We start from the raw sequence: 56989 nt of genomic DNA, 5'->3' as shown, positions 1-56989 counted from the left end.
CGACCAGAAGGTCCACCCGGATGCGCTCGCCGTTCACGGCATCACCGACGAATTCCTCAAGGACAAGAAGGGCTTTGCCGACGTCGTCGAGGAGATCATCGAATTTTTCGGTGATGCAAAGTGGATCGCTCACAACGCCACCTTCGATATGGGTTTCGTGAACGCCGAGCTCGCTCGCATCGGCAGGCCGCCGATCTTGCCGGAACGGGTGATCGATACGCTCTCGCTTGCGCGGCGCAAGCATCCGATGGGACCGAATTCGCTCGACGCCCTTTGCCGCCGTTATGGCATCGACAACTCGCATCGAACCAAGCACGGCGCCTTGCTCGACTCCGAACTGCTGGCCGAAGTCTATATCGAGATGATCGGCGGCCGGCAGACGGCACTGGGGCTCGGCGTTGCGGCAGCGACTGGATCCGAAAACACCGATGATGAAACAGATGACGTCGTCCTGGCAGTGCTGGAAAGGCCGCGGCCGCTGGCGAGCCGACTGAGCGAGACCGAGGTCGCGGCGCACGACGCGCTGATCGCCAAGCTCGGGACCAAGGGCATCTGGTCGAAATACGATCGCCCAAACTAAAAATGCCCGGCTTCAGACCGGGCATTTCAGATTTCATCAGCATAAATCAGATCAGTTCGTCTGAACCTTGGCGCGGGTCTGCTCTTCGGCAACGCGCTGGGCGAACATCTGCGCGAAATCGATCGGGTCGATCATCAGCGGCGGGAAGCCGCCGTTGCGTGTCACGTCGGCAATGATCTGGCGGGCAAACGGGAAGAGCATGCGCGGGCACTCAATGAAGAGAACCGGCAGCATGTGTTCCTGCGGGAAGCCGGCGATGCGGAAGACGCCGCCATAGACCAGCTCGGTATGGAATACCGTCTTGTCACCATCCTTGGCTTCCGCGTTCAGCGACAGAACGACGTCGAAATCGGTGTCGGACAGCGGGTTGGCGTTGACGTTGACGCTGATATTGATAGCCGGCGCGGTGTCGCGAGCCTGCAGCGACCGCGGTGCGCCCGGGTTTTCGAAGGAGAGATCCTTCGTGTACTGAGCGAGAATGGTGAGGCTCGGGCTTACTGCACCGGCGCCGTTGTTTTCATCAGCCATTGGATTTTCCTCGAAGGGGCATTTTGATGGTGCCGCCATCTACCATTTCGTGGAAAGGCTTACAACCCTGAGCAAATACAGCGCTCAGTCGCCAAGCCGCTTGCCCGACCAGGGAGAATTCGGGTCGGGTTGCCGCTTGAAATCGTCCTCGTCGAGATCGACCACCTTGCCTCCGGCAGGGCCGCGGGGACGAAAATCGCCACCCGATCCTGCTGACGCGGTAAAGCCACTGGTTCTGCCGACGACGACGAAACGACGGCTGACATATTTCCATGCCAGATCGCGCACCGCCGGAATGCAGATCAGAAGAGCGATGATATCAGAGATGAAGCCCGGGATGACGAACAGCAGCCCGGCAATGACAAGCATGGCAGGCTTCAAAAGTTCGCGGCCCGGAGCAACGCCGTTCCGGCCTTCGGCGGACATGCGCTGCAGGATGCCGAGGCCGTGGCGGCGCAGCATCGACATGCCGACGACCACGCCAAGAACCACCAGTCCAAGCGTTGCCAGAACACCGATCGCCTTGCCGACAATCACGAAGCTCGCGATTTCCGCCAGGGGCAAAAGCAGCATAAAACCGGGAAGCATCGTCAATCGCATCGTTTTCAACCCGCAAGCTTGCGGGCTCCTATTTGAATCATCCGTCTATGCGGACTATATGGGAGTAGAAATTTGGGATGTTAACTGCAATCGCGGGACAATATGAGTTCAAACGACTTCATCACGTTATTTTTCCTGGTAGCGGCAGTGCTGATTTTTTTCCAGCTCCGCAGTGTTCTTGGCCGCCGCACGGGAAATGAAAAGCCGCCGCGTGATCTCTACACGCCCCGTGATGCAGCCGGCCAGGAGCCAGCCGATGCCGGAAAGGTCGTGACCCTTCCGCGCCGCGACGGCAATGGCGAGGAAGAAGATCGCTTTGCCGCCATCGATGCCTTCGCTCCGGCAGGCACGCCGCTCAACGGAGCGCTGCGCGCCATGAACAAGGCCGATCCGTCGTTCACGCCGAAGGAATTCCTGAATGGCGCCAAGATGGCCTACGAGATGATCGTCATGGCGTTCGCCGACGGTGATCGCAAAACCCTCAAGAACCTGCTGTCCCCTGAAGTCTACGATGGCTTCGATGCGGCGATCGCCGATCGCGAAGCAAAGGGCGAAAAGGTGAAATCAACCTTTGTCGGCATCGACAAGGCGGAAATCACCAATGCCGAAGTCAAGGGCAGCGAAGCGCAAATGACCTTGCGGATATCCAGCCAGCTGATTTCGGCAACCTATGACAAGGATGAAAAGCTGATCGATGGCAACGCCGAGGATGTTGCCGAAGTCAATGACATCTGGACCTTCGCCCGCGACACCCGTTCGCGCGATCCCAATTGGAAACTCGTGGCAACCGAATCGGAACATGAGTGACGGTCTGGCAGATTTCACGCTGCACCCCATCAGCTTCGATGAATTGAAGGGCTGGAAGGATGATGATCCTTCCAGCCTTTTTGAAGTCATGGACGCCTGCCGCCGGCAGATCTCCGGCGTAAAGCCTTACCGCACCGGTTCGCTAGGCCTGACCGCCGAGGACCTTCTGTCGCTTCTTGAGAAGGCGCGGGATGCCGGCGTTTCAAACGCGATGAAGGCGCGCCGCTTCTTTGAAGAGAACTGCCGGCCATTTCTGATCAGGAAGAGTGACGGAAAGCCGGGCTTCGTGACGGCGTTCTACGAGCCGGAAATCGCCGTTTCGGCCAAGCCGGATGACGTCTATCGTTTTCCATTCTATCGGCGCCCCGATGACTTGATCGATCTCGACGATACGAACAGGCCAGCCGGGCTTGATCCCTATTACGCGTTCGGCCTGTCGTCGAAGGGCTCGATCAGCGCTTATCCCGACCGGCGGGCAATCGATCAGGGCGTCCTTTCCGGACGCAGCTTGGAGATAGCCTGGGCGAAATCGAAGGCCGATGTCTTCTTCGTCCACGTCCAGGGTGCAGCTCGCTTGCGGTATCCCGATGGTACGATGGGCCGCATCACCTATGCCGCCAAGGCCGGACACCCCTTTTCGGCGATCGGCAAGCTTCTCATCGACCGGGGCGAGATCGATCGCAGCCAGATCTCCATGCAGGCGATCCGCGCATGGCTTGGCGCTCATCCGGACCAGGTCGACGAAGTACTCTGGCATAACAGATCCTACATCTTCTTCCGCGAGGCAGAGGCGGCGGGGGCAACGAGCGGCCCGATTGCCGCCGCCAAGGTTCCGCTCCTTGCCGGCCGTTCGCTCGCAGTCGATCGCCTGATCCACACATTCGGCTTCCCGTTCTTCATCCGCTCGGAAAGCCTTACCCATCTGGATGGCGGACGCGGCTTCGCGCGGTTGATGCTGGCGCTCGACACCGGCTCGGCGATCGTCGGCCCCGCGCGGGGTGACATTTTCACCGGCTCCGGAGACGATGCCGGCGAACAGGCCGGAACGGTCAGAAACGATGCGGATTTCGCCATCCTGATACCCAATGAAGCCGCGGGGCGTTTTCTCTGATGGCTAGGGATCGCAAGCTCAGCACCGACGAGCGCATTCTTTGGGGCAGGGTGGTACGCAGCACCCGCCCGATGGCGGGCAAGACCGGCGAACTGACCGAACTCGACGCCTTCCTGGCTGCTGCCGAGGCGGAAATCGAAGCGACCGAAAAGCAGCGCATGGAGACAGCGCCTGTAACGCCTCCGGTCCAGCAACCCGCCGCCAAGCCGTCCTCCGGTCAGCACCATCCACTCGAGCGCCCGGTCAAGCGCAAGATCGCCAAGGGGCGCCTGGCGCTGGAAGCCCGCATCGACCTGCACGGACTGGTGCAAAGCGAAGCCCATGTCATCCTTCTCGACTTTTTGATCCGCGCCCATGAGCGCGGCATGCGGCACGTGCTGGTGATCACCGGCAAGGGAAGCTCGCTCGGCAGCGAAGGCGCACTGAAGCGCGCCGTGCCGTTGTGGTTCTCGAAGCCTGAGTTCCGGTATCTGATCTCGTCTTACGAATCTGCCGCGCAGCATCATGGCGGCGAGGGCGCTCTCTACATCCGTCTCGCCCGCCGGGCGGGAGATCGCTCATGACGACGCCCTTCGGCGAGGCTGTCCGCAAGCTGCGATCCCGCAAGGGCGTTTCGCAGAAGCAGATGGCGGCAGCGCTGAATGTGTCGCCTGCCTATCTATCGGCGCTGGAGCACGGAAAACGCGGCCTGCCGACCTTCGACCTGCTGCAGCGGATCGCCGGCTATTTCAACATCATCTGGGATGAAGCGGAGGAACTCTTCCTCCTGGCGCGCTCTTCCGACCCGCGTGTTGTCATCGATACGTCAGGTTTGCCGCCCGAATATACGGCCTTTGCAAACCGTTTGGCGGGTCAGATCCGCAGCCTTGACGCGCCCGTCCTGGCGGAGCTCAACGCGGTGTTGGAAAAAGGCGGAAAAGCGGACGGAAAACCGTCATAATCCCCTGCTTAATGCCGGATTTCAAGGCTCCGGCATTGGGATTGGCGCGCAAAAACCCTATATTCCGGAATGAGAAACGCCGGTGATTCGCAAGGTCATCCAGGCCGTTACAACAGGGAAATTCAAAGACAGTATGACCGATACACCCGCGACGGAAAACGGCGTTAGCACCGAGTATGGCGCAGATTCCATCAAGGTCCTGAAGGGCCTCGATGCGGTGCGCAAGCGCCCGGGCATGTATATCGGCGACACTGACGATGGCTCCGGCCTTCATCACATGGTCTACGAAGTCGTTGACAATGCGATCGACGAGGCGCTGGCCGGGCATGCCGATATCGTCACCGTGACGCTCAATGCCGATGGCTCCGTCACCGTCACCGACAATGGACGCGGCATCCCGACAGACATTCACACCGGCGAGGGCATCTCTGCAGCCGAGGTGATTATGACCCAGCTGCATGCCGGCGGTAAATTCGATCAGAATTCCTACAAGGTCTCGGGCGGTCTTCACGGCGTCGGTGTTTCGGTTGTCAACGCGCTGTCCGTCTGGCTTAAGCTGCGCATCCGCCGGCAGGGCAAGCTGCATGAAATGAGCTTCACCCATGGCGTTGCTGATGCGCCGCTGAAGGTGATCGGCGATGCCAGCGAAACCGGTACGGAAGTCAGCTTCATGCCGAGTGGTGAGACCTTCACCATGACGGAATTCGATTATGGCACGCTGGAACACCGTCTCCGGGAGCTCGCCTTCCTGAATTCCGGCGTTCGCATCTTGCTCACCGACAAGCGCCATTCCGATATTCGCCAGGAAGAGCTTCTCTATGATGGCGGCCTCGAAGCATTCGTCGCCTACCTCGATCGTGCCAAGAAGCCGCTGGTCGATAAGCCCGTTGCCATTCGCAGCGAGAAGGACGGGATTACCGTCGAAGTCGCCATGTGGTGGAACGATAGCTATCACGAGAACGTGCTGTGCTTTACCAACAACATTCCGCAGCGCGATGGCGGCACCCACATGGCCGGCTTCCGCGCCGCCCTGACCCGCCAGATAACCTCCTATGCCGATAGCTCGGGCATCACGAAGAAGGAAAAGGTCTCGCTGACCGGTGATGACTGCCGCGAAGGCCTGACGGCGGTTCTGTCGGTGAAGGTTCCGGATCCGAAATTCTCATCGCAGACAAAGGACAAGCTGGTTTCCTCGGAAGTCCGCCCTGTCGTTGAAAACCTTGTCAGCGAAGCGCTGAGCACCTGGCTCGAAGAGCATCCCGCGGACGCCAAAATCCTGGTCGGCAAGGTGGTGGAAGCCGCCGCCGCCCGCGAAGCGGCCCGCAAGGCACGTGAACTGACGCGCCGCAAGGGCGCGCTCGATATTGCATCGCTGCCCGGCAAACTCGCTGACTGCTCCGAGCGTGATCCGTCGAAATCCGAAGTCTTCCTCGTCGAGGGTGATTCGGCAGGCGGTTCGGCAAAACAGGGCCGTTCGCGCGAGAATCAGGCAATCCTGCCGCTGCGCGGTAAGATTTTGAACGTCGAGCGTGCCCGTTTCGACAAGATGCTATCCTCGGCGGAAATCGGTACGCTGATCACCGCACTCGGCACCGGCATCGGCAAGGATGAGTTCAACGTCGAGAAGCTGCGCTACCACAAGATCATCATCATGACGGACGCTGACGTCGACGGCGCCCATATCCGTACATTGCTGCTCACCTTTTTCTTCCGCCAGATGCCTGAGCTGATCGAGCGCGGCCATCTCTATATCGCCCAGCCGCCGCTCTATAAGGTCGCGCGCGGCAAGTCGGTCCAGTACGTCAAGAACGAGAGTGCACTGGAAGACTACCTGATCGGCCAGGGTCTCGAAGACGCTGCGCTGAAGCTTGCAAGCGGTGAGGTGCGCGTCGGCCAGGACGTGCGCGAAGTCATTCAGGACGCTTTGCGCCTGCGCACGCTGCTCGATAATCTTCATTCGCGCTACAATCGCGCCGTTGTCGAACAGGCAGCGATCGCCGGCGCATTGAATGCCGAGGCCGTCAGCGATCGCAGCCGTGCCGAAGGGCTGGCTGCCGAAGTCGCCAGGCGTCTCGACATCATCGCCGAAGAAACCGAACGCGGCTGGGAAGGCGGACTGACGAGCGAAGGGGGTCTCCGTCTCGAGCGCATGGTCCGCGGCGTCAAGGAAGTTGTCGTGCTCGACATGGCGCTGATCGGCTCGCAGGATGCTCGCCTTATCGATCAGCTTTCGGCACGCCTCAAGGAAATCTACGACGTCCCGCCAAAGCTTTCGCGCCGCGATGGCGAAGTCGAACTTGCCGGGCCTCGCGCTCTTCTCGAGACGATCTTTGCCAGCGGCCGCAAGGGGCTGACGATGCAGCGCTACAAGGGTCTTGGCGAAATGAATGCCGAGCAGCTCTGGGAAACGACGCTCGATCCGAACGTCCGCTCGCTGCTGCAGGTCAAGGTTAACGATGCGACCGATGCCGATGGATTGTTTGCCCGTCTGATGGGCGATGAAGTCGAGCCGCGCCGCGAGTTCATCCAGGAAAATGCGCTCAGCGTCGCAAACCTCGATATCTAATTGATATCAAAGAAAAAAGCCGCGCAGTGAGAGCTGCGCGGCTTTTTTGTTTTGGCTCAGTTGGCGACAAATTTGCCGTTGAAGGCAACTTCGGCCAGCGGCTTGCGCTGGCTTGGAAACTCGCGTGCCTGGTTGCGCTCCGAAAGCACGCTTTTGTCGGCAAGGCGGCCAAGCGCGATGCCGGCTTCGACGCGGTAGCCTTCGGGGATAGCAAACGTCGTCATGATCTCGTCGTGCTTGATGCCGCCCATGCCGTGGGCATAGAAGCCGGAGAAGCGCGCCTGCATGGCAAAATGGCCCCATGCGGCACCGGCGTCGAAGGAATGCGTGTAGCTTTTCTTGCCCTCTGAAAAATCACCGCTGAATCCGCGCGAAACCACGAAAAGCAGGGCGGAGGCGTTCTTGGCCCATTCCTGATTGGCTTCAGCAAGCAATCCAAGCGCGGTTTCGAAATGCTCGGAACCCTTCAGCGCATAGATGAAGCGCCAAGGCTGCTGGTTGGCAGAGGAGGGCGCCCAATGCGCGGCGTCGAGGATCGTCAGGATCTGCTCTTCGCTGATCATTTCGCCGGTAAAGGCGCGCGGCGACCAGCGGTCGAGAAACATGGCTTCGATGGGAAATTGGGATTCGCGGCTATTACTTGTGGTCATGGGGGGCTCCGGTCCATTCTGCCTATGGTCATATTTCCCGGCCCCATCACTTGGCAAGCGCCGGTTTCGCGATCGCACGACAGTCTGTTTCCAAAAACAGGGCCTCCCAGCCATGCGAACACGCGGTATCTATTCGCATCGCGATGACGAAGGAGCCGGTGATGCTGGTAAATGGAAAATGGACCGAGGATTGGCAGCCGGTTCAGGCGACGGATGCCAAGGGCGGCTTTGTGCGCCAGACATCCAGCTTCCGCAACTGGGTCACACCGGATGGATCGGCAGGCCCGACAGGCGAGCTGGGTTTCAACGCCGAGGCCGGCCGCTACCATCTCTATGTCGCCTATATCTGCCCCTGGGCTTCCCGCACGCTGATTGGACGGACGCTTAAGGGCCTGGACGGCGTCATCAGCGTCTCCATCGTCGAACCGGCGCTCTCGAAGCAGGGCTGGCGTTTTGGTGACTATCCGGGAGCGACCAGAGATACCGTCAACAGCGCCACCTATATGCATGAGATCTATACGAAAGTTGACCCGGATTTCACCGGCCGGGCAACCGTCCCTGTACTTTGGGACAAGCAGAAGCAGACGATCGTCAACAACGAATCGGCTGATATCCTGCGCATGCTGAATAGCGGATTCGGCGATCTCGCGAACAGTGCGATCGACCTTTATCCGGATAACAAGCGTTCGGAGATCGATGCCTTCAACGACCACATCTATTCGCGGCTGAACAACGGCGTCTATCGCGCCGGATTTGCGACGACGCAAATCGCCTATGAGGAAGCTTTCGCCGATGTCTTTGCTTGCCTCGATTGGGTCGAGCCGCAATTGCAGGGACGGGCCTTTCTCTTTGCCGATCATCCGACCGAGGCCGACATCCGCCTCTTCGTGACCCTGGTGCGTTTCGATCCGGCCTATCACGGCCTCTTCAAATGCAACCTGCGCCGCGTCGCCGACTATCCGAATCTGAAGGCATTCTGCCGGCGCATGCTGGATTGTCCGGGCATCGCTGCCACCGTCAATATCGATCACATCAAGCGTGGCTATTATTCGATCGAGAAACTCAACCCGACCGGGATTGTGCCGGCAGGCCCAGATTTGTTGGAGATTTTTTAAAGCCGCGTACCGCTTCGGGGAAAACCCGTAATGACATGGTTGGACAACTGGTGCATAGCTCTTTGCGAATTCTTTTCGATGAGGAGGACATCCCATGAAACTGATGCGTGTAGGCCAAGCGGGTAGCGAGAAGCCGGCGATTCTTGATGCTGACGGCAAGATCCGTGATCTTTCCGCCCATGTTTCCGATATTGGTGGTGCGGCGATTTCTCCCGAAGGCCTGAAGAAGATCGCGGCGCTCGACCCGAAGAGCCTGCCGGAAATCGCGCCGGGCCGTATCGGCGCTTGCGTCGCCGGCACCGGCAAGTTCATCTGCATCGGCCTGAATTTCTCGGACCATGCCGCCGAAACCGGCGCCACCGTGCCTCCCGAGCCGATCATCTTCATGAAGGCGACCTCCGCCATCATCGGTCCTGATGACAATGTCGTCATTCCGCGCGGCTCGGAAAAGACCGACTGGGAAGTCGAGCTCGGCGTCGTCATCGGCAAGACCGCGAAATACGTCTCGGAAGCCGAAGCGCTTGATTATGTTGCCGGTTATTGCGTTTCCGACGACGTCTCCGAACGGGCCTTCCAGACCGAGCGCTCCGGCCAGTGGACCAAGGGCAAGTCCTGCGACACCTTCGGCCCGATCGGCCCCTGGCTGGTCACCAAGGATGAGATTCCCGATCCGCAGAATCTCGGCATGTGGCTGACCGTCAATGGCGAGAAGATGCAGGACGGCTCGTCGAAGACCATGGTCTATGGTGTCGCCTTTCTCGTTTCCTATCTCAGCCAGTTCATGTCGCTGCATCCCGGCGATGTGATTTCGACGGGCACGCCGCCCGGCGTCGGCATGGGCCAGAAGCCGCCGCGTTATCTCAAGCCCGGCGATGTTGTGGAGCTCGGCATCGAAGGTCTCGGCACCCAGAAGCAGACTTTCGTCGCCGATATCTGACCGAACCGGGTCTCTTAACGATTGAAGAGCATGATGATGCCGGGGATGTGATGCCCCGGCATTTCTTTTGCGGTGCGCGCACCTATGTTGCTATGCAACAAAAGCCTGTTAATCTGCGTTGAAGTGCCAGCAGAGATAATGGAAAGAAATGTGTGCCAGCCCCCAAGGCGCCGTCTTTTCCGGTAAAGAAAGGTGGCGCATCTCATGTTTTATCAGCTCTACGAACTGAATCACGCTGCAATGGCGCCGTTTCGCGCTGCCGCCGATGTGATGCGGATGGCCTATGCCAATCCGCTCAATCCTTGGTCCCAGACACCGTTCGGCCGCACGATCGCTGCCAGTCTCGAAATGTTCGAGCGCACCACGCGCCGCTATGGCAAGCCGGAATTCGGCCTCCCGGAAACCGTTATCGATAGCAAGAAGGTCAAGGTCCGCGAAGAGATCGTCTGGTCGAGGCCGTTCTGCAATCTGCTGCACTTCTCGCGCAATCTGCCCGCCGATCATCGCGATCCGCGAATCCTGATCGTCGCGCCGATGTCAGGCCACTATGCGACGCTGCTGCGCGGCACAGTCGAAGCTCTTCTGCCAAGCGCTGATGTTTACATCACTGATTGGATCGATGCACGCATGGTGCCGATGACCGACGGCACGTTCGATTTTGACGACTATGTCGATTACGTCATCGAGATGCTGCATTTCCTCGGTCCCGACACGCATGTCGTTGCCGTCTGTCAGCCCTCGGTACCGGTGCTTGCCGCCGCTGCCGTCATGGAAGAAGCAAATGATCCGCTCTCTCCGGCGTCGATGACGCTGATGGGCGGCCCGATCGATACGCGCATCAACCCAACGGCTGTCAACAAGCTTGCGAAAGACAAGCCGCTGGAATGGTTTGCCGACAACGTGATCATGAATGTTCCGTGGCCGCAGCCGGGTTTCATGCGTCCCGTCTACCCGGGCTTCCTGCAGCTCTCCGGCTTCATGTCGATGAACCTTGACCGCCACCTCGTGGCGCACAAGGAGTTCTTCATGCATCTGGTGAAGAACGATGGCGAGCCGGAAAAGCACCGCGATTTCTATGACGAATATCTGGCGGTCATGGATCTGACGGCGGAATTCTACCTGCAGACCGTCGATCAGGTGTTCATCAAGCACGCGCTGCCAAAGGGTGAACTGGTGCATCGCGGCAAGCTTGTCGATCCCAAGGCGATCCGCAACGTTGCCTTGCTCACCGTCGAAGGCGAAAATGACGACATATCGGGCGTCGGGCAGACGCATGCCGCGCAGACGATCTGTACGAACATTCCAGACAACATGCGCATGCATTATCTGCAGCCGGATGTCGGCCATTACGGCGTGTTCAACGGCTCGCGTTTCCGCAAGGAGATCGCCCCGCGGATCGTCAATTTCGTCCGGGAGCACGCACGCTCCTCGAAACCTGCCGTCAAGCGCGTCATCAAGGGCGGCAAATCCGGCTAGTTAGCGATTGCTGATTTAATCCTTGTCATTCAAGGCATTGTCCGATTTCGCGGGCAATCGTCTTGAAGGGCCGTGGAGCGGTAACCACATCGATTTCCAGCATTCGGTATTCTGCCGGGTGCAGAAAGCGAGGATACCGCACGATGAACCAGTCAGCATTGCTTCGCCCGGATTGGACTCCGGCTACCATTGCCCTGATGGTGCTGGGCTTCGTGGTCTTCTGGCCTCTCGGCCTGGCCATGCTTGCCTATATCATCTTCGGCGAACGCCTTCGCGGCTTCAAGCGCGATGCCAACAACGCTGCCGATGGCTTCTTTGCCAGCTGCCGCCGTTCGACGCATGGCCGCCACCGCCCGCATTTCTCGACAGGCAACGTCGCCTTCGATGACTGGCGGAAAGCCGAGATCGACCGCATCGAGGAAGAGCGCCGCAAGCTCGACGAGATGCGCGAAGAGTTCGACAACTACATGCGCGAGCTTCGCCGCGCCAAGGACCAGGACGAATTCGACCGCTTCATGCGCGATCGCAAGAACGCCAAGCGCGACGACAACGGCCCGGTCGCTGAATACCAAACGCCTTGAAGGCTTTGGTGAAGAACGAGCGAACCGGCATCCTCGATGCCGGTTTTTCTTTGTCTGGAATTGCCCGAATCGTATAGAAAAGCACCATGTTTCCGCTTCTTTCCAAGCCGCGGCGCCCGTCCGTCAGAAAGCCTGCTCCGCCGGAGACACGGACGCTTGATGTCGCCGGCCGATTGATGCCGCTGACGATCAAGCAGCATGATCGCGCCACGCGGATCACGCTGCGGATCGAACCCGGTGGCCGGGCGCTGAAAATGACGGTGCCGCGCGGGCTCGCCCAGCGCGAGGTCAACGCCTTCCTCGACCGCCATCAGGGCTGGCTGCTGACGAAGCTCGCCAAGTTTTCACAGGATACCGGGCTTCAGGATGGCGGCGAGATCCTCCTTCGCGGCATCCGTCACCGCATCAGACTTACCGGCAGCCTGCGCGGCCTTACGGAAGCGGTCATCGTCGATGGCGATCATATCCTCAGGGTCAGCGGAATGCCGGAGCATCTCGGCCGGCGGGTCGCCACCTTCCTGAAGAAGGAAGCCCGCGCCGATCTCGAACGCCTGGCGCATTTCCACGCCCGGTCTATCAAGGCGCCGATCAAGTCGATCTCGATGAAGGATACGCGCAGCCGCTGGGGATCCTGCTCTTCCGAGGGAAATCTGAGCTTTTCCTGGCGCATCGTCATGGCGCCGCCTTCCGTGATCGATTATCTCGCCGCCCATGAAGTGGCCCATCTCAAGGAGATGAATCACGGCCCGCGCTTCTGGGCGTTGTGCGAGAAGCTCTGCCCCGATATGGATGAGGCCAAGGGCTGGCTGAAGCGCCACGGAAGCCTGCTTCACGCCATCAGTTTCGACTGAGCGGAAACCGCGCGAAATTAAGCCTCCATCGCAAATTGGCTCGACTCTTTTGCCTTTTCGTGTCACTTCGCTGCCATGAAACCGGACATCAAAATCTGTGGTCTGAAGACGGCCGAGACGATCGATCGCGCGCTTAAGCGCGGCGCGACCCATATCGGCTTCATCTTCTTCGAAAAAAGTCCGCGCTATATCGAGCCTGACGTCGCCGGAAGGCTGGCGGACGCGGTGCGCGGCAAGGCCAAGATCGTGGCCGTCACGGTTAACCCAACAAACGACGATCTCGATGAAATCGTTGCGCTTTTGCGCCCCGATATCATCCAGCTTCATGGCGATGAAAGCCCGGAACGCGTTTTGACCATAAAGGCCGTTTACGGTCTTCCTGTCATGAAGGCTTTCTCGGTGCGCACCTCCGACGATTTGAAGCGGGTCGAGGCCTATATCGGTATCGCTGATCGCTTCCTCTTCGATGCGAAGCCGCCGAAAGGCTCCGAATTGCCCGGCGGAAACGGGGTTTCCTTCGATTGGAGCCTGCTCGACTGGCTTGACGGAAGCGTCGATTACATGCTTTCCGGTGGACTGAACAAGGACAACATTGCCGACGCGCTGATCATCACCAAAGCGCCAGGCATCGACGTTTCCTCCGGTGTCGAGAGTGCACCGGGCGCGAAAAGCGTCGCGATGATCGATGAATTTTTCGATGCGGTCGAGAAGGCGTATCAGCCTGAAACCGCTTCAGGGAGTTAATAGTGAACGAGACGCCTAAACCGAATTCCTTCCGTTCCGGCCCTGATGAAGATGGCCGTTTTGGCATCTATGGCGGCCGTTTTGTCGCCGAGACGCTGATGCCCCTCATTCTCGACCTGCAGGCCGAGTGGGACAAGGCGAAGGACGATCCGGAATTCCAGGCGGAACTGAAAAATCTCGGCGCCCACTATATCGGCCGCCCGAGCCCGCTGTATTTTGCGGAACGGCTGACGGCCGAGCTTGGCGGCGCGAAGATCTACTTCAAGCGCGAAGAGTTGAACCACACAGGTTCCCACAAGATCAACAACTGCATCGGCCAGATCCTGCTGGCCAAGCGCATGGGCAAGACCCGCATCATCGCTGAAACCGGTGCCGGCCAGCATGGCGTTGCCTCGGCGACCGTTGCCGCCCGCTTCGGTCTTCCCTGCGTCGTCTATATGGGCGCCACCGATGTCGAGCGCCAGGCGCCGAACGTGTTCCGCATGAAGCTCCTCGGTGCCGAAGTGAAGCCGGTGACGGCTGGACAAGGCACGCTGAAGGACGCCATGAACGAGGCGCTGCGCGACTGGGTCACCAATGTCGACGACACCTATTACCTGATCGGCACCGCCGCCGGCCCACATCCCTATCCGGAGATGGTTCGGGATTTCCAGGCGGTGATCGGCACTGAAGCCAAGCAGCAGATGCTGGAAGCCGAGGGACGTCTGCCGGATCTCGTCGTTGCCGCCGTCGGTGGCGGCTCGAACGCTATCGGCATCTTCCATCCGTTCCTCGATGACGAAGGCGTCAAGATCGTCGGCGTCGAAGCGGGCGGCAAGGGTCTGCAGGGTGACGAGCATTGCGCCTCGATCACCGCCGGTTCGCCGGGCGTTCTTCATGGCAACCGCACCTATCTGCTGCAGGATGGCGACGGCCAGATCAAGGAAGGCCATTCGATTTCGGCCGGCCTCGATTATCCCGGCATCGGCCCAGAGCATTCCTATCTGAACGATATCGGCCGCGTCGAATATGTGCCGATCATGGACCACGAGGCGCTCGAAGCCTTCCAGACGCTGACGCGCCTCGAGGGCATCATTCCGGCGCTGGAACCGTCGCATGCGTTGGCCGAAGTCATCAAGCGCGCGCCGAAGATGGGCAAGGACGAGATCATCCTGATGAACCTCTCCGGCCGCGGCGACAAGGACATCTTCACCGTCGCCAAGATTCTCGGAATGGATGCTTAAGTCATGACCGCACGTATGGACAAACGCTTTGCCGATCTGAAGGCCGAGGGCCGCCCGGCGCTGGTCACCTATTTCATGGGCGGCGACCCGGACTATGACACCTCGCTCGGCATCATGAAGGCGCTGCCGGAAGCCGGTTCCGACATTATCGAGCTCGGCATGCCGTTTTCGGATCCGATGGCTGATGGTCCGGCAATCCAGCTGGCCGGTCAGCGCGCGCTGAAGGGCGGCCAGACGCTCAAGAAGACGCTGCAGCTCGCCGCCGACTTCCGCAAGTCCGATAATGCGACGCCGATCGTCATGATGGGTTACTACAACCCGATCTACATCTACGGCGTCGAAAAGTTTCTCGACGATGCGCTGGCATCCGGCATCGACGGCCTGATCGTCGTCGATCTGCCGCCGGAGATGGATGACGAGCTCTGCATTCCAGCGATCCGCAAGGGCATCAATTTCATCCGCCTGGCAACGCCGACCACCGACGAAAAGCGCCTGCCGGCCGTTCTGAAGAACACGTCCGGCTTCGTCTACTACGTTTCGATGAACGGCATCACTGGTTCGGCTCTGCCGGACACGTCGCTGGTCTCGGGTGCCGTCAAGCGCATCAAGGAGCACACCGATCTGCCTGTTTGCGTTGGCTTCGGCGTTAAGACCGCCGACCATGCAAAGGTCATCGGCGCTTCGGCTGATGGCGTCGTCGTCGGCACGGCCATCGTCAATCAGGTTGCCACGAGCTTGACCAAGGACGGAATAGCGACAGCTGATACGGTTCAGGCCGTCGCCACGCTGGTCCGCGGTCTTTCATCGGGAACGCGTTCGGCGCGCCTTGTTGCTGCCGAATAGTGTCCCCACATTGGCTGTCGTCAATCAGGAGTTTTCGACTTGAACTGGATCACCAACTACGTACGCCCGCGGATCAATTCCATGCTGGGCCGCCGCGAAGTTCCTGAAAATCTCTGGATCAAGTGCCCGGAAACGGGTGAGATGGTCTTCCACAAAGATCTGGAAGACAACAAATGGGTTATTCCGGCGTCCGGCTACCACATGAAGATGCCGGCCAAGGCCCGTCTTCTCGATCTGTTCGATAATGGCGAATATGAAGCGCTGGTGCAGCCGAAGGTGGCTCAGGACCCGCTGAAGTTCCGTGATTCCAAGAAGTATACAGATCGCCTGCGCGACAGCCGCCTGAAGACCGAGCAAGAAGACACGATCGTTGCCGGTGTCGGCAAGGTACGTGGCCTGAAGCTCGTCGCCGTCGTGCACGAATTCAACTTCATGGGCGGCTCGCTCGGCATCGCTGCCGGTGAGGCAATCGTCAAGGCATTCGAACGTGCCATTGCCGAGAAATGCCCGCTGGTAATGTTCCCGGCCTCGGGTGGCGCCCGCATGCAGGAAGGCATTCTCTCGCTGATGCAGCTGCCGCGCACGACCGTTGCCGTCGATATGCTGAAGGAAGCAGGCCAGCCCTATATCGTCGTCCTCACCAATCCGACTACGGGCGGTGTCACGGCTTCCTACGCCATGCTTGGCGATCTGCATCTGGCGGAGCCGGGCGCGGAAATCTGCTTTGCCGGCAAGCGCGTCATCGAGCAGACGATCCGCGAGAAGCTGCCGGAAGGCTTCCAGACTTCGGAATATTTGCTGGAACACGGCATGGTCGACATGGTGATCAAGCGTCACGATATCCCCGATACGCTGGCGCGGGTCCTGAAGATCCTGACGAAGAAGCCGGCAAACACCGTCGTTACCAACGGCAGTGCGGTCGCGCTGGCAGCGAGCGCCTGATCGATCCAGAACCTGCCTGAGCGGAGGGCCGAATGATACCCAGGGGTCAGACCGTCGTGAGCGAGGCAGCACAGGAAATAGACAAGCTCCTGGGATTGCATCCCAAGGGCTTCGATCTGTCGCTGGAGCGGATCATCCGCCTGCTGGAGGTTCTCGGAAATCCGCAGGATAAGCTGCCGCCGGTAATTCATGTCGCCGGAACCAACGGCAAGGGTTCGGTTACGGCCTTCTGCCGGGCGCTCCTTGAAGCCGGTGGCTACAGCGTTCACGTCCACACTTCGCCCCATCTGGTGAATTGGCACGAGCGCTACCGCATCGGCGTCAAGGGCGGACGCGGAGAGCTGGTTGAAGACGCGGTTTTCGCCGATGCCGTACGCCGCGTTGCCGAAGCCAATGGCGGCCAGAAGATCACCGTTTTCGAAATCCTGACGGCCGTCACCTTCCTGCTATTTTCCGAACAGCCTGCCGACGCAGCTGTTATCGAAGTCGGCCTCGGCGGACGCTTCGACGCGACGAATGTCATTTCCGATCCGGCCGTCTCGGTCATCATGCCGATTTCGTTGGATCATCAGCCCTATCTCGGTGACCGGGTCGAGCTGATCGCCGCCGAGAAGGCAGGCATCATGAAGGCGAAGCATCCTGTCGTCATCGGCCAGCAGCCCTATGATGCAGCGCTCGAAGTGCTGATGTCGACGGCCGAGCGGCTGCATTGCCCGACCGCCGTCTATGGCCAGGATTTCATGGCCCACGAGGAATATGGCCGTCTCGTCTATCAGGATGAGTTCGGCCTTGCGGATCTGCCGCTACCGCGGCTTCCCGGCCGCCACCAATACGCCAATGCCGCTGCTGCCATCCGCGCTGTCAAGGCCGCCGGTTTCGTCGTCACCGAAGCGATGATGGAGAAGGCGCTTCAGGGTGTGGAATGGCCCGGGCGTCTGCAGCGGCTGACCGAGGGTCGGCTGATGTCGCACGCACCTGCCGGTGCCGAAATCTGGGTCGATGGCGGACACAATCCCGGCGCCGGCGAGGTGATCGCCGAGGCGATGGCGAACTTCGAGGAAAAACTGCCAAGACCGCTCTATCTGATCACCGGCATGATCAACACGAAGGATCCTGTCGGTTATTTCAAGGCGTTTGCCGGACTGGCGGAGAAAGTCTTCTGCGTTCCGATCCGCGGAAGCGATGCAATGATCGACCCGGTCATTCTGGCCAATGCAGCCTACGACGCCGGTCTGGTGGCCGAACCGATGTCGACCGTCGGAGACGCGCTTGAGGCGATCAAGGAAATCCTCGATCCGGCCAAGCCGCCGCCACGCATCCTGATGGGCGGCTCGCTCTATCTGGTCGGCGACGTTCTCTCGGATAACGGCACGCCACCAAAATGAAAAAAGCCCGGTCGAAGCCGGGCTTTTTCCTTGAATGTGAAAGCGCTTTAAGCGGCGCTAGAAATCCAGCTCGAAAGAGCTGTCTTCGGAGCGGCACCAACCTTGATGTCGGCAACTTCGCCGGCCTTGAAGATCGCCAGCGTCGGGATCGAGCGAACGCCGAACTGAGCAGCCAGTTCCGGGTTTTCATCGATGTTGAGCTTGGCAACCTTGACCTTGCCGGCCAATTCGGTTGCGATTTCTTCGAGGCTCGGGGCAATCATCTTGCACGGGCCGCACCATTCAGCCCAAAAATCCACAACAACAGGTTCTGCAGATTCCAGAACTTCCGACTGGAAGTTATTGATATCGACTTTCACGGTAGCCATAGGCTGCTCCTTCACGGGAATTATCGTTGAACCACATGTGATGGTGCGGTGTCATAATTTCAATGTCCGGTATTTCACTTTGTCTTGAGTGCCGCAAGCGCCAATTCAAGGGTCCGCTCGGTGAGGCGGTGAACGGTCGCGTTTTCGGTATAGACGAGCACGCACTCGATTTCCTTGCCGGGATAAAGCGGCTTCAGGATCTCCCGGTAGATCGCAAGCTGCGCCTTGTGTGCGAAGGGAACGCTTTCCTCCGTCTCCGGCGGGACGCGATTGGTCTTGTAATCGAGGACAACCACCCGGTCCGTCAGCACCGCGAGACGGTCGACCCGGCCCGATACGGCATAGTGTTTCCCGTCGAGGTCCAGCGTGCCCATGATCGAAACTTCGGGCTGGGCATGGGCTGCAAAGACCGGCTGCAGGCTGTCTTCGCCCAATAATTTCAGAACCGAATCGACCAGTTGGCGCCGCTCGGCGTCCTGCCAGAAGCGCGCCGCGCGCCCGGCATAGCGCTCGGCGGCAAGCTGGCGCTCCTGAGGCGGGACGTCAGGCAGCATCTGCAGCATGCGGTGGATCAGCCGGCCTTTTTCCAGCGACCTGTCGGACCGCTCCGGGGTGCTGAACAAAGGCGAGGTCACCAGAAGGTCATCGGCTTCCTCGTCGATGACTGTACCCGCGCCCGATGGGCTGAGGGGTCGCGGCAAAGCTCTCTGCGGCGGCAGAGGCTTGAGTATACCAGCTGGCAGGACGTCCTTCTCGCGCTTTTCCGCCAGCTGTTCTGCCCGCTCGAAGCTGCGCTCCACCTGCGGAACCCGCCAGGTCACGCCTGGCCAGCTGCCGTCCGGCCCTTCGAATTCGACAGCGTTCACCTGCGGATGGCTTTCGCTCATCGCGGTGGAAATCATCGCATGCCACGTATCGGTGTTGGCGCGCACGCCGCGATAGCCGCAAACGATCAGCCGGTCGGCCGCGCGCGTCATCGCCACATAGAGCAGGCGGCGGTATTCGTCTTCCGCCAATGTCTGGATGCGGGCGGCGTCGGCTTGCGTGCGCGAATTGGCGAGATCGCCGACCGGCACCCAGACGGGCATCGGATCCTCATTGGCTGTCTCGAGCAACCTCAGTTTCGGCATATGCGTATGAGTAAACGCCTTGCCGCCGCTATCGACCAGAAAGACGATCGGCGCCTCCAGGCCCTTCGAGGCATGCACCGTCATGATGCGCACTTCATTTCGCCCTTTGTCCTGCTCGCGCTTCACCTCGGGTGCCTCGAGTTCGAGCGTCGAGATGAAGGATTGCAGCCCGGGTAGGCCGGAATTCTCGTGATCGAGCGTGAAGGTCAGGAATTCGTCGAGAATATCGCTGACCTCGGTTCCAAGCCGCGCCAGAAACTGACTGCGTCCGCCGTGAACGCCAAGCACACGGGCGTAGAAATCATGCACTGACAGGGTTCGTGATTGCTCCAGGAAAAGCTCAAGCCGTTTCGCCGCCGCCACGAAGCGCTCGTGGCCGTCGGCGGCGAAGCGCTGCAGATGGCTCCAGACGCTGAGCTGTTCGCCTCGAAGCGCCGCCAGTGCAAAGATATCGTCTTCCGTGAGATCGAAGAGCGGGCTTTTCAGCACCGCTGCAAGCGAAAGATCGTCCTGCGGCAGAAGCAGGAAGCGCCCAAGCGCCAGCAGATCCTGCACCGCAATGTGGCTCGTCAGCTTCAGGCGGTCGGCACCGGCGACCGGAATGTTGTTCCGCCGTTTCAGCGCCCGCGTCAGCGCGTTGACGAAACTGTCTCGCTTTCGAACCAGCACAAGAATATCGCCGGCCTCGATCAGCCTCTCCTTGCCCTTCTCGACGATCGTTTCGTGTCCGACCAGCGTCTCGATGGTATGCGCCATGCGTCGCGCCAGGATCGCCGGTGGCGCGCTCTCGGGCGTGGCATCGAAAGGGGCCGTCCAGTCCTCGTCCTTGATGGCGACTTCGGGCGCTACCATTGCCCAGAGATCGACGGCGCCTGGATGGCCGATCCGGCTTGACCGGTGAATGACCGGCTCGCCCTCGGCGCTCAGCCCGCGTGCATTTTCGGGTGGTGTGAAGACATGGTCGACGGCGGCGAGAACGTCGGACGTCGAACGGAACGACAGCGGCAGGCGCACCGGCGTGAATTGCTGGCCGCTAGCCTGCACCTTCCGCTGCGTTCGCTTGCTTTCTTCCGAAAAGCGCTCCGGCCGGGCGCCCTGGAAGGAATAGATGGATTGCTTTTCATCACCGACGGCAAACAACGTGCGGATCACCGGCCGGGCGCTCTCGCCCGAGAAGAAATCCTCCGCCAGCGACTGGATGACGCTCCATTGGATCGGGCTGGTATCCTGGGCCTCATCGACGAGAATGTGGTCGATGCCCTGGTCAAGCTTGTAGTGGATCCATGGGCCGATGCCGCTCTTCGTCAGAAGATCGGCCGTGCGCGTGATCAGGTCCTCGAAATCGAGGTGGCTGCGCTGCTTTTTCAGGGACTCATAGTCGCGGTTCAGGCGCTCGGCGAGCACGAGCGCCGCATGCGTCGCCGTATACATCCGCATCATTTTCAGGCGGTCACGGCAGGCGACGACGTGATCGCGGGCAGCTGCGATCGCCGCTGTCAGTTCTGGCGCATCGGCAAGCATCGCCTTCACGGTGAATTGCGAATCCGTTTTCGGCTGCCCGTCCACCTTCAGGAAGATCTTCTCCAGAAGTTCGGCCCGCCTCGTCGCACTTCGCTCGTTCGAGGTCTGGCGAAGACCGTAGGCAACCTCCTGCGCTTTGGCGCCGCCTTTCTGCGCAGCCAGCGTCATGTAGAGATCGAGCGTCAGCCCGGAAAGCTCCGGTAGCGGCCAGTATTGCTCGGCGATGCTGGCTTCGCTCTCCGTATCGGAAAGCTTCAGGTTCTTGCGCAGTGCCGCGGCAATGCCGCCATGCGCTTCGGCGGCCTGCGTGAAGCGGCGGATGGCGTTGCGATTTGCGACGATCTCTTCGAGCAGCGCTTCCAGCCCGCTTTCGTCGCCGAGGTTGAGAACGTATGAGAACGCTTCGGCAAGCGTCTGATCGTCTTCCGGTCCCGTCGCCGTCAGCAGCGAACGGCGCGCATCCGCAAGAAGGGTCGCCGCTGCCCGGTCGTCGAGAACCGAGAAGTGACCGGCGACATTCGCCTCCAGCGGAAACTGATGTAGCAGCGCCTCGCAGAAGGCGTGGATCGTCTGGATCTTCAATCCGCCGGGCGTCTCCAGCGCCTTGGCAAAGAGCCGCCGTGCTTCGGCGAGCTTGACGCGATCGGGTGTTTCTCCCTCGATCAGCGCGATGCGTTTGCTCAATTCCTGATCCGTCAGAACCGCCCATTCGGCAAGCCGCGCGAAGACACGGTTCGACATCTCGGAGGCCGCGGCCTTGGTGTAGGTCAGGCAGAGGATCGCCGAAGGCCGGGCACCGGCCAAAAGCAGCCGGATCACGCGTTGCGTCAGGACGTGCGTCTTCCCGGATCCGGCATTGGCCGACACCCATGCCGAGCGTAACGGATCGGAGGCGATCGCCTGCTGGATGGTCGTCCAGCCGATCCAGACGCCCGGATCGTCGCTATCGGGGAGAGCGGTAATGTCATTCATCGCCACTGGCCTCCTCGTCTTCTGCCGTCGACCATTCCGAGACCCGTGCCAGATGATCGTAGTCGCCACCGAACTCGAACTGTTGTGCCGGGATAAGCCGCGATGTGAAGCCCCGCTCGCCGGATTGCAGCAGGGAGACGAACTTGGCGAGCTGATCGATCGATTCCTCGGCAAGATCGAGCGCCGACTTCACCTTGTCGCTGCGTGTCGAATTCTCGTTGTTGACGGTATCGGCCCGGAAGCGGCTGCCAGGCCGAAGGCGGACGTAAAGCAGATCCTGCGGAATGAGGCTGCCGGCATCGCGGAAGGCACCGGCGCTCAGCGCGGCAGCTTCGAGAGCCAGCTGTGGGTCGAGCAAGGCGCGCGCTTGCGCAGGCGAAGGATTATAGCCGGTCTTGTAATCGATGATATCGGCAGATTTCGGCCCGGTGATATCGATCCGGTCGGCGACGCCCGTTAGCCGGATGTTGATCGCCTCCAGCTCGACGCTGCCACGGACTTCGGTCACTGTCTTGCGGATGCCCGGCCGCCGCTCAGCTTCCCACGTCAGGAAGCTGCGAGCCACCTCGCGAAAGCGCGGCCGCCAGACCGCGTCGATATGGGCGGGCAGTTCTTCGCTGTCGAAAAGATCGTTCAGGATGGCCTCCATCGCCCTTTCGCCGTCAGGCGTTCCGGCGATGTGCCCTTCGCGCACGAAGCGATCGATGATCGCGTGATAGAGCGTGCCGCGTTCTGCGGCACCGGGATCGCGGTTAAACGGTTCGACAGGGTCAAGCCGCAGAATACGCCGCGCGTAGATCGCATAGGGATCGCGCCGGAGGCGGCCGACTTCGCTGAAGGAATAGGATTTTGGCTGCAGTTCCGAGGGTGGAACCGGCGAGGGGCGCTGCGCCGGCGCCTGGGCCTTGCCGTCATCGAGAAGATTGACCCAGTGCACGAATTTTTCGCCACGGTCCTTCAGCGCGGCTTCGAAAGCGGTGCCGCCCAAAGCCAGTAGACGCTGCAGCCAGCGCGAGGCAACCGTCGGCGTCGAGCCCTGGCGGAGTGCGCGCGTATAGATCAGCTTCCGGGTGCCGCTCGCCATCTCGAAATCGTGGGCCAGCTGCCCGATACGCCGCTCCGGTGGCTCAAGGCCGATCTCCGTTTTCATCATCCGCGAAATGAAGGGGTTGTTGGCCGTCTGCCCCGGCCAGGAACCTTCGTTTAGGCCTCCGAGCACCAGCGTGTCGACAGCCTGAAGACGGGCTTCCAGCGTGCCGAAGATGAAAACCCGGGGATGGCTGAGCGCGCGGGGCTTGGCAGCCTGTCCGGCCGACAATGCCGTCATGATGTCGATCCACTGCGGACCGTCCGCGTCGATCTGCCCGTTGGTGTCGATCACCTCGCCGAGCAGCGCAGCGAGCGCGTCGCCGGCTTCTCCGCTCCAGAGACCGGCAAGGTCGCCGCGGTGATCGCGAGCCACGGCCTCGAGCACGCGGCCGGTTCTTGAGGCCCATTCGGAGAGCTGCAGGTTCACTGTCAGGCTGCGCCCGTCAGGTCCACGCTTGACCATTGCCGATGCCAGCGGCTCGGTCGTAGCTGCGATCCGCTGTGCCAAGTCCCTGGCCTGGTCGATCGCATCCGATGGCAGCGACTTCCGCCAGTTCGGCGCGTAGCGATCGGCCTGCTGTTCGGCAAGCTGACGCTCCAGCAGGGCCGGCAGCGTGCTGATATCGACCTCGGCAACACCGCCGCGCAGCGCGAGAAGCTCGAGCGCTTCGACGGCGCTTGTCAAAGCCGTCTTCTCAAGGCTGAAATGCGTGAGCGGATGCTTGAGGAGCGCCACAAGCGCCACCGGATCGCCGGGCCGCAGCGTCGCTTCCAGAACCAGCTGAAGGAAAGTGCCCTGGGGCATCGCAGAAAGCGGCGTACCGGCCGAATCGTCGGCGATAATGCCGAACCGGGCGAGTTCGGACATAACGCGGCGCGCGAGATTGCGATCGGGCGTAATCACCGCTGCCTGGCTTTCGCCGTTCCGGCCCTGCTCTTCCAAGGCAAGGCGCAAGGCGATGGCGATTGCCGTTGCCTCCTCCCGCTCGTTGGCCGCCTCGATCAGCGCCACGCCGGCAAAGCCTGCCGCCAACGCGTCCGCGGGAAGCTCGTTCTTCCACTCGCCCCAGCCGCTTGTCGCCTCTGCTGGTGCAAGCGCCCGCGACAGTACCTCCGCACGCCGTTGCAGGTCAGGCTCGGCGTCGATCAGCGGGGCGACATCATTGCGTGTCAGTTTCAGGCGTTTCAGCAGATGCGACAGACCATATTGGGAGTGGCTGCGGCTCGCAGGATTGGCGGTTCGGCCCGGCTGTGGGTCAGGCGCCACCATCCGCCAATGCTCGTCCGGCATCGACAGATCGAGGCCCGGCAGCACGATGACGCCCTCGGGAAGATTGGCAACGGCGGCAATCAGATCGGCGGTCGCAGGCACGGAGCCCGTCGAGCCGGCTATGACGATCGGTCCTGCAGGCCGGGACGTTGCAAGACGGTTCGCTTCCGCGCGCAAAATTGCGTTGCGGTGCCGGGCAGGGGACGAGCGCCCGAGTTCGGCCAGCCGTTCCGGCCAGAAAGCGCTGGCAATCTGCAGAAACTCCGCTGTCAGCTGCCACCAGAGCGCATGATCGGAGGCGTCGAGATTGGCAAGCTCTGCCCATTCCCGGTCCTCGGTCTCGATCGAATCGATCAGCTCAGCCAGATTGCGCGCCAGCCAGATCGCGTCTGCGGGGCTTGCCGGGGCTGCAAGAGGCGACTCGGCGTGGATGCGGCGGACGATATCAGGCAGCCTGTTGCGCCAGGCAAGGATGAGCCTTGCAAGCTCCAGCAGGCGGGCAGTGTTGGAAAGTGGCTGCGCAAGGTCGAGGGTCGCAGGCAGCGCCTCCTCGAAATAGCCGCTGTCGTCATCCGTTTCACCGAGCGGCCGGATGACCGGCAGAATGGCCGAGCGGCCGCCGAGCAGATCGACGAATTCGGAGCGGAGCACGCGGGCTGCACGCCTAGTCGGCAAATAGATCGTCACTTTCGAAAGCGATAGCGGATCGTCGGGATCGTGCCGGAAGAGCGGCGTCAGCCGGCCGTCGCAAAGCGTTTGCGCGAGCACTTTCAGAAACGGCGCTCCTGCCGGTATCGTCAGGATGCGCGGCTGATGACGCTCGCTCATCGCTTAGGCAAACGTCCGGAATTGCCGGATCGTTTCCTCTGCTTCATCGACGGCTTCGGGTGTGCCGACGGTCAGCCAGTGCCCGTCCATCATCATTCCGTAAAGCCTGCCGCGGCCGATCGCCTTGTCGAAATAACTGTTGATGTTGAAGGGGTCGCGCGGCGCATCGTCGAGAAATTCGGGCCGCATCGCAAAGGCGCCGGCATAGACGACGGGGTTCGACTGGTCGTCCCGGTGGCGTGTCAGGCGGCCATCCGCTGCCATGCTGAAATCATTGGTGCCATTATGGCCGGTCGTGTTCTCGATGCGCACGCAAAGCATCGCCATGTCCATGCTGCCGGCGTCGAAGAATCCGGCTAATCGATCGAGATTGCTGGGCGCACCCGGCTGTTCACCGATCCAGAAGAGATCGGCGTTCATCACGAAGATCGTCTCCCGGTCGAGCAGCGTCAGGCCCTTGACGATGCCACCGCCATTGTTCAGCAGGCCGCCGCGCTCGTCGGAAATCAGGATATCGAGCCCGTGATACGACTTCAGATGCGCTTCCATCTGGTCGGCGAAATGGTGGACATTGACGGCAGCGCGTTCGACGCCGGCCTGCTTCAGCGAGTCCAGCGTATAGTCGATCATCGGCTTACCGCCGATCTTCACCAACGGCTTCGGCATCGTATCGGTGATCGGGCGCATGCGGGTACCGAGACCCGCCGCCAATACCATGGCTTGTTTGATTGTCATTGTGGTCCGGAACTTATGATTCGCTCATGCCTATTCCAGCCCTTGCGCACCATTCGCGCAAGGGGGCGAGCGCTTCATGCTCAAGAGCGACCTGGAGATAGGCGAGTGTGCGTGGCATATGCTTGAGATAGCCCGGTTTGCCGTCACGCTGCAACAGCCGGACCCAGAGCCCGGCAAGTTTGCAATTGCGCTGCGCAGACATGATCGCCCAGCTCTTCAGGAAGGACGTTTCATCGAAGCCGCCCTGGGCCCGGCGGATCGACAGATAGTCGTCCATCAGCTCGCGGAAGAGCGGTGGTTCGATGGTGACCCGCGCGTCCTGGGCGATCGATGCCAGATCGTAGGACGTCGGGCCGATCATCGCGTCCTGGAAATCGATCAGGCCGATCTTCCGGATCCCCTGCCGGTCGCCGCGCCAGATGATGTTCGGCGAATGGAAATCACGCAGCAGCAGGTTCTTTTCGGCATCGGCCAGCTGGTCGATGAGATCGTCCCAGATCGCGAGATACGCATCCCGCTCCGCATCCGAGGCTGCTTGGCCGTCGCGCTTCCACGGCAGATGCCAGTCGAGCACCAGGCGAACTTCCATCTTCATCGCCGTCCGGTCGAAATCCGGGATGTGGTGGATATGATCCTTTGTAACGGAAATATCCTGCGGGATCTGCATGCCATGCAGATGCGCCAGGCAGGCGACGCTTTCGCGATAACGCTCGGCAATCGGTTGTCCGCCGGTATCAAGAACACCTTCGGTTCCGAGATCCTCGATCAGCAATATGCCCTGGTCATAGTCGACGCCGTAGATTTCAGGCGTTGCGAAGCCGCGCTGCCGCAGAGAATCTGCGATGGCAACGAAGGGATAGGGGTTCTCTGCAAGATGGGCGACCTTCGGATAGGGCTTGCCGTCAAGGACTGCGGGTCCTTCCGGCAGCGGCGGCCAATCCATCAGGATCTTCCGCTCGCCTGTCGCGGGATAGACCGCCTCATAGGCGCGCAACGATGCATCGCCCGTCAGGAAGCGTCGTCCGGCGCCGGCGTAGCCGAGACCGGCGAGAAATGTCCGGATAGCCAGGATGCGCTGGATACGCTCGGCTCTCTTCGGCGGCGCCTTGATGGTCAGGCGGCGCCCGGCGCCCTCGTGCGTCAGGGTCAGTTCAATCCGATCGCCAGGCATCTCGTCTGCGGCCATCTCGGGCCACTCGACGAGGCAGATACCCGATTGCAGCGCCTCGTCGAAACCAAGTTCTTCAAGCTCGGAGCCATCGGCAAGCCGGTAGAGATCGAAATGCGCAACCGGAATTCTAAGATCATAGGCTTGGACCAGCGTGAATGTCGGGCTTGGCACTTCCAACGCCGGATCGTCGGCGATGGCGCGGATTAACGCACGGGCCAGAGATGATTTTCCCGCGCCGAGATCACCCGACAGCGTCAGGCAGTCGCCCGGCTTGACGGCGAGCGCCAGATCTTCGCCGAGACGGCCGGTTGCCGCCTCGTCTTCCAGAAACAGGGAGATCGCGCCAGCGTCGGCCGTCATTCGGCGGCTGCGACGGCACGCGGCAGGTTGACGGATGGAATCCGGCAAACGACCGTGGTGCCGCGGCCAGGCTTGCTGTCGATCGTTACCTTGCCGTTATGCAGGCTGACGAAGCTGTCGACGATCGAGAGACCGAGACCGGCACCGCCGCGCTTACCGCTCTTTGCACCGGTGGCGAAGCGATCGAAGACAGTAGCGATCATCTCCTGCGAGATGCCCGGGCCACGATCGGCGACAGAAAATACGAAATCGGTGCCTTCGCGATGGCATTCGAGCGCAATCGCCGCGCCCTCGGGCGAGAAGTTGGCGGCATTCGACAGCAGTTTTAGCAGGATTTGCTTCAGGCGCTGTGAATCGGCAACGATGGTGCCGAGCTGCGACGGCGAGGTGATCTCAAGCGTTACGCCGCTTTCCTGCAGCCGGTCGGCGATCTGCATCGAGACGTCGTCCAGCAGGTCGCTGAGATCGATCTCGGAATAGTTCAGCCGCATAATGCCTGCATCGACGGTTGCCAGGTCGAGAATGTCGTTGACCAGCGTCAGCAGGACAGACGAGGAAGTGGCGATATGGTCGATATACTCGGCCTGCCGATCGTTCAGCGGACCGACGCCCGGCGTGCGCAGCAGATCGGTGAACCCGATGATGTTGGTCAGCGGCGAACGGAGCTCGTAGGAAACGTGCTGAACGAAATCGTTCTTTAGCTCGTCGGCCTTGCGCAGCGCTTCGTTCTTCTCGGTCAGGGCGCGCTCGGCGCGCACCGAATCCGTCATGTTGACGAAGGTCAGCATCGTCTGTGCATTCGGCAGCGGTATCACTGCATAGTCGAGCACGAGGCCGGAGAACAGTTCCAGCGTGCCCTGGCTCGAACGGCGTTCGTCGTCGAAGCTGGTGATGAGCTCGGCAAAGGTCTTCCACCCATCCGGCTTGTCATAAGACGGAGCACAGGCTTCGCCGACGGCGCGGATATGGGTGCCGGGCTTGGCTTCGGCCTCGGTGATGCCCCAGAGGACGCGGAAAGCAGGGTTCGACAGGCGGATTCGCCCGTCAGGCCCGAACACCGCGACACCTTCTGAAAGGTGGTCGATCGTCTCGCCCTGAACCTTCACCAGCGTGTTGTAGCGCGTTTCGAGATCGACCTGCTCGGTAAGGTTCTCGAATACCCAGGTAGCGCCGCCTTGCGGATGCGCTGTGGCGAAGACGCGCAGCGTCTGGCCGTTCGGCAGATGCCAGAGGTCGGATTTCGTATCGAGAGCCTGGTAGACGGAAAGCGCTGTTTCCTTCCAGCTCTTCCAGTTCAGCTGATCCGGCAGTTTCTTGGCGGCCCGCAGTCGCTCAAGAAGCTCGGCATTGTCAGGCTTGCGCTCGAGGAAGGCGATATCGAGCTCCCAGAGGGTCACGAAGGCCTGATTGTAGAATTGCAGCCGCTGCTCGCCGTCGAAGATCGCAACCGGTGTTGCCAGATGATCGAGGGTCTCGGCGTGGCTTTTCAGCGTCCGCTCAAGCTCGGCACGAACCGCCTCGGCATCCGAGACGTCGATGGCGATGCCCGCCGAGCCGGTGGGAACCTTGACATCGACGACGTCGAAGAATGTCCGGTTGCCGCTGACGACGGTCGAAATCTTGTCGTGAAAAGGCGATTCAGGCGTTGCCGTGGCGCGGATGCGCTCGCGGGCGATCGTCGTCAGGAATTCACGGCTCTCGTTGATTGCCTGCTGCGGCGACTTCGCCTCGACGGCATCGCCGTAAGCCTGGTTGACCCAGGTCAGGCGGCCCTCGACGTCGCGCTGCCAGGCCGGCAGGTCGATGGCATCGAGCAGGCTCTGGAAGGCCGAGATCGACGACATCAGCCGTTCGCGCTCGATCTTCAGTTCGGCGAGTTCGGCGCGTAGATTGTTGAGCGCGACAAAGCGGACAAAGGCGCGGCCGCCGGAAACACGGCCCTGCGCCTCGAGAATTTCATCGCGATTGGTTTCGACCACCATATCGAAGCTCTGGCCTGCTTCGCGCAGGCGGTCGATTGCATGGTCAAGCTCGGATGCGGAACGGGGCTTCAGCCACAGGCCGAATGCCAGGAATTCGTTGTCCTGCGGAGCACCTGTTTCGGCCGGCAGTTGTCCCAGCAGTTCGGGGCGCTCGCTGCCGTCCCAGACGACGATGCGGCGGTTCTTGTCGGCGATTAGTGCCTGATATTGCGATATGCGCTGCTGCGCGTCCGAAAGCGCCGTGCGGATATCGCGGCTCTCGGTTTCCAAGTTGCCGCGCTGGCGCACCAGCCAGAGGGTGGAAAGCAGAGCCGCGGAGATGACCCCGATGACAACGGAAACGCCGACGACCTGAGATGACGTGAAGAGGTGTGCCGATGCCGCAGCCTCGGATTCGACCTGAGCCAGAACCGGCCGCGCAAGCGCTGCGATCGCCGTGCCGCCGGCACAAATCTTCGCCAGCCGCGTCAGCGAGCTTTTTCCCTGCTTCACGGCCCGCCCGGCCGCCGCAGGTGTATTGTGTTGTGCTGCCGCTACCTGGCGGATATCGGGCCGAGCGCCGTCATCCACCTGTGCTGGCAGGCTTTTCTTTACGTCCGGCATTCCCGGTCTGTCTCCGTCCTTTAATGTGCCGCATCACGACAAGACATCCCATTTTCGGGCAAACGGACGAGTCCGGGCCACGAATCGAGTTCTAAAACAATACTTCGGATGGGATTCAGCGGGAAGGTAGGAGGCAAAAAATAAGGGCGCCGCAAATGTCAATGCGGCGCCCATCAAGATGTTGTGGATACTGGCGATACGATTAGTATCTGTAGTGGTCAGCCTTGAACGGGCCCTGCGGCTTCACGCCGATATAGGCGGCCTGTTCTTCAGAAAGCTGGGTCAGCTTCACGCCGAGCTTGCCGAGATGCAGGCGGGCGACCTTCTCGTCGAGGTGCTTCGGCAGGATGTAGACCTGGTTGGAATACTGGTCCGGCTTGGTGAAAAGCTCGATCTGCGCCAGCGTCTGGTTGGTGAAGGATGCCGACATCACGAAGGACGGATGGCCGGTGGCGTTGCCGAGGTTCAGCAGACGGCCTTCAGACAGCAGGATGATGCGGTTGCCCTTCGGGAACTCGATCAGGTCGACCTGCGGCTTGACGTTGGTCCACTTGAGGTTACGCAGCGCCGCAACTTCGATTTCGTTGTCGAAGTGGCCGATGTTGCCAACGATCGCCATGTCCTTCATCGCCCGCATATGGTCGATGCGGATGACATCCTTGTTGCCGGTCGTGGTGATGAAGATGTCTGCCGAGGAAACAACGTCCTCGAGCAAGACGACTTCATAGCCATCCATGGCGGCCTGCAGGGCGCAGATTGGATCGGCTTCCGTGACCTTGACGCGGGCGCCGGCGCCGGAGAGCGAAGCGGCAGAACCCTTGCCGACGTCGCCGTAACCGCAGACGACGGCAACCTTGCCGGCCATCATCACATCGGTACCGCGGCGGATACCGTCGACCAGCGATTCCTTGCAGCCGTACTTGTTGTCGAACTTCGACTTGGTGACGCTATCGTTGACGTTGATCGCCGGGAAAGGCAGCAGGCCCTTGGCATGCAGCTGGTACAGGCGATTGACGCCGGTGGTGGTCTCTTCGGTGACGCCCTTGATTGCGTCGCGCTGCTTGGTGAACCAGCCTGGCGATGCGGCAAGGCGCTTCTTGATCTGCGCGAAGAGAATCTCTTCTTCCTCGGAATGCGGGTTCGACAGCACGTCTTCACCGGCTTCGGCGCGCGCGCCGAGCAGGATGTACATGGTCGCGTCGCCGCCATCGTCGAGGATCATGTTGGAGAAGCCGCCATCGGCCCACTGGAAAATCTTGTCGGTATAGGTCCAGTAGTCTTCGAGGGATTCACCCTTGATCGCGAAGACCGGGATGCCGGCAGCGGCGATCGCAGCAGCAGCGTGATCCTGCGTCGAGAAGATGTTGCACGAGGCCCAGCGGACTTCAGCGCCGAGCGCCGTCAGCGTCTCGATAAGAACGGCGGTCTGGATCGTCATGTGCAGGGAGCCGGTGATGCGCGCGCCCTTCAGCGGCTTCGACTGGCCGAATTCCTCGCGGCTGGACATCAGGCCCGGCATTTCGGTTTCGGCGATCGTAATTTCCTTACGGCCGAAATCTGCAAGACCGATATCGGCGACGACATAATCTTTTTCAGTGCTCATTGAGGTCTCCAGCTGAAAAGCATCTCAAAATCAAACCTGCGCCGCAAATATCGCGCAGCGCCAACACGTGCCTTATGCACGGCCATGCCAGCCGTTTATCAGGCTTCAGGGACCATGGCAATAAAGATATAAAGAAGTCTTTATATGGTTATATGACGGCGCAGATCAGATCTCTTCGCCGAACTTGTTCTGGATCAACTGATCCAGGGCGTCGAGGGCTTCGATCGCCTGATTGCCGCTGGCGGTGACCAGGACGGTCGAGCCGGGGCTTGCAGCAAGCATCATCAGGCCCATGATCGACGTGCCGCCGACGGTCATGCCGTCCTTGGAAACGGTGATCGCAGCGTCGAACGTGTCGACCATCTGGACGAATTTCGCCGAGGCGCGTGCATGAAGACCGCGCTTGTTGATGATGAGGAGTTCCCGGGAGAGCTGCGTCGTGGTCATGAAGGCCCGTTATTTTCCGCTGAGAACGCGGCTCGCGACGTTGATGTATTTCCGGCCAGCTTCCGAAGCTTCGGCCAGGGCCTTTTCCATGTTGTTCTCGCCTCTGACGCCAGCGAGCTTGATCAGCATCGGCAGGTTCATACCGGCAATCACTTCGGTATGGCCGCTGCTCATCACCGAGATGGCAAGGTTGGAAGGCGTACCGCCGAACATATCGGTCAGGATCACCACACCATGACCGTCATCGGCGCCGGCGACAGCTTGAAGAATATCCTGCCGCCGCTGATCCATATCGTCTTCGGGGCCGATGCAGACCGTCTCGATGAATTTCTGAGGACCGACGACATGCTCGACAGCATGACGAAACTCTTCAGCCAGCTTGCCATGAGTGACAAGCACAAGTCCGATCATGATTTAACTGCTCCCAATGGCATATCAACGGCGGCCCCAATATCGCAATGCAACAATCGCGTCCACCGGTGGGGGCACATCTTGGCGATCAAAAGCCGAAGTGCAAGACAAAAATGCGGAGATCGCAGGCAATTCTGCCGGATTATGAGGCATTATCGACCGATTTCCGGGGCTTTCGCCATCAGAACCGCGAGCGGCAGCGGGGTATCGCCAAGCAGCCGGATGACCGGCAGCAGAAAGCCGCTGGCGACCTCCATCTGCTCGTTTTCGGGCGGCAGGCGATTTTCGCCGGAGGCGCTGCCGGGCAGGATGGCGAAATGCATGGCGGCCTCGGCAATGCTGTCCAGCGCCACGATGCCGGTGCCTCGAAGTTCGATCAGCCCGGCGATCGAATCCGGCCGCCGGGCGATGATCTGCCCGTCTCGTTTATCGAGAAACACCTGATCGTCGGCAACGAGCACGGCGTCGAGGCCGATCCGCTTCGCCTCGGTCAGACAGGTGAAGGCGAGCATCGATTTGCCCCAGCCGGAGGGACCCGAAAACAGCAGTCCGATGCCGTTGATCTTGATCGCCGTCGCGTGAACGTTGACCGGCGCGCTCATCAGCTATTGGCAGCCGCGGGCAGGGCCAGGATGAAGCGGGCGCCAAGAATCTCGGCACTTTCCGCATCGATAATGTTTTCGGCGCGCAGCGAGCCGCCATGGGCTTCGGCAATCTGGCGGCTGATCGAAAGGCCGAGACCGGAATTCTGCCCGAAGCCTTCCGACTCAGGCCGGTCGGTATAGAAGCGCTCGAAAATGCGATCGATGTTCTCGGCCTGGATGCCCGGACCGTTGTCTTCGATATAGACGAGGCAACGGGAACGGGTCCGCACCAGCCGCACGATAATCCGCCCGCCTTCCTGCGGCACGAAGGAACGGGCATTCTCGATCAGGTTGGTGACGATCTGGCCGATGCGCAGGTCGTGGCCGTTGACGACGAAGCGGGTCTTTACCCCCGGCTTCCGCTCGATCACCAGCTCGATATGCACATCCTTGTTCTTGCTGCGGATCTGGCGGGAGACGTCGACGAGATCGGTCAGGAATTTTTCCAGATCGACAGAGCGGGCATCGACGCGCGCCAGTTCTGCGTCGAGACGCGAGGCGTCGGAAATATCGCTAATTAGGCGATCAAGGCGGCGAACGTCATGCTGGATGACATCCATCAGCCGCTTCTTGGAATCGTCGGATTTCGCCAGCGGCAGCGTCTCGACCGCGCTTCGAAGAGAGGTCAGCGGGTTTTTCAACTCGTGGCTGACATCGGCAGCAAAGCTCTCGATCGCATCGATGCGGTCGTAGAGTGCCGTCGTCATTTCGCGAAGCGCGATCGAAAGATTGCCGATTTCGTCTTGGCGGGCGGAGAAGTCGGGGATCTCCTCGCGCTCCTTGGCGCCGCGCCGGACGCGGATCGCTGCGGCCGACAGGCGGCGAAGCGGGTTGGCGATCGTTGACGACAGAACGAGCGACAGCAGCACGTTGACGAGCGTCGCAACACCGAAAACACGCATGATCGCCAGACGTTCCGCGTGGACGATGTTGTCGATATCGCCGGCCTGGGTCGAAAGCAGAAGCACGCCGAGAACCGCCCGGAAACGCTGCACCGGCACGGCGACCGAGACGATCAGCTCGCCCTTCTCGGTGGTGCGCACCACTGCGCCGCGAACGCCGGTCAGCGCATTCATCACTTCAGGATAGATCGAGCCATCGCCACCCGGCGCTTCCTTGTAAACCGGCAGATTGCCGGGCTGCAGCGCCTTGTTGAACAGGGTGGTGAACCATTCGCCCCATGTCTGCTTCTCTTCCTCGACTGGCGGAAGATCGAAACGGAGCACCTGGCCGCGGGAATAGAGATGGCGCGAATCGAGCAGCAGATTGGCATCGGCGTCGAAGATGCGGGCGCGGGTGCGGGTCGGCGAGATCAGCCGGCGAAGAACAGGCGCCACCTTTTCCGGATCGATCGGAAATTCCAAATCCTCGTCATTCGGAACCGGGGTGATACTCTGGCCCGCCTGCAGCTCCAGCAGCTTTTGCGGATCGATGGTAATCGAATTGGTATCGACGGATGCCGAAGCGGAGACCGCACCGGCAATGATTTCACCCTGCGTGAGCAGGCTTTCGACACGCGCGTCGATCAGCCCCTCGCGGAACTGGTTGAGGTAGAGAATGCCGCCGACGAGGACGAGCAGCGCCGCCAGATTGAAGAACAGGATGCGGCGCGTCAGGCTGGAAAAGACGGCATTGCCGAAGATCCGGCGGATGATGGTGAAGGGATGCGACCAGCGCCTTCCCCGGACGCGGCGGCCGGTTACGCCATCCGCATCGTCCAGATCCCTTTCCTGCACCAACTGTGCCAACGGCAGGCCCTTTCGGAGGGCGCGGCCGGATATGCGGCCAGCGAGCCCTCAACAATACTCATGTGCCCCGCGGTAACGCGTCAGGCTGCTTCGCGGAAGCGGTAACCCACTCCGTAAAGCGTTTCAATCATATCAAAATCGTTGTCGACCATCTTGAATTTCTTGCGCAGCCGCTTGATGTGGCTGTCGATGGTGCGGTCGTCGACATAGACCTGCTCGTCATAGGCAGCATCCATCAGCGCATCGCGGCTCTTGACGACGCCCGGGCGCTGCGCAAGCGAATGCAGGATCAGGAATTCGGTGACGGTCAGCGTCACCGGTTCGGCTTTCCAGGTGCAGGTGTGGCGCTCCTGGTCCATGACCAGCTGTCCGCGCTCCAGCGAGCGGGCGGGCTGCGCTGCACCTGGCTTCGGCGCGGTACCGCTTGTGCCTGCGGCCGCGGCTGCTTCCCGGCTCGAGGCGCGGCGCAGCACGGCGCGAACGCGCTCGACCAGCAGGCGCTGCGAGAACGGCTTGGTGATGAAATCGTCGGCACCCATCTTGAGGCCGAAGAGCTCATCGATCTCCTCATCCTTGGACGTCAGGAAGATGACCGGCATGTCGGACTTCTGGCGCAGGCGGCGCAGAAGCTCCATCCCGTCCATACGCGGCATCTTGATGTCGAAGATGGCGAGCTGCGGCGGACGGGCGATGAGACCATCGAGCGCCGAAGCGCCGTCCGTATATGTCTCGACCTTATATCCCTCGGCTTCCAGTGCGATCGACACTGACGTCAGGATGTTGCGGTCGTCGTCAACGAGCGCGATTGTCGGCATGGTGTTCGTCTCCGTCATTTATGCGCATCTCCCGGAATTTTTGATGTCCCCAGGCGGCCTCTCCAGCCGGATGCGCTTATGGAGGATAAAGGTGGAACAAATTGTGGCAAAGATAAAGGGGCGGATTGTTCGAATATTCCGCCCGCAATCAAAGGTGGTGCGACATACTGAACCAAACCATCCAGTTCAAACGATTTAAAAATAACGATTCTTATTTAAATCGATTAAATATATGATATCATTACACTTTTCGAATTACACTCTCTTGCTTTTTAAAATTCCCCACCTTAGGTTCGCGTCAGTTTTAACGGCTGTATGCCTGAGCAAAGGGAAGAGCGATGGAAACGTTCGGAGTTCATAACCCGGCTGTAGCGCTGGCGACGATCGGTTTGGAGGGCGTTGCAAGCGTTCGCTATAACTTTACCGCCGCCTTCCTCTATGAGGAGTCGATTCGCCGTGGAGAAGCCGAACTCACCGCCCAGGGCGCACTGCGCGCATTGACCGGCCAGCACACCGGCCGCTCGCCGCGCGACAAGTTTGTCGTCCGCGATGCCGATACCGAAGCGCAGATCTGGTGGGATAACAACAAGCCGATGTCGCCGGAGCACTTCGCCGTGCTGCATGCCGACATGTTGGCTCACGCGAAGGGCAGGGAGCTTTTCGTGCAGGACCTAATCGGCGGTGCCGATGCCGGTCATGCTCTGCCGTCGCGTGTCGTCACCGAGTTTGCCTGGCACTCGCTGTTCATCCGCAACCTGCTGATCCGCCCGGAGTTCGAAGCGTTGAAGACCTTCGTGCCGAAGCTGACGATCATCGATCTGCCGAGCTTCAAGGCTGATCCGGACCGCCATGGCTGCCGTAGCGAAACGGTCATTGCCTGCGACCTGACCAAGGGTCTCGTGCTGATCGGCGGCACGTCCTACGCCGGCGAAATGAAGAAATCGGTCTTCACCGTCCTCAACTACCTGCTTCCGGCCAAGGGCGTCATGCCGATGCACTGCTCGGCCAATGCCGGTCCGGATGGCGATAGCGCTGTCTTCTTCGGCCTTTCGGGAACCGGCAAGACGACGCTGTCGGCCGATCCGGCCCGCACGCTGATCGGCGACGACGAACACGGCTGGGGCGAAAACGGCATCTTCAACTTCGAAGGCGGGTGCTATGCCAAGACCATCCGTCTCTCGGCAGAAGCCGAGCCGGAAATCTATGCGACGACGCAGCGCTTCGGCACGGTTCTCGAGAACGTCGTGTTGAACGAACAGCGCGAGCCGGATTTCGACGATGGCTCGCTGACGGAGAATACCCGTTGCGCCTATCCGCTGGACTTTATCCCGAACGCTTCGAAGACGGGCCTTGCCGGGCATCCGAAAACGATCATCATGCTGACCGCAGATGCCTTCGGCGTCATGCCGCCGATTGCCCGCCTGACGCCTGAACAGGCCATGTATCACTTCCTGTCCGGCTACACCGCAAAGGTGGCGGGTACCGAAAAGGGAGTGACCGAGCCGGAAGCAACCTTCTCGACCTGCTTCGGCGCTCCCTTCATGCCGCGTCATCCGGCTGAATACGGCAATCTGCTGAAGGAGCTGATCGGCCGTCACGGCGTCGAATGCTGGCTCGTCAACACCGGCTGGACCGGTGGCGCCTATGGCACCGGCAAGCGCATGCCCATCAAGGCGACACGCGCTTTGCTGGCTGCGGCTCTCTCGGGCGAACTCGCCAAGGCCGACTTCCGCGCCGATGCGAACTTCGGCTTTGCCGTTCCGGTGTCGGTCGATGGTGTCGACAACGGTATCCTCGATCCGCGCTCGACTTGGGCCGATGCTGCAGCCTATGACCGCCAGGCCGAAAAGCTCGTCGGCATGTTCATCGCCAACTTCGCCAAATTCGAGGAACATGTCGACGGTGGCGTGCGTGACGCGGCACCGGGCCTGAAGATCGCTGCCGAGTGATCTAAACGGCTGATGATTCACGTGAAACCCGGCGGGCGACCGCCGGGTTTTTCTTTGCGTGTTCCAAAAGTCCGGATGATGTGAGATAGGTCGAGAATGGCCAGCGACGCGCTCTATATCAACGACCGGATTACCATCGCGGGATGGGAGCTGACGGAACAGTTCGTTCTGTCGGGTGGCCCCGGCGGGCAGAACGTCAACAAGGTGTCCACTGCAGTCCAGCTGTTCTTCAGCCTGGAGAACTCGCCGTCCCTGCCGGACCGCGTCAAGGCAAATGCCATCAAGCTTGCCGGAAGACGCATGTCGAAGGACGGCGTCTTGATGATTGAGGCAAGCCGCTTTCGCAGCCAGGACCGCAATCGCGAGGATGCCCGCGAGCGCCTCAAGGAACTGGTTCTCGAAGCCGCCAAACCGCCACCGCCGCCGCGAAAGAAGACGCGGCCGACCAAAGGCTCCGTCGAGCGACGCCTGAAGGAAAAGTCAGGCCGCTCCGAGGTCAAGAAGATGCGCGGCCGGCCAGCAGGAGACTGATATGCTCGAAATCTCCAGCGGCATCCGGCATTTTCCAGGCTATCTCGATCGCCCGCGTCAGGAGGCGATGGTAGAGACTATCCGGAAAATCGTCTCTGCCGCGCCGCTTTTTGTGCCGGTCATGCCCGGCACTGGCAAGCCTATGTCGGTACGTATGAGCAATTGTGGCGACCTTGGATGGGTGACGGACAAGGAGCGCGGCTATCGCTACCAGCCAGTCCATCCGCTGACCGGAGAGGCCTGGCCGCCGATCCCGGACGCACTCATGGATCTCTGGAACGACGTTTCCGGCTATCACCTGCCGCCGCAGGCCTGCCTCATCAATTTCTACGCCGACGACGCCAAGATGGGCCTGCATCAGGACAAGGACGAGCAGGATCTCCACGCGCCGGTCGTTTCCGTCTCGCTTGGCAACACCTGCCTCTTTCGCATCGGCGGAACCACGCGAACCGACAGTACCCAATCGCTGAAGCTCGCAAGCGGCGACGTAATCGTCCTCGGCGGCGATGGCCGCCTCTGCTTCCACGGTGTCGATCGCATCTATCCCGCCACCTCGACGCTGCTGAAAAGCGGCGGCCGGATCAATCTGACGTTAAGGCGTGTGACGCCGTGAATCCGGCTAAAGCTTCCTGAGAGCCACCTGTTCGATCAGGTGGTTTGGTCCCTTGCGCAGGATCAGATCGGCGCGGGGGCGGGTCGGCAGGATGTTCTGGCGTAGGTTTTTCAGGTTGATGTTGGCCCAGAGCCCCTCGGCGATGCCGAGCGCTTCCTTTTCGCTGATCGAGGCGTAGCGGTGGAAGTAGGAATTCGGGTCGCGGAAGGCGGTTTCGCGCAGGCGCATGAAACGATGCACGTACCAGTTATGGATCTGCTTTTCCTCGGCATCGATATAGATCGAGAAGTCGAAGAAGTCGGAAACCATCGGCACGATCTTGCCGTCAGCCGGCAGGTCGCGCGATTGCAGCACGTTGATGCCTTCGAAGATCAGGATATCGGGACGGTCGATGATCTTGTATTCGTTCGGGATGACGTCATAGACGAGGTGCGAGTAGATGGGCGCCTTGACGTCCGCCTGTCCCGCCTTGATCGCCGAAAGAAAACGCAGGATCGCTCCGGTGTCGTAGCTTTCCGGAAAGCCCTTGCGCTGCATCAGGTTTTCGCGTTCCAGCACGGCATTCGGATGCAGGAAGCCGTCGGTGGTGATCAGGTCGACCTTCGGGCTCGACGGCCAGCGGCGTAGCAGCTCTTTCAGGACGCGCGCGGTCGTCGATTTGCCTACGGCAACCGATCCGGCAATGCCGATGACGAAGGGTGTCTTGGCCACGCCCTCAAGATTGAGGAAGCGGTTGCGCTGTTCGAAGAGCAACTGCGACGACTCGACATGCGAGGACAGCAGGCGCGACAGCGAGAGGTAAATGCGCCTGACTTCGTCGAGGTCGATCGGATCGCCCATCGAGCGCAGCCGCGTGACTTCCTCGCTGGTCAGTGTCAGCGGCGTATCGGCGCGGAACTTCGACCATTCCTCGGAGGAAAAGAAGTGATAGGGCGAATAAGAATTCGCCTGGAAGTGATCGAGCGCCTCGGGCGCTCCGATGATTTGCGACACGCTACTCATGAACTCTGCCGGCTGGCCTTTTCCTTGAGGCCGGACTGAGCGGTCCGCCGCTCAAGTTCGGCCATGACATCCTGCAACGGAATGCCTGCAATCTTCAATACGACCAATAGGTGATAGAGGACATCGGCTGACTCGTAGGTGAGGTTGGCCCTGTCATCGGTCACCGCCGCCATCACGGCTTCGATTGCCTCTTCACCCAGCTTCTTGGCTGCTTTCGGCTGACCGGCCAAGACAAGCTTGGCCGTCCAGGATTCGTCCGGTGAGGCCTTCGACCGCTCGTCGACGATCTTTTCCAGATCGGAAAGGGAAAATCCGCTCATTCTATCGCTTTCACTCAGTCGAGCCGCATCGCAATGCCGTTTGAAGACATATAGCGCTTCGCCTCGCCGACGGAATAGGTGCCGAAATGGAAGATCGAAGCGGCGAGAACGGCCGTCGCATGGCCTTCCTTCACACCCGCCACCAGATCGTCGAGGCTGCCGACGCCGCCGGAGGCGATGACGGGTACGCGAACGCTGTCGGCAATCGCCCGCGTCAGCTCCAGATCGTAGCCGATCTTGGTACCGTCGCGATCCATCGACGTCACGAGCAATTCCCCCGCGCCGCGGGCAACCATCTTCTGCGCGAACTCGACGGCATCGATGCCGGTCGCGTTGCGGCCGCCATGGGTATAGATCTCCCAGGCGCTGAGGTTGTCCTGGCCGACGGCTTGCGTGCGGCGGCGCTTGGCGTCGATCGAGACGACAATGCACTGGTCGCCGAACTTGTCGGCAGCTTCCGCCACGAAATCAGGGTTGTTGACGGCGGCCGAATTGATCGAGACCTTGTCGGCGCCGCAGAGCAGCAGCTTGCGGATATCGGCGATGCTGCGAACACCGCCGCCGACCGTCAGCGGCATGAAGCACTGTTCGGCGGTACGCGAAACGACGTCGAATATCGTCTCGCGATTGTCCGATGACGCGGTAATGTCCAGAAAGCAGAGTTCGTCGGCACCGGCAGCGTCATAGGCTTTCGCGGCCTCGACGGGGTCACCGGCATCGATCAGATTGGTGAAGTTGACGCCCTTGACGACACGGCCGTCCTTGACGTCGAGGCAGGGGATGACACGGGCTTTCAGCGTCATTGTGCGATCTCCTTGGCGCGGGCCGCGTTGATCAGCGAAAGCGCTTCCGCCGGATCGATACGGCCATCATAGAGCGCGCGGCCGGAAATCGCGCCTTCGAGCTTGCGGGCATCCGGCTGCAGCATCCGCTCGATATCGGCGATCGAAGCGAGGCCGCCCGAAGCGATCACGGGAATCGAAACAGCTTCGGCAAGTTCCAACGTCGAGGCCCAGTTAATGCCGGCAAGGATGCCGTCGCGGTCGATGTCGGTATAGATGATCGCCGCGACACCGGCGCCCTCGAATTTCTTCGCCAGCTCGATAATGCCGAGCTCCGAGGCCTCGGCCCATCCCTCGACGGCGACCTTTCCGCCCTTGGCGTCGATGCCGACGGCAACGCGGCCCGGAAAAGCCCTGCAGGCCTCAATGACCAGTGCCGGATCGCGAACGGCGACCGTGCCGAGAATGACGCGCGCCAGACCGCGCGACAGCCAGCTCTCGATATGGTCGAGTGTGCGGATACCGCCGCCGAGCTGTACCGGGTTCTTCGTTGCCTTCAGGATCGCATCGACAGCCGCGCCGTTGACGCTTTCACCGGCAAAGGCGCCGTTGAGATCGACGACATGCAGCCATTCGAAACCCTGGTCTTCGAAAGCCTTGGCCTGTGCGGCAGGGTCGGGATTGTAGACCGTCGCCTGGTCCATATCGCCGAGCTTCAGACGGACGCACTGGCCGTCCTTCAGGTCGATGGCGGGAAAGAGGATCATGATGTCTGTCCTTGCTTCGCGCGAGCCTTACGGCTTCCAGCGCAGGAAATTGGTGATCAGGGCGAGGCCAAGCTTCTGACTCTTCTCCGGATGGAACTGGGCGCCCACCATGTTGTCGCGGCCTACAAAAGCGGTCATCGGACCACCATAGCCGGTGGTCGCGATGACATCAGACGCGTTTTCTACCGCCAGATGATAGGAATGCACGAAATAGGCATGCAGCCCGTCCGATCCGGTGGGGATACCGTCGAAGAGCGGATGCGGAGACCTGATATCGAGCGTGTTCCAGCCGATCTGCGGGATCTTCAGGGAGGCATCGTCAGGCGTCATTTCCTTGACGTCGCCGGGAATCCAGCCGAAGCCCTGGGTGACGGTCTTTTCCAGACCGCGCGATGACATCAGCTGCATGCCGACGCAGATGCCGAGAAAGGGTTTGGCCTTCTTCTCGACCGCCTCGATCAGCACCTCGGCCATGCCAGACACCGCATCGAGGCCGCGGCGGCAATCGGCATAGGCGCCGACGCCGGGAAGCACGATCCGGTCCGCAGCGGCAACGTCTTCCGCGTTGTCCGTCAGGTCGATATGGGCGTCAATGCCTGCCTCGCGCGCTGCGCGTTCAAAGGCTTTCGTTGCCGAGCGCAGATTGCCCGAGCCGTAGTCGATAATTGCGACGCGCATCAGCGTCCTCCATCAAAACCAAAGAGACCAAGCGAGGTGGCGTTGCCGTGGCGGCCGGTGGAGCGTTGATGTCGCTCCCATTCCGGTGCCGGCACGCTGCTATCCCGCTCGATGGTCTCGATACCGGAAAAATAGATCTCTTCGGCCGCCTCGACGGAATCGGCCGTAACGACGGCATCCTCGTTCCAGCCCTTGGCGGCGAGGCTGCGGATTCGGAAATTCTGTCCCTCGAGCGCAACGATCAGGCTTGCCGCCAATGTGATCGCAAAGCCCGCCGGCCACAGACCCTGCCGCTCCATCAAAACGCCGCCGATAGCCTGTGCGAGAAAGGCGGCGGCCGCATGCAGCCAGAGGCGATGCGCCAGCAGCCACAGCCATGGAAAGAAGAAACCAGGAAACGTGAAGCCGTCGCGGATGACGCGCGTCTTCTCGTGGCCGGTATCCGCTCCGTCAGGGGCGGTGAGAAACAGATAGCTGGAAGTCAATGTCGTCAAGCTCCCTCAAGGGGCTCAGACGAGCGTGCCCTTCGTCGAGGGAACACGGCCCGCCTGTCTCGGATCGATCTCTGTCGCCGTACGCAGCGCGCGGGCAACGGCCTTGAAGCAGGTCTCTGCGATATGGTGGTTGTTGGCACCATAGTGGTTGAGCACATGCAAGGTGATGCCGGCGTTCTGCGCGAGCGCCTGGAAGAATTCGCGGACCAGCTCCGTATCGAACGTGCCGATCTTCGGCGCGCTGAACGAAACGTTCCAGACGAGGAACGGGCGGCCGGAAAGATCGACCGCGGCCTTTGTCATCGTCTCGTCCATGGCGAGGTCGATCGAGGCGTAGCGGGTAATGCCGCGCCGGTCGCCGAGCGCTTTCGAAATTGCCTGGCCGATCGCGATCCCGGTGTCTTCGACAGCGTGATGGTCGTCGACATGCAGATCGCCCTGTGTCTCGATCTCCATGTCGATGAGCGAATGTCGCGACAGCTGGTCGAGCATATGGTCGAAGAAGCCGACGCCCGTCGAAATCTTCGACTTGCCGGTGCCGTCGAGATTGACCGAAACCGAAACCGAGGTTTCGTTGGTCTTGCGGGAAACGGCGCCCGTGCGGCTTGCTGCTGTCTCGGCCATATGGCTGCTCCATCGGGAATGACGCGGGTTCCATATCAGGCGTTCCCTAAAATATCCAGAAGCGGGGCGGCAGAAAAACGGCGCCATTTGCAATCGGCCGAAGCCCACTTACATAGGTCTCAACAGGGCCGGTGAGCGGCCTGACCAGAAGCGCCCGGCATCCGGGCAAGGATGTTTTATGACAACGATTATTACAGTTCGAAAAGGCGGCAAGGTGGTCATGGCTGGCGACGGCCAGGTGAGCCTCGGCCAGACCGTCATGAAGGGCAATGCCCGCAAGGTTCGCCGTATCGGCAAGGGCGGCGAAGTGATTGCCGGCTTTGCCGGGGCCACCGCCGATGCCTTCACGCTGCTCGAGCGTCTCGAAAAGAAGCTGGAGCAGTATCCGGGCCAGCTGATGCGCGCCGCCGTGGAGCTCGCCAAGGATTGGCGCACCGATAAATATCTCCGCAATCTCGAAGCCATGATGCTGGTCGCCGACAAGACTGTCACCCTTGCCGTTACCGGTAACGGCGATGTTCTGGAGCCTGAACACGGCACGATGGCCATCGGCTCGGGCGGCAATTTTGCGCTCGCCGCATCGCTGGCCTTGCTGGATTCCGACAAGTCGGCCGAAGAGGTCGCGCGCAAGTCGCTCGATATCGCTGCCGATATCTGCGTCTATACCAACCACAACATCATCGTCGAAACGCTGGACACCGATGGCTGACGACGGACCCCGCTATCATTTCCGCGATGTCGAGGCCAGGGATATCCCTGTGCTGAGCCAGTGGTTCGCCGAGCCGCATGTAGCGAAATGGTGGGACGGGGATCCGCAGCAGAATGCTGAGCATGTCGTCGAAGCCGTGGAAAGCATTGAAACGCGGCCAATGATCGTTGAGCTGGAAGGACAGCCGATCGCCTATCTCCAGCATTACGATCCGCATCTTGAAGACGGCCATCCCTATCAAGACCAGCCGAAAGGCACGCTAGGTCTCGATATCTCGATCGGCATTCCCCAGCTGATCGGCAAGGGCCACGGCCGCGCCATCATCCGGCAGATCGCCGGCGAGCTTTTCTCCGCGGGCACCACAAGGATCGTCATCGATCCTCATCCGGAAAACCAGGCGGCGATCCGGGCCTACGAGAAAGCCGGCTTTCGCTACGTCGATACAAGAACATCCATCTATGGTCCTGCCCATTTCATGGCGCTGGACGCACCCGAAGAAACGGATTTGCAATGACCACTTTTTCCCCGCGCGAGATCGTATCCGAACTCGATCGTCACATCATCGGCCAGCACGACGCCAAGCGCGCAGTGGCGATCGCCCTGCGCAACCGTTGGCGCCGCCAACAGCTCGACGAGAGCCTGCGCGATGAAGTGATGCCGAAGAACATCCTGATGATCGGCCCGACAGGCGTCGGCAAGACGGAAATCTCCCGCCGTCTTGCGAAGCTCGCCGGCGCGCCTTTCATCAAGGTGGAAGCCACCAAGTTCACCGAAGTCGGCTATGTCGGCCGCGATGTCGAACAGATCATCCGCGACCTCGTCGAGATCGGCATCGGGCTCATTCGCGACAAGAAGCGCGCCGAAGTCGAAGCCAAGGCCCATATGAGCGCCGAAGAGCGCGTGCTCGATGCTCTGGTCGGCGCCACGGCCTCGCCTGCAACACGCGATAGCTTCCGTAAGAAGCTCCGCACCGGTGAGCTCGACGACAAGGAAATCGATATCGAAGTCGCCGATTCCGGTTCGGGCATGGGCGGTTTCGAGATCCCCGGCATGCCGGGCGCCAATATCGGCGTCCTGAACCTCTCCGACATGTTCGGCAAGGCGATGGGCGGACGCACCAAGAAGGTCCGCACGACCGTCAAGGCGTCCTATACCGATCTGATCCGCGATGAATCCGACAAGCTGATCGACAACGAAGTCATCCAGCGCGAAGCGGTTCGCTCCGTCGAGAACGATGGCATCGTCTTCCTCGACGAAATCGACAAGATCGCTGCCCGTGACGGCGGCATGGGGGCCGGCGTGTCCCGCGAGGGTGTTCAGCGCGACCTGCTGCCGCTCGTCGAGGGTACGACGGTTTCGACCAAGTATGGCCCGGTCAAGACCGACCATATCCTGTTCATCGCGTCGGGCGCCTTCCACGTCTCCAAGCCTTCGGATCTTCTGCCGGAACTGCAGGGCCGCCTGCCGATCCGTGTCGAGCTCCGGCCGCTCAGCAAGGAAGATTTCCGACGCATCCTGACGGAAACTGAGGCCAGCCTCATCCGCCAGTACCGGGCGCTGATGCAGACGGAAGAACTGAGCCTCGACTTCACCGACGACGCGATCGACGCACTTGCCGATGTCGCGGTTCACCTGAACTCGACGGTCGAGAATATCGGCGCCCGCCGCCTGCAGACGGTCATGGAGAGGGTGCTGGACGAAATCTCGTTCAACGCGCCGGATCGTGGCGGCAGCGCCGTGACAATCGATGCGGATTACGTCCGGGAACATGTCGGCGATCTCGCCAACAATACCGATCTCTCGCGCTTCATCCTTTAAATTTCGCAATGCGCGAAATGCTTTGCGTTTCGCGCAGGCGATTTTGACGATCGAACCCTCGACAGCGGGCCTTTTACTTTTTAGTGAAGGGCCCGGTTTCTTTTGCGGGCGCGGCTTTATTAGGACAAGATTCTGGTTCAGTCACCGCGCTTCGCAGACAGGACGACAAACTCGACGGGATAGCGGATCGTGCGACGCCTTTTGACATGCCTTCTGATCGCCGTAACGGCCTTCGCCTCGGCGCCGGCCTATGCCATGCAGACCGTGCCGCCCGGCAATCGCAACGTCGAGCAGCCGCCGGTCCCTGGCGCTTCGGTCCGCCGCACCAAGGGTACCAAGACGACCTTCGATCGCAAGTACGAGAAGATCTATGAGCTTCTGTCGACCGATCACGAGTTGATGGGCAAGATCCGCAAGACCGCCGCCGCCTATGGTATCGAACCGATCCATATCATCGGCGCGCTGGTCGGCGAGCATACCTACAATGTCGACGCCTACGACCGGCTGCAGTCCTATTACGTCAAGGCAGCGTCTTACGCGGGCGAAAGCTTCCGTTTTGCCTATGACGGCGAGGATGTCGATACCTTCATCGGCCGCCCGGAATTTGCCGGATGCAACGGCAAAAGCGATTCCTATCAGCTCTGGAGCTGCCGCGAGGACGTCTGGGAAACCGACTTCCGCGGCAAGACGGTCGGCGGCAAGAAATTTCCGGACAACCGCTTCAGCGCCGTCTTCTTCCAGCCCTTCTATGCCGGGCAGACTTTCGGCCTTGGGCAAATCAATCCGCTGACCGCCCTCATGCTGTCCGATCTCGTCACCCGCGTCTCGGGCTATCCGAAGCTCAGCGAGAAGGATGCCAGTGGCGTCTACAAGGCGATCATGCAGCCGGATATTTCTCTGGCCTTCGTTGCCGCCTCCGTCCGCACCTCGATCGACGACTACAAGCGGATCGCCGGCATGGATATCTCGGACAATCCGGGCCTGACGGCGACCCTCTACAATGTCGGCAACTCCCGCCAGCGTGCTTCGGCGATCGCAGCCAAAAACCACGGCGGTGCGACAGTTTGGCCGGAAGAGAACTATTACGGCTGGCTGATCAACGACAAGCTGGACGAGCTGAAGGCACTGAACTAATCTTCTGCCTTGCCGGGAAGGCCCAAATCTTCCACGAAAGGCTGAAATATCATGGACATGCGTCCGGATCCCTTCGTCCCACCCGCACCGGTGCCGCGCAGCGTGCCGCCGTCACGGCTGGAGATCATCCGCACCATCCTGCGCAATCCGTTGGAGCTCTGGGGCGAACCGTCCTACACGCTGCCTTGGATTAAGACCCGCTTCTTCCGTGACAGCACGATCATCGTCAACGATCCCGGCCTCATCAAGCATGTGCTGGTCGACAATGCTTCGAATTACCGGATGTCGGATATTCGCCAGCTGGTACTGCGGCCAATCCTGCGCGATGGTCTGCTGACCGCCGAAGGTCCTGTCTGGAAGCGTTCCCGCAAGGCCGTTGCCCCGGTTTTCACCCCACGGCACGCGAAAGGCTTCGCCGGGCAAATGCTGCAGCAGTCCGAGCTCTATGCGGAGAAATACGAGGCGGACGGCAATTTCGATATCGCCGCCGATATGACCGAGCTCACCTTCGCGATCCTCGCCGATACGCTGTTTTCAGGCGAGATCGCCTCGGTCTCGGATAATTTCGCAGGCGACGTCAATGCGCTGCTGCATCGCATGGGTCGCGTCGATCCGATGGATCTGATGCGGGCGCCGTCCTGGGTGCCGCGCGTCACGCGGATCGGCGGCCAGAAGATTCTCGATCAGTTCCGCAATATCGTCCACCGGACGATGGATCTGCGCCTTGAGCAGATGCGCGCCGATCGCGCTGCCGCGCCCGAGGATTTCCTGACGCTGCTGCTCGAGCAGGCGGGGCCCGATGGCCTGACGAACGAGGAGATCGAGGACAATATCCTGACCTTCATCGGCGCCGGGCATGAAACCACGGCCCGCGCACTTGCCTGGACGCTCTATTGCATCGCCAACAGCCCGCATATCCGCGATGCGATGGAGGAGGAAATTGACCGCATTCTCGCAAGCGGTGCAGAGCCGGTCGAATGGCTGGATCTGATGCCGGTGACCCGGGCAGCCTTCGAAGAGGCGCTGCGTCTTTATCCGCCGGCGCCCTCTATCAACCGCGCGGCCATCGCTGATGACAGCTGGACCGATGCCAAGGGCGAGCACGTCGATATCCATGCCGGCATGACGGTGCTGATCATGCCGTGGACGCTGCACCGCCACGAACTCTACTGGGAAAAACCGCGGGCCTATATGCCCGAACGCTTCCTGCCGGAAAACCGCGGCAAGATCGGCCGCTTCCAGTTTCTGCCGTTCGGAGCGGGGCCCCGCGTCTGTATCGGCGCAACCTTCGCGTTGCAGGAAGCGGTGATTGCGCTTGCGGTGCTGATGAAGCGCTTTCGCTTCGATGTCACCGAGAAGACCAACCCGTGGCCGGTACAGAAACTGACGACGCAGCCGCAGAACGGCCTGCCGATGCGGGTCACCGTCCGCACTGTTTCTTCTTAGGCATAAATCTTTCTAACTATTGAACAATTGACTATGAATGAAAGCGGCGCAAAGTGGCACCATCACCCTTTTCCGTCTGCCGGAGGAATATTGTATGAGCACCATTGAAAAGCACGGCCTGTCGATCGAGCCCGTCCTTCATGATTTTCTCGTCAAGGAAGCGCTGCTTGGTCTTGGCGTCGACGCCGAAGCATTCTTCGCCGGCTTCTCGAAGATCGTTCATGATCTCGCGCCGAAGAACCGCGAGCTGCTCGCCAAGCGCGACAGACTGCAGGCCGAGATCGACGGCTGGTACCGCAAGAACGGCGCGCCCGTTGATATGGAAGCCTACGAAGCGTTCCTGCGGCAGATCGGCTACCTGCTGCCCGAAGGCTCGGATTTCACCGTCTCGACCAGCAATGTCGATGCCGAGATTGCCTCGATCGCTGGTCCGCAGCTCGTCGTTCCGGTCATGAACGCCCGTTACGCGCTGAATGCCGCCAATGCCCGCTGGGGCTCGCTCTACGATGCGCTTTACGGCACAGATGCTATTCCCGAGACCGACGGCGCGGAGAAAGGCAGGGCCTACAATCCGAAGCGCGGTGAAAAGGTCATCGCCTGGGTTCGCGACTTCCTGGATAGCGCCGTACCGCTCGAAGGTGGCTCCTGGAAGGATGTCGGCGGCCTGAAGGTCGAGGGCTCGACGTTTGCGATCACCGACGTCGATGGAGAATCGTTGCCGCTGAAGGACGCCGCACATTTCGCCGGCTACCGGGGCTCTGCCGAAGCGCCCACCCACATCCTGCTCAAGAACAACGGCATTCACATCGAGATCGTCATCGACGCATCGACGGCCATCGGCAAGATCGATCCGGCCGGCATCTCGGATGTCTGGCTGGAATCTGCGATCACCACAATCATGGACTGCGAAGATTCGATCGCTGCCGTCGATGCCGAAGACAAGGTCGTCGTCTACAGGAACTGGCTCGGCCTGATGAAGGGCGATCTGCAGGAAGAAGTCTCGAAGGGCGGTTCGTCCTTCATCCGCAAGCTCAATCCGGATAGCGCGATCACGGCGCCTGATGGCTCCACTTTCGAGCTGCATCGTCGCTCGCTGATGCTGGTGCGCAATGTCGGCCACCTGATGACCAATCCTGCGATCCACGACCGCGATGGCAACGAAGTGCCCGAGGGCATCATGGACGCGGTCGTGACGGGTCTGATCGCGCTTTATGACGTCGGCCCCAACGGCCGTCGCAAGAACTCGCGCGAGGGTTCGATGTATGTCGTCAAGCCGAAGATGCACGGCCCCGAGGAAGTCGCCTTCGCCGTCGAAATCTTCAGTCGCGTCGAAGAGTTGCTCGGCATGCCCACGAATACCATCAAGATGGGCATCATGGATGAAGAGCGCCGCACGACGGTCAATCTCAAGGAATGCATCCGTGCCGCGCGGGAGCGCGTCGTCTTCATCAACACCGGTTTCCTCGATCGCACCGGCGACGAAATCCACACCTCGATGGAAGCGGGGCCGATGATCCGCAAGGGAGACATGAAGCAGGCGGCCTGGATCTCGGCCTACGAGAACTGGAACGTCGATATCGGTCTCGAATGCGGCCTCTCCGGCCACGCGCAGATCGGCAAGGGCATGTGGGCGATGCCCGACCTGATGGCGGCGATGCTGGAACAGAAGATCGCTCATCCGAAAGCGGGTGCCAATACCGCTTGGGTGCCGTCTCCGACAGCCGCAACCCTGCATGCCACGCATTATCACAAGATCAATGTTGCCGGCGTTCAGCGCGGCCTGAAAGACCGGGCCCGGGCAAAGCTGTCGGATATCCTCTCGGTGCCCGTCGCGCCGCGGCCGAACTGGACGCCTGAGGAAATCCAGCGCGAACTCGACAATAACGCCCAGGGCATTCTCGGCTATGTCGTCCGCTGGGTCGACCAGGGTGTAGGCTGCTCGAAGGTTCCCGATATCAACAACGTGGGCCTGATGGAGGACCGTGCGACGCTGCGCATCTCCGCCCAGCACATGGCAAACTGGCTGTATCACAAGGTCGTCACCGAAGCGCAGATCGTCGACACGATGAAGCGAATGGCCGCCGTCGTCGATCAGCAGAATGCCGGCGATGCCGCCTATCAGCCGATGGCCGGCAATTTCGATCGCTCGATTGCCTTCCAGGCCGCCGTCGATCTGGTGCTCAAGGGCCGGGAGCAGCCGAACGGCTACACCGAGCCGGTTCTGCATCGCCGCCGGCTGGAGCTGAAAGCCGCGCAACCGGCCTGAGACTTGAAAGCATAAAAAGAGAAAGGCCGCCGGAAGCAATTCCGGCGGCCTTTTCTTGTCGTGTATCAGGCAGAGCGCTTACTGAATAACGATGACCTTCGAGGTCGCGCGGCCCGGACGGACGCGGCTGTAGAGGTCGATCACGTCCTGGTTCATCAGGCGGATGCAGCCCGACGAAGCGGCGGTGCCGATCGAAGCCCATTCCGGCGTGCCGTGCAGGCGGAACAGCGTGTCCTGGCCCTGCTCGTTGAAGAGATACATGGCGCGGGCACCGAGCGGATTGGTCAGGCCCGGATCCATGCCGTTTTCGACATACTTGGCGATCTCAGGACGGCGGACCGCCATTTCCTTCGGCGGGTGCCAGTTCGGCCATTCTTGCTTCCAGGCAACGTAGGCGGTGCCTGCCCATGCAAAGCCTGCCTTGCCGACGCCGATGCCGTAGCGCATCGCCTTGCCGCCGGGCAGGATATAGTAGAGGTGCCGCTCGCGGGTATTGACGATGATCGTGCCCGGGCGCTCGTCGCTCTGGTAGCTGACGATCTGGCGGCGGAATTCCGGCTTCACGCGCTGGATCGGGATGGCGGGCAGCGAGTATCCGGCATCCGTCTTGACGCCATAGGCGTCGTCGAAAATCTGCGCCGTCTGGACAGTCGGGCCAGCGGCCTTATCTTCGACGGAAGCGCTCTCGGAGCTGGTAGAGCAACCGGCGAGGGCAAGTGTTGCCATCAGGCCGAATACAGGGAATGCATTGCGGATGCGCATGGATATCTCTTAAGTTTTTGGGCAATCAGGGAGGGGTCGCCGAACCATCTTTGATTATGGTTTATTTTCGATTAACTTCGGCTTTGCAAGATGCTGCATCGCGACAAAAGTTACCCGCAGCGGCAAATTAAAAGCGCATTGCTTTTTTGCAACAACAAGTACCCTCTCCCGGCGGTTATCCATGACGATTTTGAGCGTTTACAATAACAATCCGTTAATAGATGGCCGGCAATCGGACAGAGCTATGCTTGTGCGCCGCGGGACTCAGATTTTACTTCACGACATGCGTCACGCGCTGCTTCCCGAACTGCCGCTGGCAAGCGGCAGGCGGGCCGACCTGATCACCATTTCCGAGAAGGGCGAAATCTGGATCATCGAGATCAAGACGTCGATCGAGGACTTCAGGGTCGATCGCAAATGGCCGGAATACCGCGCCCATTGCGACCGGCTTTTCTTCGCCACTCACAAGGATGTTCCGCTCGACATCTTCCCGGAGGAGTGCGGCCTGTTTCTCTCCGACGGCTATGGCGCGCACATGATCCGCGAGGCGCCCGAACACCGTCTAGCACCGGCAACCCGCAAGTCGGTGATGTTGAATTTCTCACGCGCCGCCGCACAAAGGCTGATGATGGCCGAATGGGCGAACGGCAAGCCGCTCGCCATCGACGATATCTGAGGACGGTTTTTAGGCGCGCCTACTTCGGCGCGCGCTTGGCGAGAATGCGCTGCAGCGTCCGCCTGTGCATGTTGAGCCGCCGCGCCGTTTCCGAAACATTGCGCTCGCACATCTCGTAGACGCGCTGGATATGTTCCCAGCGCACCCGGTCGGCCGACATCGGGTTCTCCGGCAGTTCGGCCTTTTCACCCGGCCGCTGCGTCAGTGCGGCAAACACGTCGTCGGCGTCGGCAGGCTTGGCAAGATAATCGACCGCACCGAGCTTCACCGCCGTCACCGCCGTGGCGATATTACCGTAGCCAGTCAATACGATGATGCGGGTATCATCGCGGCGCTGGCGGATCGCTTCGATGACGTCGAGCCCGTTTCCATCGCCGAGACGAAGATCAACCACCGCATATTTCGGCGGATGCGCCTTTGACTTCGCAACACCTTCCGCAACGGACTCGGCCGTCTCGACCGCAAAGCCCCGCGTTTCCATCGCCCGCGCCAGACGCCGAAGAAACGGGCCGTCGTCATCGACGATCAACAGGCTCGCATCGGGACCGATATCGTGTTCGGAGATTGCAAGGATTTCGCTGGTCTGTTCGTTCATGGTCTTCAATCCCGGCGGTTACGCGCCCTGATATACGTCAACTGTTCATGTCTTTATGCCGATAAAGTCATTTTGTCGAATGGGCATCAATCAGCATGCGCGGCCATTCGACACGGATCCGGGCGCCCTCGCTTTCGGGATCGCGGTTCTCGAAGACCAGCGCCGCGCCGGAGCGTTCAAGCAGCGTCTTGGCAATGAAAAGCCCTAGACCCAGGCCGCCTGCGGTATCTTCCTTCTGCCGCTTCGTCATATAGGGTTCGCCGATCCGGGTCAGGATGTCGGGTGCGTAGCCATTGCCGTCATCCTCGATGATGATCAGGACGCGGCGATGGTCGTGTTCGACGGTTATGGTCACTTTCTCGCGAGCATAGTCGACGGCATTCTCGATCAGGTTTCCGAGACCGTACATGATGCCGGCATTGCGCTCGGTCACCGGCTCGCCCTTGCGCGGGCTCTTCTCGATCAGCTCAAGCGTTATACCGGATTCGCGATAGGGCTCGACGATCTCCTCGACCATAGACGACAGCGGCAGCCGGCGCATATGCGCATCGCCTTCCGCAGACAGGCTCGTCAACCGTTTCAGGATATCGCGGCATCGTTCGCTCTGGCTGCGCAGCAGCTGCACATCCTCGCGAAACCGGTCATCGTCCTTCAGCTCGCGTTCCATCTCCTTGGCAACGACGCTGATCGTCGCCAGCGGCGTGCCGAGTTCATGGGCGGCGGCGGCGGCAAGACCGTCGAGCTGCGAGAGATGCTTCTCCCGCTGCAGCACCAGTTCGGTTGCCGCAAGGGCATCGGCAAGCTGGCTTGCCTCCATCGACACGCGGTAGGCGTAGAAGGCCGCAAAGGCCATTGTCGAGGCGATCGAGCACCAGACGCCGAACTGCATGACATTATGGACGTTGATCTCGACGCCATCGAACCAGGGGAGGGGGAACGGTGAGAAGGCGAGAATGGTGATGCAGACCATCGCAAAGACGATCAGCGCCGTGCTGTAGCGGATCGGCTGCGATGCAAAGGAGATGATGACGGGGACGCAGACCAGTGCGGCGAACGGATTGGCAAGCCCGCCGGTGATGAAAAGCAGCGCCGAAAGCTGCAGCAGGTCGAGCCCGAGCAGCGCAAAGGCAGCCGGCGGCTCCAGGCGATGTGTCGCCGGGTAACGAATGGTCAGATAGAAGTTGACCCAGGCGAGCGCGGCAATCAGCGAGCAGCTGGCGATCAGCGGCAAGGGAAATTTCAGCCAGAAGGCGACGATGAACACCGTCACTGCCTGACCGGCGACGGCAAGCCAGCGCAATCGCACGATCGTCTGCAGCCGGAGCCTGCGGCTGCTGTGCCTGTCTTCCTGCGTCTTGCTGTCGGCGTCATCCACCATCGTCATGTCCTTATGTACCACGCGGCTTCACGCGTGTCGTCGGCGCTGCCTCTTCCGGCCGTTCGGGCCAGGGATGCCGCGGATAGCGCCCGCGCATCTCGGCGCGCACGTCCTTCCACGATCCGGCCCAGAATCCCGGCAGGTCGCGTGTCGTCTGGATCGGCCGGTGCGCCGGCGATGTCAATTCGAGAAGTAGCGGCAGGCGACCGCCGCCGATTGCCGGATGATCCCTGAGGCCGAAAAGCTCCTGAACCCGGATCGTCAGCAGCGGTTCTTCGCCGTCATACTGGATCGGATGGCGCTGTCCGGTCGGGGCCTCGAAATGCGTCGGCGCCAGCCGCGCCAGATCGCGCTGCAGGACGTGCGGCACGAGCGCCATCAAGCCGTTCGACAACGAGCCTGGGGAAATCTCGGCAATCCCGCGGGCCTCGCCCTGGAACGGCACGAACCAGTCGTCGAGCCGCGCCAGCAGCGCGCCATCGCTCATGTCGGGCCAAGGGTCACCGATCGTCCGGTGCAGGAAGCCGATCCGGTCGCGAAGCTGGGCGGCTTCCTTGGAAAAAGGCAGCGGCCCAAGTCCGAGCTGGCGCACGCCGTCGGCCAGCGCTCCGCCGACTGCTTCGCCGCTGGGCCGCGGCAAGGGCGTCTCGTCGAAGACGATGGCGCCGAGCCGCGTTGCCCGCCGGCCCCGTACCTGCTTGCTCGCCAGATCGAAATAGGTCTGCTCGCCGCTCTTGATGGCGCCGGGAAGCTCGGCTTCGACATCGCCGCGTGAGATCTCGGCGGCGGCAAGGATGCGTGCCTGCGCAGCCCGTCCCGTCAGGTCGGCAATCACGAGCATCTGGCTGCCGGCCAGCCGTTCGGTTTCGGCAAGCTCCGCGCCGCGGCCATTCGCCATCACATAGCGCCCGCGAGCGCCGCGCTGCAGCGCCACCCGGTCCGGGAAGGCATGCAGCAGCAGCTGTCCGGCCGTCGGCGGCGCCGGGGATGATGTCTTGTCGAGACCGGCAGCCAGCCGCTGGGCCAACCTGCGTGCCGATTCGGCCCGCTCGCCTTTTTCCGTCTTGAACCGCCGCAGCCGGTCCTCGAGATCGAGGCTCGTTCCGCCGAGTCCCTGTTCTGTCATCAGCACGGCAAGCAAGGCCGCTTCCCTGGAATCACCGTTCTCGCCCGCCGAAACCACCATCGCCGCCAGCCGCGGCGGCAGCGCAAGCTCGCGTATCGTCCGGCCGCGCTCCGTCAGGCCTCCATCGATGCCGAGCGCGCCGAGATCGGCAAGCAATGTCCGCGCTTCGGCAAGCGTGGTTGCCGGCGGTTGGTCGGCAAAGGCGAGGGTAGCAGGGTCCTGTACCCCCCAATGCGCAAGATCAAGCACCAGTCCGGAGAGATCGCTCGACAGGATTTGCGGCAGCGTAAAGGCGGGGAGCGCGGCTGTCTGGCCCTGGTGCCAGAGGCGGACGGCGATGCCGGGCTCGGTGCGTCCCGCACGGCCCGCACGCTGGTCGGCGGACGCGCGGGAGACTCGCACGGTCTCGAGCCGTGTAATTCCGGTCGAGGCCTCGAAAGCAGGCAGCCGCTGCAATCCACTGTCTATCACCACGCGCACGCCGTCGATGGTGATCGATGTCTCGGCAATCGACGTGGCGAGCACGATCTTTCGTTTGCCTGGCGGCGCCTGGCGGATCGCGGCATCCTGTTCTTTCTGGCTGAGATTGCCATAGAGCGGCGCAATCAGCGTCTCGTCGCCAAATCGGCCGGTCAGCCGCTCCGCAGTGCGCAGGATCTCGGCCTGTCCGGGAAGGAAAGCGAGGATCGAACCGCTCTCCCTTGCGTGGCAGTCGAGGATCGCCTTGGTGACGGCATCCTCGACGCGTTCGCCGCCCGGCCGGTCCTGATAGCGGATCTCGACAGGAAAGCTGCGCCCCATGCTTTCGATAACAGGCGGGTTGCCGAGCAAAGCTGCGACCCGCTCGACATCGAGCGTCGCCGACATCACCAGGATGCGCAGATCTTCGCGCAGCGCGCCCTGGACGTCGATCGCCAGCGCCAGTCCGAAATCGGCATCCAGCGAACGCTCATGGAATTCGTCGAAGATCACGGCCGAAACGCCGGATAGTTCCGGATCGTGGAGGATCATCCGGGCAAAGACGCCTTCGGTGACCACCTCGATGCGCGTGGCTGCCGAGATCCGGTTATCGAGACGCATGCGATAGCCGATGGTCTGTCCCACCTGTTCGCCGAGCAGCGATGCCATGCGGCCTGCCGCGGCGCGCGCCGCCAGCCGCCGCGGCTCAAGCAATATGATCTTGCCGTCGCCGCGCCAGGACTGCTGCAGCAGGAAGAGCGGCACCAGTGTCGTCTTGCCAGCGCCCGGCGGCGCCGAAAGCACGGCACGGCGATACTCGCCGAGCGCGCTGCCGATTGCAGGCAGGACGCCGGAGACTGGCAATGTTGGAAGAGACACTATGTCCGTCACCCCTGCGGTCGATTGATCCGCCCACCGCCATCCGGTGTGCGACTCTAGAAGAAAACTGCCGCGAAATTAGCGATCGCCGGAGGCTGCGCAAGCCGTCCCGGCATTCAGGGCGCGCCATCCCTATATATAGGCGATCCGGAAACCCGGTATTTTTCGAAGCATTAATGGGGCTTTGGCGCTGCAGCCTCGAGGCCGCGCAGTGTGAGATCGGTGCCAATCAAACAGGCCGCGAGAATCTCCGAGCCAAATCAATCTGTTACAAAAATGTCAAAAAACTTTGTTGGGTGCTGTTGACTGGTCAGCGTTGATGGCCGTATAAGCCGCGTCACTGAACGAGGGCGGCGGCGCTGCAGGCGACGAAGTCTTTCGCTCTAGGATTTCTTGAAGGTTGGC

The 56989-nt window shown here is 61.0% G+C and carries 52 protein-coding genes (1 of these 52 cut by a window edge); 26 read left to right on the top strand and 26 right to left on the bottom strand.

Going from position 1 to position 56989, the window contains the following annotated elements:
- Positions 1–580 carry the 3' portion of a DNA polymerase III subunit epsilon gene (dnaQ, locus tag AB4Z25_RS20530; RefSeq protein WP_112540337.1) on the top strand. Its footprint begins 134 nt before the window's first position, so only the last 580 of its 714 coding nucleotides appear in the window; its start codon lies beyond the left edge, outside the window; it ends in the stop codon at positions 578–580.
- A 51-nt stretch (positions 581–631) separates the two neighbouring features.
- Here dnaQ and secB read toward each other — a convergent pair whose 3' ends face one another.
- Together secB and AB4Z25_RS20520 are read right to left on the bottom strand one after the other, a co-directional pair.
- Positions 632–1108, bottom strand: coding sequence for a protein-export chaperone SecB (gene secB, locus AB4Z25_RS20525; RefSeq protein WP_112386007.1), 477 nt, complete (start codon positions 1106–1108; stop codon positions 632–634).
- An 84-nt stretch (positions 1109–1192) separates the two neighbouring features.
- Positions 1193–1708, bottom strand: coding sequence for an FxsA family protein (locus AB4Z25_RS20520; RefSeq protein WP_112540335.1), 516 nt, complete (start codon positions 1706–1708; stop codon positions 1193–1195).
- A gap of 102 nt (positions 1709–1810) precedes the next feature.
- Here AB4Z25_RS20520 and AB4Z25_RS20515 point away from each other — a divergent pair, with 102 nt between their 5' ends.
- From AB4Z25_RS20515 to gyrB, 5 genes are all read left to right on the top strand, one after another.
- A complete protein-coding gene (locus AB4Z25_RS20515; RefSeq protein WP_112540333.1) occupies positions 1811–2515 on the top strand; it encodes a Tim44/TimA family putative adaptor protein in 705 nt (234 codons plus the stop codon).
- Positions 2508–3626 (top strand): murein transglycosylase A, encoded by a 1119-nt coding sequence (gene mltA, locus AB4Z25_RS20510; RefSeq protein WP_112540332.1) that lies wholly within the window; start codon positions 2508–2510, stop codon positions 3624–3626. The genes AB4Z25_RS20515 and mltA overlap by 8 nt, the downstream gene beginning before the upstream one ends.
- Entirely contained in the window at positions 3626–4189 is a 564-nt protein-coding gene (locus tag AB4Z25_RS20505; RefSeq protein ID WP_112540330.1) for a Smr/MutS family protein, read from the top strand. The genes mltA and AB4Z25_RS20505 overlap by 1 nt, the downstream gene beginning before the upstream one ends.
- Entirely contained in the window at positions 4186–4566 is a 381-nt protein-coding gene (locus AB4Z25_RS20500; RefSeq protein ID WP_112540328.1) for a helix-turn-helix domain-containing protein, read from the top strand. Before AB4Z25_RS20505 ends, AB4Z25_RS20500 begins: the two co-directional genes overlap by 4 nt.
- 133 nt (positions 4567–4699) lie before the next feature.
- Positions 4700–7132 carry a DNA topoisomerase (ATP-hydrolyzing) subunit B gene (gyrB, locus tag AB4Z25_RS20495; RefSeq protein WP_112386073.1) on the top strand — a complete coding sequence of 811 codons (2433 nt, stop codon included), beginning with the start codon at positions 4700–4702 and terminating at the stop codon, positions 7130–7132.
- A gap of 56 nt (positions 7133–7188) precedes the next feature.
- Here the strand turns inward: gyrB and AB4Z25_RS20490 are convergent, their stop codons facing one another.
- Complete coding sequence (locus AB4Z25_RS20490; RefSeq protein ID WP_112517910.1) at positions 7189–7782, bottom strand: nitroreductase family protein; 594 nt, start codon at positions 7780–7782, stop codon at positions 7189–7191.
- A 161-nt stretch (positions 7783–7943) separates the two neighbouring features.
- On the opposite strand from AB4Z25_RS20490, the gene AB4Z25_RS20485 reads away from it, so the two are divergent.
- The 10 genes from AB4Z25_RS20485 to AB4Z25_RS20440 all read left to right on the top strand — a co-directional run bounded on the left by AB4Z25_RS20485 (position 7944) and on the right by AB4Z25_RS20440 (position 17879).
- On the top strand, positions 7944–8897 hold the full coding sequence (locus tag AB4Z25_RS20485; protein ID WP_112540499.1) for a glutathione S-transferase family protein: 954 nt from the start codon (positions 7944–7946) through the stop codon (positions 8895–8897).
- 94 nt (positions 8898–8991) lie between these two features.
- Positions 8992–9834, top strand: coding sequence for a fumarylacetoacetate hydrolase family protein (locus AB4Z25_RS20480; protein WP_112386014.1), 843 nt, complete (start codon positions 8992–8994; stop codon positions 9832–9834).
- A 204-nt stretch (positions 9835–10038) separates the two neighbouring features.
- Positions 10039–11310 carry a polyhydroxyalkanoate depolymerase gene (locus tag AB4Z25_RS20475; protein ID WP_112540326.1) on the top strand — a complete coding sequence of 424 codons (1272 nt, stop codon included), beginning with the start codon at positions 10039–10041 and terminating at the stop codon, positions 11308–11310.
- A gap of 143 nt (positions 11311–11453) precedes the next feature.
- Positions 11454–11891 carry a DUF2852 domain-containing protein gene (locus tag AB4Z25_RS20470; protein ID WP_112540324.1) on the top strand — a complete coding sequence of 146 codons (438 nt, stop codon included), beginning with the start codon at positions 11454–11456 and terminating at the stop codon, positions 11889–11891.
- An 86-nt stretch (positions 11892–11977) separates the two neighbouring features.
- A complete protein-coding gene (locus tag AB4Z25_RS20465; protein ID WP_112386017.1) occupies positions 11978–12742 on the top strand; it encodes a YgjP family zinc-dependent metalloprotease in 765 nt (254 codons plus the stop codon).
- 75 nt (positions 12743–12817) lie between these two features.
- The gene (locus AB4Z25_RS20460; RefSeq protein WP_112386018.1) at positions 12818–13486 is read left to right on the top strand and encodes a phosphoribosylanthranilate isomerase; all 669 of its coding nucleotides are present in this window, start codon (positions 12818–12820) and stop codon (positions 13484–13486) included.
- A gap of 2 nt (positions 13487–13488) precedes the next feature.
- A complete protein-coding gene (trpB, locus tag AB4Z25_RS20455; RefSeq protein ID WP_112540322.1) occupies positions 13489–14709 on the top strand; it encodes a tryptophan synthase subunit beta in 1221 nt (406 codons plus the stop codon).
- 3 nt (positions 14710–14712) lie between these two features.
- Complete coding sequence (trpA, locus tag AB4Z25_RS20450; protein WP_112540320.1) at positions 14713–15552, top strand: tryptophan synthase subunit alpha; 840 nt, start codon at positions 14713–14715, stop codon at positions 15550–15552.
- Positions 15553–15591: 39 nt separating this feature from the next.
- Positions 15592–16494 carry an acetyl-CoA carboxylase, carboxyltransferase subunit beta gene (gene accD / locus AB4Z25_RS20445; protein ID WP_112386021.1) on the top strand — a complete coding sequence of 301 codons (903 nt, stop codon included), beginning with the start codon at positions 15592–15594 and terminating at the stop codon, positions 16492–16494.
- Between the two features lie 32 nt (positions 16495–16526).
- Positions 16527–17879 carry a bifunctional folylpolyglutamate synthase/dihydrofolate synthase gene (locus tag AB4Z25_RS20440; protein ID WP_112540318.1) on the top strand — a complete coding sequence of 451 codons (1353 nt, stop codon included), beginning with the start codon at positions 16527–16529 and terminating at the stop codon, positions 17877–17879.
- 47 nt (positions 17880–17926) lie between these two features.
- Here the strand turns inward: AB4Z25_RS20440 and trxA are convergent, their stop codons facing one another.
- The 12 genes from trxA to AB4Z25_RS20380 all read right to left on the bottom strand — a co-directional run bounded on the left by trxA (position 17927) and on the right by AB4Z25_RS20380 (position 35576).
- Complete coding sequence (gene trxA / locus AB4Z25_RS20435) at positions 17927–18247, bottom strand: thioredoxin (protein ID WP_112386023.1); 321 nt, start codon at positions 18245–18247, stop codon at positions 17927–17929.
- Positions 18248–18321: 74 nt separating this feature from the next.
- Positions 18322–21870, bottom strand: a complete 3549-nt coding sequence (gene addA, locus AB4Z25_RS20430) for a double-strand break repair helicase AddA (RefSeq protein ID WP_112540315.1) — start codon at positions 21868–21870, stop codon at positions 18322–18324.
- Positions 21863–25057, bottom strand: a complete 3195-nt coding sequence (gene addB / locus AB4Z25_RS20425; protein WP_112540313.1) for a double-strand break repair protein AddB — start codon at positions 25055–25057, stop codon at positions 21863–21865. The genes addA and addB overlap by 8 nt, the downstream gene beginning before the upstream one ends.
- A 3-nt stretch (positions 25058–25060) precedes the next feature.
- The gene (locus AB4Z25_RS20420) at positions 25061–25792 is read right to left on the bottom strand and encodes a nucleotidyltransferase family protein (RefSeq protein ID WP_112540311.1); all 732 of its coding nucleotides are present in this window, start codon (positions 25790–25792) and stop codon (positions 25061–25063) included.
- Between the two features lie 13 nt (positions 25793–25805).
- Entirely contained in the window at positions 25806–27323 is a 1518-nt protein-coding gene (tsaE, locus tag AB4Z25_RS20415; protein WP_112540309.1) for a tRNA (adenosine(37)-N6)-threonylcarbamoyltransferase complex ATPase subunit type 1 TsaE, read from the bottom strand.
- The gene (locus AB4Z25_RS20410) at positions 27320–29908 is read right to left on the bottom strand and encodes a sensor histidine kinase (RefSeq protein WP_112540307.1); all 2589 of its coding nucleotides are present in this window, start codon (positions 29906–29908) and stop codon (positions 27320–27322) included. The genes tsaE and AB4Z25_RS20410 overlap by 4 nt, the downstream gene beginning before the upstream one ends.
- A gap of 202 nt (positions 29909–30110) precedes the next feature.
- Positions 30111–31511: an adenosylhomocysteinase gene (ahcY, locus tag AB4Z25_RS20405; RefSeq protein WP_112386029.1), complete on the bottom strand. Its 1401-nt coding sequence runs from the start codon at positions 31509–31511 to the stop codon at positions 30111–30113.
- Between the two features lie 165 nt (positions 31512–31676).
- Positions 31677–31958 (bottom strand): HPr family phosphocarrier protein, encoded by a 282-nt coding sequence (locus tag AB4Z25_RS20400; RefSeq protein WP_112386030.1) that lies wholly within the window; start codon positions 31956–31958, stop codon positions 31677–31679.
- Positions 31959–31967: 9 nt separating this feature from the next.
- Entirely contained in the window at positions 31968–32369 is a 402-nt protein-coding gene (locus tag AB4Z25_RS20395; RefSeq protein ID WP_025584219.1) for a PTS sugar transporter subunit IIA, read from the bottom strand.
- Between the two features lie 152 nt (positions 32370–32521).
- The gene (locus AB4Z25_RS20390; RefSeq protein ID WP_112540305.1) at positions 32522–32971 is read right to left on the bottom strand and encodes a serine/threonine protein kinase; all 450 of its coding nucleotides are present in this window, start codon (positions 32969–32971) and stop codon (positions 32522–32524) included.
- Positions 32971–34734, bottom strand: coding sequence for a sensor histidine kinase (locus tag AB4Z25_RS20385; RefSeq protein ID WP_310296721.1), 1764 nt, complete (start codon positions 34732–34734; stop codon positions 32971–32973). The genes AB4Z25_RS20390 and AB4Z25_RS20385 overlap by 1 nt, the downstream gene beginning before the upstream one ends.
- 107 nt (positions 34735–34841) lie before the next feature.
- Positions 34842–35576: a response regulator transcription factor gene (locus tag AB4Z25_RS20380; RefSeq protein WP_310296724.1), complete on the bottom strand. Its 735-nt coding sequence runs from the start codon at positions 35574–35576 to the stop codon at positions 34842–34844.
- A gap of 338 nt (positions 35577–35914) precedes the next feature.
- Between AB4Z25_RS20380 and AB4Z25_RS20375 the strand changes: the two genes are divergently transcribed.
- The 3 genes from AB4Z25_RS20375 (at position 35915) to AB4Z25_RS20365 (ending at position 38669) form a co-directional block, all read left to right on the top strand.
- Positions 35915–37525: a phosphoenolpyruvate carboxykinase gene (locus AB4Z25_RS20375; protein ID WP_112540303.1), complete on the top strand. Its 1611-nt coding sequence runs from the start codon at positions 35915–35917 to the stop codon at positions 37523–37525.
- 96 nt (positions 37526–37621) lie between these two features.
- Positions 37622–38056: an alternative ribosome rescue aminoacyl-tRNA hydrolase ArfB gene (gene arfB, locus AB4Z25_RS20370; protein ID WP_112540301.1), complete on the top strand. Its 435-nt coding sequence runs from the start codon at positions 37622–37624 to the stop codon at positions 38054–38056.
- A 1-nt stretch (position 38057) separates the two neighbouring features.
- Positions 38058–38669, top strand: coding sequence for an alpha-ketoglutarate-dependent dioxygenase AlkB (locus tag AB4Z25_RS20365; RefSeq protein WP_112540300.1), 612 nt, complete (start codon positions 38058–38060; stop codon positions 38667–38669).
- A 6-nt stretch (positions 38670–38675) separates the two neighbouring features.
- Here AB4Z25_RS20365 and coaA read toward each other — a convergent pair whose 3' ends face one another.
- The 7 genes from coaA to hisB are packed head-to-tail and all read right to left on the bottom strand — an operon-like array spanning position 38676 to position 43336.
- Entirely contained in the window at positions 38676–39671 is a 996-nt protein-coding gene (gene coaA, locus AB4Z25_RS20360) for a type I pantothenate kinase (RefSeq protein ID WP_112540298.1), read from the bottom strand.
- On the bottom strand, positions 39668–39991 hold the full coding sequence (locus AB4Z25_RS20355; protein ID WP_112517929.1) for a phosphoribosyl-ATP diphosphatase: 324 nt from the start codon (positions 39989–39991) through the stop codon (positions 39668–39670). Before AB4Z25_RS20355 ends, coaA begins: the two co-directional genes overlap by 4 nt.
- A 14-nt stretch (positions 39992–40005) precedes the next feature.
- The gene (hisF, locus tag AB4Z25_RS20350) at positions 40006–40794 is read right to left on the bottom strand and encodes an imidazole glycerol phosphate synthase subunit HisF (RefSeq protein ID WP_112540296.1); all 789 of its coding nucleotides are present in this window, start codon (positions 40792–40794) and stop codon (positions 40006–40008) included.
- Positions 40791–41540 (bottom strand): 1-(5-phosphoribosyl)-5-[(5-phosphoribosylamino)methylideneamino]imidazole-4-carboxamide isomerase, encoded by a 750-nt coding sequence (gene hisA / locus AB4Z25_RS20345; RefSeq protein ID WP_112540294.1) that lies wholly within the window; start codon positions 41538–41540, stop codon positions 40791–40793. Before hisA ends, hisF begins: the two co-directional genes overlap by 4 nt.
- 27 nt (positions 41541–41567) lie before the next feature.
- Positions 41568–42218, bottom strand: a complete 651-nt coding sequence (gene hisH, locus AB4Z25_RS20340; protein ID WP_112540292.1) for an imidazole glycerol phosphate synthase subunit HisH — start codon at positions 42216–42218, stop codon at positions 41568–41570.
- Positions 42218–42703 (bottom strand): DUF2628 domain-containing protein, encoded by a 486-nt coding sequence (locus AB4Z25_RS20335; protein WP_112540290.1) that lies wholly within the window; start codon positions 42701–42703, stop codon positions 42218–42220. The genes hisH and AB4Z25_RS20335 overlap by 1 nt, the downstream gene beginning before the upstream one ends.
- A gap of 24 nt (positions 42704–42727) precedes the next feature.
- Positions 42728–43336, bottom strand: coding sequence for an imidazoleglycerol-phosphate dehydratase HisB (gene hisB / locus AB4Z25_RS20330; RefSeq protein ID WP_112540288.1), 609 nt, complete (start codon positions 43334–43336; stop codon positions 42728–42730).
- A 178-nt stretch (positions 43337–43514) separates the two neighbouring features.
- On the opposite strand from hisB, the gene hslV reads away from it, so the two are divergent.
- From hslV to AB4Z25_RS20300, 6 genes are all read left to right on the top strand, one after another.
- Entirely contained in the window at positions 43515–44045 is a 531-nt protein-coding gene (hslV, locus tag AB4Z25_RS20325; protein ID WP_112540285.1) for an ATP-dependent protease subunit HslV, read from the top strand.
- Entirely contained in the window at positions 44038–44559 is a 522-nt protein-coding gene (locus AB4Z25_RS20320) for a GNAT family N-acetyltransferase (RefSeq protein WP_442208871.1), read from the top strand. Before hslV ends, AB4Z25_RS20320 begins: the two co-directional genes overlap by 8 nt.
- The gene (hslU, locus tag AB4Z25_RS20315; RefSeq protein WP_112540283.1) at positions 44556–45863 is read left to right on the top strand and encodes an ATP-dependent protease ATPase subunit HslU; all 1308 of its coding nucleotides are present in this window, start codon (positions 44556–44558) and stop codon (positions 45861–45863) included. The genes AB4Z25_RS20320 and hslU overlap by 4 nt, the downstream gene beginning before the upstream one ends.
- A gap of 189 nt (positions 45864–46052) precedes the next feature.
- Positions 46053–46997 (top strand): DUF1402 family protein, encoded by a 945-nt coding sequence (locus tag AB4Z25_RS20310; protein WP_112386047.1) that lies wholly within the window; start codon positions 46053–46055, stop codon positions 46995–46997.
- Between the two features lie 51 nt (positions 46998–47048).
- Positions 47049–48443 (top strand): cytochrome P450, encoded by a 1395-nt coding sequence (locus tag AB4Z25_RS20305; RefSeq protein ID WP_112540282.1) that lies wholly within the window; start codon positions 47049–47051, stop codon positions 48441–48443.
- A 94-nt stretch (positions 48444–48537) separates the two neighbouring features.
- The gene (locus AB4Z25_RS20300) at positions 48538–50709 is read left to right on the top strand and encodes a malate synthase G (protein ID WP_442208869.1); all 2172 of its coding nucleotides are present in this window, start codon (positions 48538–48540) and stop codon (positions 50707–50709) included.
- A 78-nt stretch (positions 50710–50787) separates the two neighbouring features.
- Here AB4Z25_RS20300 and AB4Z25_RS20295 read toward each other — a convergent pair whose 3' ends face one another.
- Positions 50788–51471, bottom strand: a complete 684-nt coding sequence (locus tag AB4Z25_RS20295; protein WP_112386050.1) for a L,D-transpeptidase — start codon at positions 51469–51471, stop codon at positions 50788–50790.
- Positions 51472–51652: 181 nt separating this feature from the next.
- On the opposite strand from AB4Z25_RS20295, the gene AB4Z25_RS20290 reads away from it, so the two are divergent.
- Positions 51653–52147 carry an MmcB family DNA repair protein gene (locus AB4Z25_RS20290; protein ID WP_112386051.1) on the top strand — a complete coding sequence of 165 codons (495 nt, stop codon included), beginning with the start codon at positions 51653–51655 and terminating at the stop codon, positions 52145–52147.
- Between the two features lie 19 nt (positions 52148–52166).
- Here AB4Z25_RS20290 and AB4Z25_RS20285 read toward each other — a convergent pair whose 3' ends face one another.
- From AB4Z25_RS20285 to hrpB, 3 genes are all read right to left on the bottom strand, one after another.
- Positions 52167–52742 (bottom strand): ActR/PrrA/RegA family redox response regulator transcription factor, encoded by a 576-nt coding sequence (locus tag AB4Z25_RS20285; protein ID WP_112386052.1) that lies wholly within the window; start codon positions 52740–52742, stop codon positions 52167–52169.
- Between the two features lie 67 nt (positions 52743–52809).
- The gene (locus AB4Z25_RS20280; RefSeq protein WP_112540498.1) at positions 52810–54120 is read right to left on the bottom strand and encodes an ActS/PrrB/RegB family redox-sensitive histidine kinase; all 1311 of its coding nucleotides are present in this window, start codon (positions 54118–54120) and stop codon (positions 52810–52812) included.
- Between the two features lie 10 nt (positions 54121–54130).
- Positions 54131–56596 (bottom strand): ATP-dependent helicase HrpB, encoded by a 2466-nt coding sequence (gene hrpB / locus AB4Z25_RS20275; protein ID WP_112540278.1) that lies wholly within the window; start codon positions 56594–56596, stop codon positions 54131–54133.
- Positions 56597–56989 lie beyond the last annotated feature (393 nt).

The sequence above is a fragment of the Rhizobium sp. RAF36 genome, from assembly GCF_052114105.1.
In the GTDB taxonomy this organism is placed as follows: domain Bacteria; phylum Pseudomonadota; class Alphaproteobacteria; order Rhizobiales; family Rhizobiaceae; genus Rhizobium.
Note: the sequence above shows the minus strand (reverse complement) of the source record. Positions and strands in the feature narration are given on the sequence as shown.

Bases quoted from the DNA above. Each gene is read 5' to 3' on its own strand.
- AB4Z25_RS20520 (WP_112540335.1), bottom strand. From the start codon at position 1,708: ATGCGATTGACGATGCTTCCCGGTTTTATGCTGCTTTTGCCCCTGGCG.
- coaA (WP_112540298.1), bottom strand. From the start codon at position 39,671: ATGAGTAGCGTGTCGCAAATCATCGGAGCGCCCGAGGCGCTCGATCAC.
- AB4Z25_RS20395 (WP_025584219.1), bottom strand. From the start codon at position 32,369: ATGATCGGACTTGTGCTTGTCACTCATGGCAAGCTGGCTGAAGAGTTT.
- AB4Z25_RS20480 (WP_112386014.1), top strand. From the start codon at position 8,992: ATGAAACTGATGCGTGTAGGCCAAGCGGGTAGCGAGAAGCCGGCGATT.
- trpA (WP_112540320.1), top strand. From the start codon at position 14,713: ATGACCGCACGTATGGACAAACGCTTTGCCGATCTGAAGGCCGAGGGC.
- hisB (WP_112540288.1), bottom strand. From the start codon at position 43,336: ATGGCCGAGACAGCAGCAAGCCGCACGGGCGCCGTTTCCCGCAAGACC.
- AB4Z25_RS20485 (WP_112540499.1), top strand. From the start codon at position 7,944: ATGCTGGTAAATGGAAAATGGACCGAGGATTGGCAGCCGGTTCAGGCG.
- AB4Z25_RS20460 (WP_112386018.1), top strand. From the start codon at position 12,818: ATGAAACCGGACATCAAAATCTGTGGTCTGAAGACGGCCGAGACGATC.
- secB (WP_112386007.1), bottom strand. From the start codon at position 1,108: ATGGCTGATGAAAACAACGGCGCCGGTGCAGTAAGCCCGAGCCTCACC.
- addB (WP_112540313.1), bottom strand. From the start codon at position 25,057: ATGAGCGAGCGTCATCAGCCGCGCATCCTGACGATACCGGCAGGAGCG.
- AB4Z25_RS20410 (WP_112540307.1), bottom strand. From the start codon at position 29,908: ATGCCGGACGTAAAGAAAAGCCTGCCAGCACAGGTGGATGACGGCGCT.
- AB4Z25_RS20290 (WP_112386051.1), top strand. From the start codon at position 51,653: ATGACGATTTTGAGCGTTTACAATAACAATCCGTTAATAGATGGCCGG.
- hisF (WP_112540296.1), bottom strand. From the start codon at position 40,794: ATGACGCTGAAAGCCCGTGTCATCCCCTGCCTCGACGTCAAGGACGGC.
- AB4Z25_RS20365 (WP_112540300.1), top strand. From the start codon at position 38,058: ATGCTCGAAATCTCCAGCGGCATCCGGCATTTTCCAGGCTATCTCGAT.
- AB4Z25_RS20490 (WP_112517910.1), bottom strand. From the start codon at position 7,782: ATGACCACAAGTAATAGCCGCGAATCCCAATTTCCCATCGAAGCCATG.
- AB4Z25_RS20400 (WP_112386030.1), bottom strand. From the start codon at position 31,958: ATGACCACGACGCAGCTCTCCCGGGAACTCCTCATCATCAACAAGCGC.
- hslV (WP_112540285.1), top strand. From the start codon at position 43,515: ATGACAACGATTATTACAGTTCGAAAAGGCGGCAAGGTGGTCATGGCT.
- AB4Z25_RS20440 (WP_112540318.1), top strand. From the start codon at position 16,527: ATGATACCCAGGGGTCAGACCGTCGTGAGCGAGGCAGCACAGGAAATA.
- tsaE (WP_112540309.1), bottom strand. From the start codon at position 27,323: ATGACGGCCGACGCTGGCGCGATCTCCCTGTTTCTGGAAGACGAGGCG.
- AB4Z25_RS20300 (WP_442208869.1), top strand. From the start codon at position 48,538: ATGAGCACCATTGAAAAGCACGGCCTGTCGATCGAGCCCGTCCTTCAT.
- gyrB (WP_112386073.1), top strand. From the start codon at position 4,700: ATGACCGATACACCCGCGACGGAAAACGGCGTTAGCACCGAGTATGGC.
- AB4Z25_RS20500 (WP_112540328.1), top strand. From the start codon at position 4,186: ATGACGACGCCCTTCGGCGAGGCTGTCCGCAAGCTGCGATCCCGCAAG.
- AB4Z25_RS20305 (WP_112540282.1), top strand. From the start codon at position 47,049: ATGGACATGCGTCCGGATCCCTTCGTCCCACCCGCACCGGTGCCGCGC.
- ahcY (WP_112386029.1), bottom strand. From the start codon at position 31,511: ATGAGCACTGAAAAAGATTATGTCGTCGCCGATATCGGTCTTGCAGAT.
- AB4Z25_RS20320 (WP_442208871.1), top strand. From the start codon at position 44,038: ATGGCTGACGACGGACCCCGCTATCATTTCCGCGATGTCGAGGCCAGG.
- AB4Z25_RS20465 (WP_112386017.1), top strand. From the start codon at position 11,978: ATGTTTCCGCTTCTTTCCAAGCCGCGGCGCCCGTCCGTCAGAAAGCCT.
- hisH (WP_112540292.1), bottom strand. From the start codon at position 42,218: ATGCGCGTCGCAATTATCGACTACGGCTCGGGCAATCTGCGCTCGGCA.
- mltA (WP_112540332.1), top strand. From the start codon at position 2,508: ATGAGTGACGGTCTGGCAGATTTCACGCTGCACCCCATCAGCTTCGAT.
- AB4Z25_RS20475 (WP_112540326.1), top strand. From the start codon at position 10,039: ATGTTTTATCAGCTCTACGAACTGAATCACGCTGCAATGGCGCCGTTT.
- AB4Z25_RS20375 (WP_112540303.1), top strand. From the start codon at position 35,915: ATGGAAACGTTCGGAGTTCATAACCCGGCTGTAGCGCTGGCGACGATC.
- AB4Z25_RS20515 (WP_112540333.1), top strand. From the start codon at position 1,811: ATGAGTTCAAACGACTTCATCACGTTATTTTTCCTGGTAGCGGCAGTG.
- AB4Z25_RS20470 (WP_112540324.1), top strand. From the start codon at position 11,454: ATGAACCAGTCAGCATTGCTTCGCCCGGATTGGACTCCGGCTACCATT.
- hisA (WP_112540294.1), bottom strand. From the start codon at position 41,540: ATGATCCTCTTTCCCGCCATCGACCTGAAGGACGGCCAGTGCGTCCGT.
- AB4Z25_RS20355 (WP_112517929.1), bottom strand. From the start codon at position 39,991: ATGAGCGGATTTTCCCTTTCCGATCTGGAAAAGATCGTCGACGAGCGG.
- AB4Z25_RS20390 (WP_112540305.1), bottom strand. From the start codon at position 32,971: ATGAGCGCGCCGGTCAACGTTCACGCGACGGCGATCAAGATCAACGGC.
- AB4Z25_RS20380 (WP_310296724.1), bottom strand. From the start codon at position 35,576: ATGCCGACAATCGCGCTCGTTGACGACGACCGCAACATCCTGACGTCA.
- addA (WP_112540315.1), bottom strand. From the start codon at position 21,870: ATGAATGACATTACCGCTCTCCCCGATAGCGACGATCCGGGCGTCTGG.
- trxA (WP_112386023.1), bottom strand. From the start codon at position 18,247: ATGGCTACCGTGAAAGTCGATATCAATAACTTCCAGTCGGAAGTTCTG.
- AB4Z25_RS20280 (WP_112540498.1), bottom strand. From the start codon at position 54,120: ATGGTGGATGACGCCGACAGCAAGACGCAGGAAGACAGGCACAGCAGC.
- AB4Z25_RS20285 (WP_112386052.1), bottom strand. From the start codon at position 52,742: ATGAACGAACAGACCAGCGAAATCCTTGCAATCTCCGAACACGATATC.
- AB4Z25_RS20295 (WP_112386050.1), bottom strand. From the start codon at position 51,471: ATGCGCATCCGCAATGCATTCCCTGTATTCGGCCTGATGGCAACACTT.
- hslU (WP_112540283.1), top strand. From the start codon at position 44,556: ATGACCACTTTTTCCCCGCGCGAGATCGTATCCGAACTCGATCGTCAC.
- arfB (WP_112540301.1), top strand. From the start codon at position 37,622: ATGGCCAGCGACGCGCTCTATATCAACGACCGGATTACCATCGCGGGA.
- AB4Z25_RS20420 (WP_112540311.1), bottom strand. From the start codon at position 25,792: ATGACAATCAAACAAGCCATGGTATTGGCGGCGGGTCTCGGTACCCGC.
- AB4Z25_RS20505 (WP_112540330.1), top strand. From the start codon at position 3,626: ATGGCTAGGGATCGCAAGCTCAGCACCGACGAGCGCATTCTTTGGGGC.